The following is a 57,345-nucleotide window of genomic DNA, read 5'->3' as shown; positions in this document are numbered from 1 at the left end:
GCCAGGCACACCGACGTGAGGCGGTAACCGTGGAGTTCGGCCCCAACCCCGAAGACGAGGCCTTCCGAAGCGAGGCAAGGACATGGCTGCGAGCCAACCCTGCGGCACGGACCACCCGGCGCGACTGGGAAGGCACGCTCGGCCACGCCGGCTGGATCGGCCTCGGCTGGCCCGAGGACGGCTACGGCAACCGCCGCGCCACCCTCACCCAACAGGTCGCCTGGGCGGAGGAGTACGCCCGCTCAGGGGCACCTTCTCCCGCTCCGGCCACATCGGTGAGAACCTTCTCGCCCCCACCCTCCCCGCCCACGGAACCCCGCAGCAGAAGTCCCGTTTCCTGCCCCCCATAGCCCGCGGCGAGGAACTCTGGTGCCAGGGCTACAGCGAACCCGGCGCCGGCTCCGACCTGGCCGGCGTCCGTACCACCGCCGTTCGCGACACCCCCCACTCGTACCGCGTCACCGGCCAGAAGATCTGGACCTCCCTGGCCCACGAGGCGGACTGGTGTTTCGTGCTCGCCCGCACCGACCCGGCCTCGCACCGCCACCACGGCCTCACCCTCCTGCTCGTACCGATGGACCAGCCCGGCCGCATCGAGGTCCGCCCGATCCGTCAGCTCACCGGAACCAGCGAGTTCAACGAGGTGTTCCTCGACGGCGCGACCGCCCGCGCCGAACACGTGGTCGGCGGCGAGGGGAACGGCTGGCGCGTCGCGATGAGTCTGCTCGGTTTCGAACGGGGCGTCTCCACGCTGGCCCAGCAGATCGGATTCGCGAAGGAGTTGGGCGATGTCGTACGCACGGCCGTGGCCACGGGCGCCGCGGACGACCCCGTCGTCCGGGACCGCCTCGTGGCGCAGTGGGCCGCGGCGGTGGGCGCCGGCTACGCGGCCACCGGCTCGCTCGCGGGCGCCCTGCTCCCTTACGTCGCACCGTCGACGGCGATCGTCGCGGGTGTGGCCCTGACCCTGACGCTCACGGCGGTGGGCGCATGGGGCGAGGGCAGGCGGCGCCCGTCCTCATCCCCCGCTCAGGGAGAGGACGGTGCGGTCCCCGCCGCCGGTACCGGTGGGGCGGTCGGCAGCCTGGTCCGCGGCACCCGTGCGGAACGTCCGCCGATAGGCCGTGGGGGTGACCCCGAGCGCCGCCTGTAGGTGCTGCCGCATCGACTGGGCCGTGCCGAATCCGGTATTCCGCGCCACCTGGTCGATCGACAGTTCGGTGGACTCCAGCAGATGGCGGGCCCGTTCGACGCGCTGCTGGGTCAGCCACTGGCCGGGGCTGACGCCGACCTCCTCGCGGAAGCGACGTGTGAAGGTGCGTACGGACATGGACTCCTGCTCCGCCATGTCGCGCAGCTGGATGGGCTCGTGGAGGCGGCCGAGCGCCCAGGCACGGGCGGCGGTCGTGGTGGCCAACTGCGGATCGGGCACGGGACGGTGGATGTACTGCGCCTGCCCCCCGTCACGGTGGGGCGGAACGACGGTACGGCGGGCCACCTCGTTGGCGATCGCGGTGCCGTGGTCGCGGCGCACCATGTGCAGACACAGGTCGATCCCGGCCGCCACACCTGCGGAGGTCAGGACGTCGCCGTCGTCGATGAACAGCACGTCCGCGTCGACCTTGATCTGGGGGAAGAGCCGCTGGAAGTGCTCCGCGTCTGACCAGTGCGTGGTCGCGGGACGCCCGTCGAGACGGCCGGCGGCCGCGAGGACGTAGACGCCGGTGCAGATGGAGGCGAGCCGGGTGCCGGGCCGGATGCGCGTGAGCGCGGCGGCCAGTTCGTCGGTGAGCACGCCCTCCTCGAAGACCGGGCCGAGTTCGTACGACGCCGGGACGATGACGGTGTCGGCGGTGGCCAGCGCCTCCGGGCCGTGCTCGACCTGGATGGCGAAGTCGGCGTCGGTCTCGACCGGGCCCGGTGGACGGATCGAACAGGTGACCACCTCGTAGAGATGCCGCCCTTCGGTGTCCTTCGGGCGCCCGAAGATCCGGTGCGGGATGCCCAGTTCGAAGGGGAGCAGCCCGTCGAGGGCGAGGACGACGACGCGGTGCGGCCGGAACGCTGGCTCACGAGTCATGGCCCGATCCTAACCAATACTGTCCTTCGGGCCACTCGATCGGATGGAATCCCGGCCCGCATCCTCTATGGCGTGACCCAGACAACCGAAGCCGCAGCCGCAGAGGAATCCCGGACCGACAAGAAGCCGTCCCGCATCCACCTGGCATGGTTCGTCGCCGCCGTCACCTTCGTGACGATCACCGGTGCCGCCGCCTTCCGGTCCCTGCCCGGACTGCTCATCGACCCGCTGCACCAGGAGTTCGGCTGGTCGCGCGGCACGATCGGCGCCGCGGTCTCCGTCAACCTCGCGTTGTACGGTCTGACCGCCCCGTTCGCGGCCGCCCTGATGGACCGCTTCGGCATCCGCCGGGTCGTCGCCGTGGCCCTCGCGGTCATCGCCCTGGGTTCGGGCACGACCGTCTGGATGACGACGGCCTGGCAGCTGCTGCTGTGCTGGGGCCTGTTGGTCGGTCTGGGCACGGGCTCCATGGCGTTGGCGTTCGCGGCGACGGTCACGGGCCGCTGGTTCACCGAGCGGCGGGGCCTTGTGAGCGGCATCCTCACCGCCGCATCGGCCTCAGGGCAGCTGATCTTCCTCCCCCTGCTGTCCTGGATGGTCGAGAACCACGGCTGGCGCCCAGCGGCGGTGACGGTCTCCCTCGCCGCCCTCGCGGTCATCCCCTTCGTCTGGCTGCTGCTGCGGGACCACCCGGCGGACGTGGGCCTGAAGCCGTACGGGGCCAAGGAGTTCGTGCCCCGGCCGGAACCTGTGCACGGCGCCGCCCGCCGTGCGGTCACCGTGCTCTCCTCGGCGGTGCGCACGGGCCCGTTCTGGCTGCTGGCCGGCACCTTCGCGATCTGCGGCGCCTCCACGAACGGCCTGATCCAGACCCACTTCGTGCCGGCGGCCCATGACCACGGCATGCCGATCACAGCGGCGGCCTCCCTTCTCGCGGTCATCGGCGTCTTCGACGTGCTGGGCACGATCGCCTCGGGCTGGTTCACGGACCGCTTCGAACCGCGCCGCCTGCTCGCGGTCTACTACGCCCTGCGCGGCATCTCACTTTTGTTCCTGCCCATGCTCCTGGCCCCGACCGTCCACCCGCCGATGATCTTCTTCATCTTCTTCTACGGCCTGGACTGGGTCGCCACGGTCCCGCCGACCCTGGCGCTGTGCCGCGAGCAGTACGGCGAGGACAGCGCGATCGTCTTCGGCTGGGTCCTCGCCTCCCACCAGGTGGGTGCGGCTCTGGTCGCCTTCCTCGGCGGTGTCGCGCGCGACGCGTTCGGCTCCTACGACATGGTCTGGTACGCGTCGGGCGCGCTGTGCGCGGTCGCGGCGCTGATGGCGCTGGTGATCCGGAGGCGTCCGGTGCGGGTGCCCGCCCTCGCGTGAACCGGGAGGGCCGCAGGACCGGTCAGATGAAGCGGCCCTGGTGGAACAGCAGCGGCGCGTCCTCGCCGTCGCCCGTCCCCAGGGCCTCCACCCGGCCGACCACGATCAGATGGTCGCCGCCCGTGTGCACGGCGTGGATCGCGCAGTCGATCCACGCCGTGGCCCCCGCAAGGCGCGGGGAGCCCGAGAAGGGCGTCGGCTCGTGCTCGACTCCGGTGAACTTGTCTCCGCCGCTCACCGCGAAGCCGCGGCACAACGCGCCCTGGTGGGCGGCGAGTACGTTCACGCAGAACACCCCCGCGCGGGCGATCCGCAGCCAGGTCGTCGAGGTCCGGCCGACCATGAACACGACCAGCGGCGGGTCGAGGGAGAGCGAGGAGAACGACTGGCAGGCGAAGCCGGCGGGGCCACTCCCGCCGTCCCCGGCGGGTGCGGTGATCACGGTGACGCCGGTCGCGAAGTTCCCGAGCACGCGCCGGAACTCGCCCTGCCCGACCGGCGCCCGCTCGTCCTCCCCGACGCATCGCAGCTCGGGCCGCGGCAGCGCTTCGACGGGCGCCGCGACCGTGCGCGCCCCGACCGACCTGAGGTAACGGACGGCGGTGGCCGCCATCCCCGCGTGTCCCATCACACCACCCATTGAAACTGACGGAGGGTCAGATAGGAAGGGGGTGCGAACTGACGGAGGGTCAGGAAGTGATGCGAGCCCGTGCGCTCCTCCGTGGCGCGACCCGTACACCACCCGGGAAACGTGCGCCCCATGGGTCTCAGGACTCACTGTTCGGGGGCATATGCAACCGCCGCCGTACAACCCTCAACTCCCTCTGGCCGTCCAGGAGATGTGGACCGGCGCGGGTTCCCGACCGGTGGCCGCGCCGGCCGCGTGACCTGACCGTCTCTCACCTGGGGATGTCATGAGACCTGTCTCCGTCGGCCGCGCGCTGCGGCTCGGAGCGTGTACGACGCTCGCCGCCGGACTCGTCATCGTGGGGCTGACCGTCGCGCCCGCGTCGGCCGAGACCGAGTCCGACCAACTGTGGATCACCGCGCCCTACGAGCAGTCCCTGCCGCTCGGCACGGACGGCGGGACGCCGGGGACCCGGACGCTCGACCTCGGGCTCAGCCACGACAACGACCACTTCACGGTCACGGACGGACGGCTGACCGTGGACGTCTCCGGGCTCGCCGGGGTCGCCGAGGTCAGCTGGCCGGACAACTGCGCGCCGAGCGGCACGACCGCGGTGTGCAGCGTGCCCGAGGTGCCGGTGAGCGGTGCCGGCGGCCAGGTCCACCTGAAGCTTCGCGCGGCCGACGGGGCGCAGGCCGGGGCGCAGGGCCGGATCACCTACGAGGCGACGGCCACCGGCGGTCCGGACGGCACGCTCACCGCGCCCGAGGACAGCTTCGACACCACGGTCACCGTGACCTCGGGACCCGACCTCACGCTGGCGGCCGGCAACGACATCGAGCACGCCGAGCCGGGCAGCAAGCGGACGGTCCCGTTCACGGTCACCAACAACGGCAACGAGACCGCGCACGGCTTCACGGTGGCGATGACGGCGTCGTACGGGCTGCAGTACCGCACCCGGTACGACGCCTGCACCTACACCGCGTCGGGCGGGGACGAGTACGCACCCATGTCGTACGCGACCTGCACCTTCGACCAGGACCTCGCCCCGGGGGCGTCCTTCGAGCTGCCCGCGCCGCTCCGGGTCCGGCTCACGAAGCACGCGCTCGAAGAGCGGCTGGACCTCGACGTCGAGCCGGTGGGCGCCACCGACGTGTCCGGCAGCGACAACTACGTGGCGCTGCAGATCGGCGCCGACAACACCGCCGACTTCTCGGTGACCGGCGCGGCGGTCACCGGCACGGCGGGCCGGACGGTCACCGCGCCGCTCACCTTCGAGAACAACGGCCCGGCCTGGCTCGGCAACCTCGGCTCCGGCGACCCGGTGGCCAGTGTCCGGCTGATCGTCCCGTCCGGCACCACGGTCACCGGCGTCCCGGCGGACTGCGTCCCGCACACCCTGGCCGGCGGCTACTACCCCCAGCAGACGGGCGCTCCACGCTACGACTGCGCGCTGCCGTACTGGGTGCTGGAGAACACGGTGCGCTCGTACGCCTTCCAGCTCCGGATCGACACGGTGGTGCCCGGCACGACCGGTGAGGTCAGCATCCACCCCGGGTTCGGCGACTTCGCGCACGACCCGGACGCGACGAACAACACGGCGGTCCTGGCCGTGAACTAGGCGGGGAACGCACTGGTTCGCCCGAGCCTCAGCGCGTCGCGCGGTTCCGTTGCGCGCGGCGCGCCACCGCCTTCGCGATCTTCTGGGCGTCGATGGCCAGTTCGCGGAACATGCCGCTGATCGGGTTGGTGAAGCCGCTGAAGTACAGGCCGGGGGCGGTGCGCGGGGAGCGGGCGCCGTGCACGACCGGCTTGCCGCGGGCATCGAGGACGCCGAGATGGCCGACGAGTTGCTCCAGGGCGCGGACGTATCCGGTCGCGGCGATCACGACGTCGGGCTCGATCCGGCTGCCGTCGGCGAGGACGACCTTGCCGTCCTCGAACCCCTCGACGGCCGCCACGACCTCGACCCGTCCCTCGCGCACGGCGTCGATGAGCCCGACGTCCTGCACGGGGATCGACCCCTCGTTGACACGGGAGTAGAGCCCGGTGTCGGGCCGGGGCAGGCCGTGCGCCGAGAGGTCGGGCACGCTGATCTTCGCCATCGGTCCGGCCAGCCGGTCGACGAGCCGCACCGGCAGCCGCCGTACCAGGATCCCGGTGAACTGGGCCGCCCACCCGGCGGTGGACCGGCGCACGATGTGGGGCGCGGTGCGCACCGACAGCCGTACCCGCGAGGCCCCGCCCTCCGCCAGGTCGACGGCTATCTCGGCGCCGGTGTTTCCGACGCCGACGACGAGGACGTCGCGGCCGGCATACGGCTGCGCGTTGCGGTACTGACCCGCGTGCAGGAACTCACCGGTGTAGGCGTCGCGGCCGGGCCAGTCGGGCACGCGCGGGGTGTGGTTGTAGCCCGTGGCGACCACGACCGCGCTGCCGGTCAGCTCGCGGCCGCCGGTGGCGTGCAGCAGCCAGCCGGTGCCGTCCGGGGCGGGCTCGACGCGGGAGACCTCGACGCCGGTGACGATCTCCAACTGGTGGTACTCGGCGTACTTCTCCAGGTAGCGCACCACGTTGTCACGCGAGACCCACCGCCCGAAGGAGCGCGGCATCGGCAGCCCGGGCAGGGCCGACAGACGCCGTGTGGTGTGCAGGTGCAGCCGGTCGTAGTGGCGCCGCCAGGACGCCGCGACGCGGTCGGACTTCTCCAGGACGACGGCCCGTACGCCCTGGGCGCGCAGGGCGTGTGCCGCGGCGAGTCCCCCCGGTCCACCGCCGATGACATACACCGGTCGGTCCTCGTGAGACGGAATCACGGGACGCGGCGAAGCAGCAGTCGAGTCGGCCATGAGCGCGAGCGTAGCCAGGCACTGCGTTGATGGGTCTCGGTCAAGACCGGAATGGGTTGCGAATTGATCACGGCTGTAGGGGGAGTGGGTGGGACCGGTGTCGTAGGCCGATCGATTGTGGGCGAGCGGTGGGTGTTTCTGTCGTACGTACGCGCGGACGGGGGAGCGGCCAGGCCGCCGTGCAGGGGTCTTGCGCAGGCCCGGTGCGTGCGCTGAACTGACGTACCGTCAGAGACTGGTGAGAGGGCGGGCGCTTCATGGACACGATCTGGCTCACCGGCGCGGAGTGGCTCGCCGTGCTCCGTATCGGGCTCGGGCTGTGGTGGCTGGAGAGCTGGCGGCACAAGGACAAGAAGGCGTGGTTCGAGAGGGGCACCGGGATCGCGTGGGCCGCGGACGTCGCGGCCAGGCATCGGTGGACGGTGGTGCGCAGCGGCTTCGACGGGCTGGTCGCACCGCGGCCGCGGACGATGGCGTACGTGGTCGTCTACGCCGAACTGGCCCTCGGACTCGGCCTGATCGTCGGCTTCCTGACCCCGGTCGCCCTCGTCGGCGGTCTGCTCCTCAACGTCCTCTACTTCACCCTCATGATCCACGACTGGGCCGAGCAGGGGCAGAACTCGATGATGGCGCTGATCTCGGTGGTGGGGGCGTTCGGGATGTCGTGGCAGACGTGGTCGGTGGACAGCGCGCTGGGGTTGTTCAGGTGAGCGCGGCACCGGGCGGCCGGCCCCGCTTCGACCTGCCCGAAGTGGACGCCTTCACACGCACCTACTGGGACGCGGCGGCGGAGGGGCGGCTGCTGATCCGCCGCTGTGCGGCGTGCGGCCGCGCGCACCACTGTCCCCGGGAGTTCTGCCCGTACTGCTGGAGCGAGGACGTGGCCTGGGAGCCGGCGAGCGGCCGGGCCACGCTCTACACCTGGTCCGTCGTCCACCGCAACGACCTGCCGCCCTTCGGGGACCGCACGCCGTACGTCGCCGCCGTGGTCGACCTCGCGGAGGGGCCGCGGATGATGACGGAAGTCGTCGAGTGCCGGGAGTCGGAGTTGCGGGTGGGCAGGGAGCTGGAGGTCGCCTTCAGGGAGGGAGTGCCCGTCTTCCGGCCGCAAAAGCCGGTGATCGGAGCCCGTGGGATTGGTTGAATGGCCCGATGGCCCAGATACGTGAGAGGTCCTTTGTCCGCCCCCACCCCGAACTCCACGGCCACGGCCTGCGCCTGACCAGGTGGGACCCGGAGTCCGGCGACCAGCTGGACGCGTGGTTCCGGGGGCTGACCGACCCGGAGTTCGTGCGGTGGAACACACCGCTCAAGATCGTGCGGGACCTGGCCAGTGCGCGGGATTCGCTGCGGTCGAAGGTGGCGGGCGCGGCGAACGGGACGAGCGCGTCGTTCCGGATCACTGACGCGGCGAGCGGTACGACGCTGGGGCACATCGGCGTCAACGAGATCGACCACGTCATACGCGCCGCCCGCGTCGGCTACTGGATCCTGCCCGAGGCCCGCGGCCGACGGGCCGCCACCCGCGCCCTGGCCGTCGCCGCACGCTGGGCCCTGACCGATCTGGGAATGCACCGCCTGGAACTGGGCCACGCCCTCGGGCACGACGCCTCCTGCCGCATCGCGCAACGCTGCGGTTTCCCGTACGAGGGGACGTTGCGCGGGGCGATGTGGGAGGCGGGGCGGCAGGACGCGTTCCGGGACGTGCATCTGCATGCGCGGATCGCGAGCGACCCGGAGCCGACGGTTCCGTAGCCACCGGGGGCTCCGTCGGCATCAGAGGGCTGCGGCGGCGGGGCGGCAGCGTGCGGCGCACGGAGGCACGCAGGGCTGCAAAGGCGATATGAACGCGCTCGTCGCCGTCCCGGTGTGGACGCGGGCGAGGTCGTTGACGGCACCGCGGGGGCGGAAACGCCGTCAGGGCCACAGCAGTGCCTTGGCCCATCCCCCTTCCGTACGGCGGTAGGCGAGCCGCACGTGCCGGCGTCTCGCGTCCCCCTGGAAGAACTCCACCTCCTGCGGCCGGAGCCGGTAGAGCGTCCAGGACGGGACCGGGGCATCGGGCTCTCGTTGCGCACGCTCCCATGCCTCCTCCGACGCCCGCGCCAACTCCTCCGTCGAACCGAGCACGTCGCTTTGACGGCCCGTGAGCGCCGCGGCCAGTGCGCCGGTCGAGCGGGCGTGCAGATCCGCCTGACCCTCCTCCACGGGCGCGGCCGTGACCGGGCCGTGCACCCGCACCTGGCGGCCCTGGACGGGCCAGTAGAAGCACAGGGCGGCATACGGCCTCGCTGCCAGCTGCCGGCCCTTGCGGCTGCCCGCGTGCGTCGCGAACGCCCACCCGTCCGCGTCCGCGCCGTGCAGCATCACGATGCGGACATCGGGCGTGCCGTCCGCGTCCGCCGTCGCCAGCGACATCGTGTGCGGCTCGGTCTGCCCCGCCGCCACCGCCTCCGCGAACCACTCCGTGAACAGCGCCAGCGGCTCCGCGGGCGCCGCCGCCGGGTCGAAGGCGGGCAGCTCCGTGGTGGCCGGGTCCCACACCCGCAGGGTTCTGAGCAGCCCGTGAAGATCCGTTTCCATGCCCCGAGTATCACTCCCGGAGCCAACAGCGCGGGGGGCATGCCGCGGGTGCGCATGGCGTGCGGTCCCGCGCGAAGCGCCTGAACCGGCCTGGCTCACCGCGCCAGCACCACCGTCCCCGACGAGCAGAACCAGCCCCCCGTACCGGACGCGACGGCCAACCGGGGCAACTCCCCGCCCTGCCTGAGCACTTGGCGGTCACCTGCCTCGCCCCGCAGCTGCCGTGCGGCCTCCACGAGCAGGAACAGCCCCCGCATCCCGGGGTGCTGGGCCGAAAGACCGCCCCCGTCCGTGTTCACCGGCAGCTCCCCGCCCCGCGCCAGCAGCCGCCCCTTCTCCACGAACGCCCCGCCCTCGCCCTTTCCGCAGAAGCCGAGGTCCTCCAGTGTCACCAGCGTCATATACGTGAAGGCGTCGTAGATCTCCGCGAAGTCGATCTGCTCCGGCCGCACTCCTGCGCGCTCGAAGGCGAGGCGGCCGCTCACCGCCGCCGGGGACACGGTGAAGTCCGGCCACTCGGACATCGTCGTGTGGGAGACGTGCTCGCCGGTGCCGAGGATCCATACCGGCGTCGTACGGCAGTCCCCCACCAGGTCCTCGGCTGCCAGCAGCACCGCCGCACCACCGTCGGACCGTATGCAGCAGTGCAGTTTGGTGAAGGGGTCCGCGATCACCGGGCCGGACAGGACCTCGTCGACCGTGACCGGGTCGCGGAACATCGCCTCCGGATTCGCCGCCGCGTTCGCCCGTGCCTGCACCGCCACCTCGGCCAGTTGCTCGATCGTCGTGCCGTACTCGTGCATGTGGCGACGGGCCGCCATCGCGTACTTGGCGATGAGCGTGTGGCCGTAGGGGACCTCGAACTGGAGGGGACCGCGGGCGCCGAAGGGCAGGTCGCCGGTGCGGCGGCCCGCCTTGATGTCCGCGCGGGCCGTCGAGCCGTAGACCAGGAGCACCGCCCGTGCGCGGCCGGCCGCGATCGCGTCCGCGGCGTGCGCCGCCATGACCTCCCAGGTGGCGCCGCCCACGGACGTGGAGTCGACCCAGGTGGGCCGCAGGCCGAGGTACTCGGCGACTTCCGCGGGCGCCAGCGTGCCGAGTCCCGCCGACGCGAAGCCGTCGATCACCGAGCGGTCCAGGCCCGCGTCGGCCAGCGCGCGGCGGGCGGCCTGGGCGTGAAGGGCGTACGGCGTCGCCTCGTCGACCCGGCCGCAGTCGGACAGCGACACGCCGACGATCGCGGCCCTCCGGCCGGTCACAGCAGTCATAGATCTGACGGTATATCAGATCGATGAGTGGCGGGCCTGTGCATGCATGCGCCTCCCCCCTAATATGACGCATCGTCAGATGGAGAAGGGACCCCGCCCATGGACGCCCGCTTCACCGCCGAACAGGACGAGATCCGCCGTACGGTGCGGGAGGCGCTCGCCCAGCGCTGCGGCCCGGAGGACCTCCGGGCCGCAGCGCGGACCGACGCCGGCCACGACCCCGCCCTGTGGACCACCCTCGCGAAGCAGCTCGGTCTGCCCGGGCTCGCGCTCCCGGAGGAATACGGCGGTGTCGGCTGCACCACCACCGAACTCGCCCTCGCCTGCGAGGAGGTGGGCCGTGGCCTCGCCCCCTTGCCGCTGCTGTCCACGGCCGTTCTCGCCGCGCCCCTGCTGCTCGCCCTCGGCACCGACGACCAGCGCACCCAGTTGCTGCCCCGTATCGCCTCCGGGGAGCTGACCGCCACCCTCGCCGTGCCGGGCACGGCCCTCGCCACCGCCCTCGCCCTCGTCGGCGGCAACCGGGGCGACTGGGCGGGCGGCGGACGCGCCGGCGGCATGCAGGCGCGGCGGGCGGACGGCGCCTGGCGGCTGTACGGGGAGGCCGGTCAGGTGCTCGACGGGCACAGTGCCGGGCTGCTGGTCGTGGCCGCCCACGCCGGGGGATTCGCACGGTCGCGAACCCTGCTTTTCCTCGTGCGGGAGGGCGGGGTGCGCACGAGGCAGACGGCTCTTGACGGCACGCGGCCCTGTGCCCGGGTGCAACTCCGCGATGTCGAGGCTGAGTTGCTGGGGGAGGACGGCGCCGATGTGCCCGGGGCGCTCGCCGCCGTCGGGGACCGTGCCGCCGCCATCCTCGCCTGCGAGGCCGTGGGGGTCGCCGACCGGGCGCTGGAGCGGACCGTCGAGTACGTCAAGCAGCGGGAGCAGTTCGGGCGGCCGATCGGATCCTTCCAGGCCGTGAAGCACCGGCTGGCCGACGTGTACGTGCGGGTGCAGGCGGCGCGTTCGGCGGCGTACTACGCGGCCTGGGCGACCGTCCAGGGGGAGCGACTTGGCGGGCTCGCCCTCGCGCAGGCACTGGAGGCCCTACGGACCGCCGCTGCCGAGGGGATCCAGCTGCACGGCGGCATCGGGTTCACCTGGGAGCACGACGCGCATCTGTACTTCAAGCGGGCGGCCGGGGACGAGCTGCTGTTCGGCCCGGTGCACCGGCTGCGGGCGCACGCCGCCGACGTGGCCCGGCTCTTCGAGCAGAGGGAGGTGGCCGTGTGACGGCCGTGGGTGTACGGATCGTGCAGAAGGTGTCCTCCACGCGCGCTTTCGCGAAGGTCGCGCCGTACGTCGTGCCCGCGCTGGACCGTGCGGTGCACCGGCTGTCCCGGGGCAAGGTCCTGCTCAGCGCGCAGATGCTGCCGGGCGTGATCCTCACGTCCACCGGCGCGAGGAGCGGGCTGCCGCGCCGGACCCCCCTGGCGTGCATGCCGGAGGAGAGCGGCAGCTGGCTCGTCATCGGTTCCAACTTCGGGCGGACCGGTCACCCCGCCTGGACCGCGAACCTCCTGGCCCACCCCGAGGCCGAGGTCAGCTGGAAGGGGGAGGACGTCCCGGTCACGGCCCATCTGCTGGCGGGCGAGGAGCGGGAAGCGGCCTGGAAGGCGGTCCTGGCCTTCTGGCCGCCGTACGCGACGTACCAGGCGCGGGTGGAGCGGGAGATCCGGCTGTTCCGGATCGTGCGGCGTCTGCCCTCCGGCCGATGACGGCGCCGACCGCGCCTCTCAGAGTGTCGTCAGAGGCTCCACCAGCAGAAACGCGCCGATGCCGAGCATCGCGGCGCCGCTCGCCCGAGTGACCGCTTGGGCGGCGGCCGGACGTGCCCGCAGTGCGGTCCGGGCCAGGACGGCGACGGTCAGGTGGACGGCCGTGCAGCACGCCATGTGGGAATCACAGCTCCCGTATCCATGGGAGGGACATTGGGCGCGATTTGCGCGAAAGTGTTTCATGATTTTGCCCGCGATCACTGATTTCGGGGGAAGGTCTACCTCATGGACCCCCGTGGAGCGGAAAATCCTTGCCGAGCTGCGGCAGGACGGGCGGCTGACTGTGACCGAGCTGGCCGCGCGGGTGCGGCTCAGCGTCTCGCCGTGTCACCGGCGGCTGCGCGAGCTGGAGCGGAGCGGCGCGATCCGCGGCTACCGGGCCGTCGTCGACGCGGCCGCCGTCGGCCGGGCGTGCAGCGGCTGACGTCCACTCTGGTGATGAAACACGTGGTGGAGGACCGGCCACTGCCCGATACGCGGGCGTGACGCCTCGGCGTGCCGGCACAGGCAGCGGGCGGTGGTCCACCGGAGTGGACCACCGCCCGCATGACAGAACTTGAGCTGGAACAGCCGACCAGGGCAGAGGAAGTGTGTGGCGACGGACTATTTCGTCGGCTTCTTCCCCGTTACACCCAAATGCACCAACAGTGCAAGATTCGGCTTGAGTTCGGCCTGTTTGACGCCCCAGGACTGGAAACCCTTCTGGTGGGAGGCCACGGACGCGAGCATCGCCACCAGCGCACCGGCCACGGCCGCCGGGTTCACGTCCTTGTCGACCCTGCCCTTGGACTGGAGTTCGGCAATCGAGTCCGCGAGGGAGTTGTTCACGGAGTTCAGGATCTTCATGCGGATCTTGTAGAAGCGCTTGTCGCCCTCGGCCGCGCCCAGGTCGACGACGCGCAGGATCGCGTCGTGTTTGCGCCAGAACTCGAGGAATCCGTCCACGAGTTCCTGCGCCGTCTGCCAGCCGGCCTTGCCGACCCATGAGCGCCCTTCGAGCAGCGCGGTCAACCCCGCGCCCTCCGCGGCCATTTGCTCGGCGATCTCCAGAACGGCGCCTTCGACGTCCGGGAAGTACTGGTAGAAGGTCGCCGGCGACGTCCCGGCCTTCCGGGCGACATCAATGACTTTGACGTCCCGGTAGGGCGAGGAGCTGAGCATCTCGCTGAGGCAGTCGAGCAGCTTCTGCCGGGTCGCCTGCCCTCGCCGACCGGCCACGCGGCCGTCGACGGTACGCACTTGTCCTGTCATGCCGTCAGCTTACCGACGGGTGATCGAAGCGCGATTCGGCCGACTGCAAATGGGGAGTAGGGGGGCCGCGGCGGCTTCCGGGTCCTGTGGGAAGGGACTACGCAGGCCGGCCTGCTGGAGGCCGAAGACGGCGCCCTCGGGCTCGATGCCCGGCGCCGCTGGGCCCAGGATGCCCCACGGGGGGCGAGCGGGACGAGCACCTGGCCGCCGGCCGCCCGGAACCGCCGGGACCCGCACGGGGAGCGCGGTGGCGTCGGGCGTCGCGAAGTACATCGTCTTCGCGTCGACCCGGCAGGGACGCCCTCGGGGAAGGCGGCACCGTCCGGGCCCTCGCCGGAGGGCGAGAGGGAACTCGGCGCGGTCAACCAGCCGGGCGGCCGCGTACAGGTACCGCCGTTCGAGACCTCGTACGGACGGGTGGCGGTGGTCACGGACAATCAGGGGGCATCCTTCGCGCCGCCCCAGAGGTGGCCGGGGCGCGGTGGTGCCGTGGGGCGGCACTTCGGGGGCGGTTCGGGCGTTCCATCATGCGGGCGCCCGCTTCCCGAAGGGCGGTCCGGCATGGTTTTGTCCTGAGACACCCCGTTCCGCCCTCGGGTTCGCAACCGATGGCGCGGACAGGGAGAATCGGGCTGCGTGCCGCCACGGCGGTGCGGTGGTGAGACGCTGCACGGGGTCGCGTGCACAAGCGGATGACGCGACCCGTACGGGGAGGTGGCAGGCAAGTGGTGGATCAGCTGACACAGCACGACCCACGGCGGATCGGGCCGTTCGAGGTGCTGGGACGGCTGGGTGCCGGCGGCATGGGGCTGGTCTATCTGGCGCGCTCGGCGTCCGGCCGTCGCGTGGCGATCAAGACGGTGCGCACCGAGCTGGCCGAGGACCAGCTCTTCCGCGTGCGCTTCACGCGCGAGGTCGAGGCCGCACGGGCGGTCTCCGGCTTCTACACGGCGGCCGTGGTCGACGCCGACCCGCGCGCGGCGGTGCCGTGGCTCGCGACCGCGTATGTGCCCGCACCCTCCCTCGAGGAGATAGTGACCGAGTGCGGGCCGCTGCCGGCCCAGGCGGTGCGCTGGCTGGCCGCGGGCGTCGCGGAGGCGCTGCAGTCCATCCACGGAGCGGGTCTGGTCCACCGCGACCTGAAGCCCTCGAACGTGCTCGTCGTCGAGGACGGCCCCCGGGTGATCGACTTCGGTATCGCCTCCGGGGTCTCGAATACACGTCTGACCATGACGAACGTCGCCGTCGGAACGCCCGCGTACATGTCCCCCGAGCAGGCGAAGGACTCGCGCAGCGTGACCGGGGCGAGCGACGTCTTCTCGCTCGGCTCGATGCTCGTGTTCGCGGCCACCGGACATCCCCCGTTCCACGGCGCCAATCCCGTCGAGACCGTCTTCATGCTGCTGCGCGAGGGCCCGGACCTGTCGGGCCTGCCGGACGAGCTGCGCCCGCTCATCGAGTCCTGCATGCAGATGGAGGCCACCGCCCGCCCGAACCCGGCTGACCTCCAGGCCCAGCTGGCACCCCACCTCTTCGGCTCGGGGTCCGACGACAGCGGTACGGCGTCGGCGTGGCTGCCCGAGAAGGCGGTCTCCCTGATCGAGGCGAGACGCGGCGGGCGTCCGGCGGCGAAGCCGTCCGCCGGGAACCGCAGCGGAGGCGGCGGGCGCCCGGCGGTGCCGCCTCCGCCGTCGCACGTGCCGGCGCCGGTGCCGGTGCCGGTCGGCGCGCCCGACGCCGGCCCGGTGCGGCTCGCGGGCGCGTCCGTGCCGATCGGGCCCGGGCCGCGGGTCGCTGACGCCCGCGCCGCCGCGGTGAAGGCGCCTCCCCCGGAGGCGGGCCTCGCCGCGTCCTGGTCCCGGCCGAGCCCGGGGAGCAACGGCGCGGCCGGAGCCGCCACGGTCACGCCGACGACCGCACCGCCGGAGACGGCCTCCGGCTGGCGCCCATGGCGTTTCCGCATGTCGAACGATGTCTGGGGCACCCCCTCGGTCGCCGACGACCTCGTCTACGTCACGTCCTTCGAGGTGCACGCCCTGGATGTGGCGACCGGCCGCCGTCGCTTCAAGACGCGGGACGTGGCCTGGTCGATGGCGGTGGCGGAGGGCCGCATCCACGCCTCCGACGGCCCCACGCTCTTCGCCCTGGACGCCCGCGAGGGCGCGGACCTGTGGCGGCTGTCCATGGACGGCTGGGTCTACTCCCTCAAGGCCGACCGCGGCACGGTCGTCACCGGCACCCGCGGCGGGGGCGTTCAGGCGTGGGAGGCGTCGGGCGGCCAGAAGCTGTGGGAGATCACCGGCGCGCAGACGGACTTCGAGGCGCCGGAGGCGGGGCCGGTCGTCCACGAGGGCACGGTGTACGTGTGGAAGGACGCCCGGCTGCGGGCCCTGGAGGCGCGTACGGGCGAGGAGCGCTGGTCGTACCCGATCGGGGACGCGGCGTCCTGTGGCGGCGTCCCCCTGCGCCTGACGCACGCGACGGACGGCTACGTGTACGTCTCGGCCGGCACCCGGGTCCTGGCCGTCGAGGTGTCCAGCGGCATGGTGCGCTGGCACTTCGAGGCGCCCGCGGTGTTCCTGTGCCCGCCAACCTTCGTGCCGGGCCCCGCGGTGACGGGCGGGGGCATCTACCTGGCGGACTACCTCGGCACGGTGTACGCCCTCGACGCGACGGACGGCCGCGACCGCTGGCGCATCGCCACGGAGGCGCGGGCCGCGATCGAGCCGGTGCTGGTGGCGGCGGGGCACGTCCACGTGGGCAGCGGCAGGGGGCTCTACACCCTGGACGCGGTCACGGGCACCCCGAAGTGGCGCTTCCAGGCGGGCGGCGACATCGTGGGCTCCCCGGCGGTGGCGGAGGGACGTATCCACTTCGGCTCCACGGACCACCTGCTGTACACGCTGAAGGCCGACGACGGCCGCCTGCGCTGGAAGCTGGCGACCGGCGGCGAGATCACCGGTCCGCCGGTGGTGAAGGACGGCGTGGTGTACGCGTGCAGCAAGGACCGCTGTGTGTACGCCCTGGACGCGGAGAAGGGGACGGGCACCGCGCGGACGGCCTGAGCCGCGCGGCCTGGACGGCCGTCGTACCGGACCTGACGGAAGGGGCACCGTACGGCGGCCGTCACCCTGACGTTACGCCCGGTGCGCGAGTGGCGCCATGCGGTGACGAACGTGACGGTGTCGGCGGGCAGGGCGTCCGCATCCACCTGCACGGGGCGGTCTCGTGCCCGTCGACGACGGTCGCCCGTCGGCAGTCGAGGTCCCTCACCGCACCCGGTAACCCCCCGTCCGCCGCCCGGCGAACAGCTCCGCCTGGCGCTCGGACGGCAGGTTCCCGAGCGTGATCAGCGGCGGCGCCTGTGCGAAGGCCTGTGCGCGCGCCGCCTCCTTCGCCGCCCACAGGGCCCGTACGGTGCCCTGCACCCCCTCCGGCGGGTAGGAGGCGATGACGGCGGCACAGCACACTGCCGCCTCCAACGCCTCACCCGGCGCGGTGAGTTCGGAAACGAGGCCGATCTCGTACGCCCGCCGGGCGGAGAGCCGCTCGGCGTTCCCCATCAGCGCCATCCGCGCCGCCTCCCCGTACGGCATCCGGTGCGCCATGTAGACGGACTCGTACGCGCTCACCATCCCGTAGGTGGTGTGCGGGTCGAAGAAGGCCGCCGTCGTGTCCGCCACGACGAACTCGCTCTCCCCGAGCAGGTAGAACGCCCCTCCGCAGGCCATGCCGCGTACGGCGGCGATCACCGGCTTCCACAGGTCGTTCGCCTTCGGCCCGATCCTGAGCAGCGGATCGTCCACCATGTACGGCGAGTTCGGCTGCGGGACGACGGCTTCGCGGTCGAGTCCCGTGCAGAAGGCCCGCTCACCGGCACCGGTGAGGACGACGGCGCGTACGGAGTCGTCGAAGCGCAACCCGCGCCAGCAGGTGCCGAGTTCGGCGGCCGTCGGCAGGTCGATGGCGTTGAGCTTGGCCGGCCGGTCGAGGGTGACGACCGCGACCCCGGTCTCCTCGTCGGCGGTGATCCGCAGCCCCTCGCTCACGGCCGCTCCAGAACCCACCGGGGCAGCCCGTCCCCGCCGAAGACGACCTGCACCCTCGCGCCGATGCGGATCCGGTCGGGGGCCATCGAGTCCAAGGGCGCGTCAGGGCCGGTGACCAGGTTCCCGACGAGCCGGATGCGCGGCGCCTCGGCCAGTTCGACCACGATCACGTTGTACGGAGCCTGCGCCGCGTACGCCGGAAGCAGCGGCGGGTGCGGCACGACGTACGACCAGATCCGCCCCTTCCCGCTGGTCGGCCGCCACTCGCTCGCGAACGACCGGCAGTGCGGGCAGCAGGGGCGGGGCGGGAAGCGCGGTTCGCCGCAGTCGGCGCAGGCCTGGACGCGCAGTTCGCCGTGGGCGGCGTACTCCCAGAAGGGCGCGCCGTCCTCGTCGTGGACGGGGGAGAGGAGGGTGTCGGTCATGGGTCAGCTCCTCAGCAGAAGGGCGGAGGTAGGAACCCCCTCGCCGGCGGTGACCAGACAGGTGGCGGCGCCCGGGACCTGCGCGGTACTGGTCCCCCGCAGTTGCTTCACGCCCTCGTTGATGAGGTTGAAGCCGTGCACGTACGCCTCGGACAGCCCGCCGCCCCCGGTGTTGAGGGGCAGCCGTCCGCCGATCTCCAGCGCGCCCCCCTCGGTGAAGGCACCCCCCTCCCCCCTGCCGCAGAAGCCGTACCCCTCCAGGGAGAGCGGTACGAGGGGCGTGAACGCGTCGTAGATCTGGGCGACGTCGACGTCGTCCGGGGTGAAGTCGGCGTGCTTCCACAGGTGCCGGGCGGCCGCCCAGGCGGGTCCGGTGAGCGGGTCGTCGTTCCAGTAGTTGACCATGCCGTGGTGCTGGGAGGGCAGCCCCTGGGCGGCGGAGTGGACGTACACGGGCCTGTGCCGGCAGTCACGTGCGCGCTCGGCGGAGACGACGACACAGGCCAACGCGCCGTCCGTCTCGAGGCAGTTGTCGAAGAGGCAGAGCGGCTCGCTGATCCACCGGGAGCTCATGTACATCTCCCTCGTCAGCGGCCGCTCGTACATGATCGCGGCGGGGTTCTGGTTGGCGCGGTTGCGGCAGGCGAGGGTGACGTTGAAGAAGTGATCCCTGGTGGCGCCGAACTCGTGCAGGTAACGACGGGCAAGCATCCCGATCTCGTCGACGGGCCTCAGCAGCCTGAACGGCCGGGTCCACTGGGCAGGGGTGGGCAGTTGGGCCGCCGTGTTCTTCCAGGGCCTGGGCCCGCTGCCGCGCTTGCGAGACCGCCAGGCGACGCCGACGGTCGCCTGCCCGGTGGCGACGGCGGCCGCGAGATGCGCGACGGTGGCACAGGAGCCGCCACCGCTGTATCCGACCTTGCTGAAGAAGGTCAGATCCCCGAGCCCGACCGCCTTCGCGACTTCGACCTCGTCGGTCTCCTCCATGGTGTACGAGGCCAGCGCGTCGACCTCGCCGGGTGCGATCCCTGCGTCGTCGAGGGCGGCGAGGACGGCGCGACAGGCCAACGCCTTCTCGGATTCGGGGAGTCGTCTGGCGAAGGCGGTCTGTCCGATGCCGACGATGGCGGTCGCGTCCTTGAGCCCTGTCGCTGCCATGGGCACACCTCCGCTGGAGTCGGGACGGGCGGCTGACAGCCCGTCAGGCTACAGCTGATCTGACGGATAGTCAGCTATGCGTTTCATTGGTTTCTGGAGGCGGGCCGTGCGCGGTGACGTGGAGTGGGGCAGCATTCCGGGGCTGGTACGGAGCGCAGCCCGTCGTCACGGCGATAGCGAGGCGGTGGTCGAGGGCCGTACCCGGATCACGTACGACGAACTGGGCGCCCGCGTGGAACGCGCGGCTGCGGCCTGCCTCGCGCAGGGGGTCGGCGTCGGCGACCGGGTGGCGATCTGGGCGCCGAACACCCTGGACTGGATCGTCTCGGCGCTGGGAGCGGTGTCGGCGGGCGCGGTCCTGGTCCCGCTCAACACGCGCTTCAAGGGCACGGAGGCGGCGTACGTACTGGAGCGCAGCCGCGCGAAGCTGCTGTTCGTGACGGGCACATTCCTGGGGACGTCGTACGTGGCGTCGCTGCGCCGGGCGGCGGGGGAGGGACCGGGTGACGGCCCCCCTACCCGGCCTCCCCCACCTGGAAGAGGTGGTCGTGCTCTCGGACGACGCCCCCGCCGACTTCCGCACATGGAAGGACTTTCTGGCGGCCGGGGAGGGGGTGGGCGAGCGCGAGGTACGGGAGCGGGCATCATCCCTCACCGGTGCCGCACCCTCGGACATCATCTTCACCTCGGGCACGACGGGCCGCCCGAAGGGCGCGGTGATCACGCACGGGCAGACGCTGAGGGCATACGAGATCTGGACCGACCTCGCGGGTCTGAGGCAGGGCGACCGCTACCTGATCGTGAATCCCTTCTTCCACACCTTCGGTTACAAGGCGGGCGTGCTGGCCTGTCTGATGCGGGGCGCGACGATGATCCCGCAGCCGGTGTTCAACGTGGACACGGCGCTGGCGAACATAGCGGCGGAGCGGGTCTCGGTCCTGCCGGGCCCGCCGACGCTGCACCAGTCCCTCCTCGACCACCCCTCCCGCGACGCCCACGACCTCTCGGCCCTGCGCCTGGTGGTGACGGGAGCAGCGGTGATCCCACTCCGCCTGGTGGAACGCCTGCGCGGCGAACTCGGCGTGGAGACGGTCCTGACGGCGTACGGCCTGTCGGAGGCGAGCGGTTTCGTGACGATGTGCCGCAGTGGGGACGAGCCCTCGGTGATCGCGACGACGTCGGGCCGCGCGATACCCGGAACGGAGGTACGGGTGACCGACGCGAAGGGCACTCCCCTTCCCCCCGGCGCCCCGGGCGAGGTCCTGGTCCGCGGTTTCAACGTCATGCAGGGTTATTTCGAGGACGAGCGTGCCACGGCGGAGGTCCTGACCCCCGACGGCTGGCTCCGTACGGGCGATGTGGGAGTCCTGGACACCTCCGGCAACCTCCGCATCACGGACCGGATCAAGGACATGTTCATCGTGGGCGGCTTCAACGCGTACCCGGCGGAAATAGAGCAACTGCTCGGTCTGCACCCGGACGTGGCGGACGTGGCGGTGATCGGCGTACCGGACACACGGCTGGGCGAGGTCGGCAAGGCGTACGTGGTGCGGCGCCCCGGCTCGGCACTGACGGGGGACGACCTGATCGCCTGGTCCCGCCGCGAGATGGCGAACTACAAGGTGCCGAGGGCGGTGGAGTTCGTGGGGCAGCTGCCGCGGAATGCGAGCGGCAAGGTGGTCAAGGGAGTCTTGCGGGGGCTGACCGCTCCTTCTAGCCTGACATGACGCTCCTCGTACGTTGAAGTCTGTCCGGGCTCTCGAACGCAGGGAGTTCACATGCCGACCCAGCCGACCACCGGTCAGGTGTCCGGTCTCCGTCTCGACGACCTTTTCTCGGACCCGGAACTGTCTCACTACAGCGCGGTGAACGCGTGCCGCCGGCCGAGTGAGTCCGGGATGGGCGACGCATTGGTGTACCCGATGAGAGGCTCGACAGCGCGGCCGCGGTCCGTGCCGCGTGGCGGGTGAACGAGACGGGTGGCCGCGTCGGCACCGCACCGCTCGGTGACGCGATTGCGTCCCGACCTGCTGGTCGCGCATCTCGCCGAGCGGTGGGGCGTGCCGCCCACGGACGTCCCGTCCCTCGACGCGGCGGCCCGCGACCGGGGGTTCGCCGACGTGTCGGGGGCCGTGGAGGCGGCGCGCAGGTTCTACCTCCACGTTGCCGGGGTGCTTGAGGAGGGCCGCCTTCAGGGGTGAGCGGGGCTTGGCGGGCTACTACGCCGGGCGGGGCGCGGCGGGCTCGTCGACGCGGAGGCGTTGAGGCCCGTACCTGGGGTGGTCGGGCCGGGCGGCGACGGGGGCGGAGCCCGAGCGGCGCCGACCGGCCCGGGCTTCGGCCATGACCACGGCCAGCACGAACCAGAACAGCACATCGATGCGATCCAGGTTGGCCGGATGATCCATCATGCTCACCAGGAAGAACCCGGTCAGCGCGGCGAGCCCTGCGGTCCCGATGACCGACTTCGCACGGGCGGCGCGGGCCGCCGAGGCCCAGGCGATCACGGCCACCGAGGTGATGGCGAGCAGACCGAGCGGCCCTGCTTCCACCAGCCAGTTCAACCAGAGGTTGTGGGCGTGGACGAAGACCCGGTCGCCGGGCAGGGTGGCGGATATGGCGGCGCCCGACCGGCCGAGCCCGACGCCCAGCGGGTTGTCGGCGGCCAGTTCGAGGGCCGCCTTCTTGACATACCTCGGCCGCGACGGCTCCCCCTCCGCGCCGTCGCGGCCGATCCCCGTGTGGGAAGAAGGTCTAGCTGGGCTCGGACGTGATGTGCGTGTTGTCCGGCGTGGCTTCACCGTCGTCGACATCGGTGATGTGCGTGTTGAGCGGCTGGACGGTAGTGCCGGCCTCGGCGTCGGTGATGTGCGTGTTGAGCGGCTGGACGGCCGTGCCGGCCTCGGCGTCGGTGATGTGCGTGTTGTCCGGCTGGACGACCGGCTCGTCCTTGCTGGTGTCGCTCATGCTGGTGGCTCCCCATGGTTGTTGCTGTTGGACTGTCGAGGGCCCGCCCGGCCACTCCCCCGAGGGTGGCCGGGCGGGCCACTCAAATCGCCCACCCTATTCTGCGAGTTCGGCGATCTCACCGGCGGTCCGCCTGCCCCCGACGCAGCGGATCGACAAGGAAGAGAGTGCCTGGTGGCGATAAACGAACGATGAACGGTGGTGTCATGTGCTACGCGGCCGCTGCCGGGGCCAGCAGTGCCTGTACCTCTGCGGCTTCCGGTGAGTGCAGCCTCTCGTAGATCTCGAGAGCCTCGCGCCAGCAGACCTGGGCCCGACCGGTCTGGCCGATTCCGCTCAACGACTTGCCGAGGACGGTGAGTACGTTGCCCCGGCGCCATTCCCCGCCGATGCCCCTGAGCATCGAGAGGGCCATCTCGGCGTTGGCCGCCGCCTGCGCGGGGCGCTGGGCCACGAGATCCACTTCGGCGAGACGGAACAGGGTCATACCCTCCCACAGCCGCTGACGGCTGGTGCGGAAGACCTGGAGGGCGTCCCTGAGGCGGGCGGAGGCATCGGACAGCTGGCCGTTCCTGCTGAGGGCCATGCCCAGCGCGTAGTGGCCGTTCGCGGCCTTGAGGGTGTGCCCCAGCTCCTCATACATTTCGGTGCCCTGCCGCGCGAGGCTCACGGCGCTGTCGGCGCGGTCCGTCGCCAGGTGCAGGCGTGAGAGGTTGCACAGGGCAGCTGCCGTGCCCGACAGGTCGCCGCAGGCGCGGAAGTCCTTGATGGCCCTCTCGAGATGCTCCTCGGCCTCCGAGTAGCGGTTCTGATAGAAGGCGAAGGCGCCCAGGATGTTCGCCGCCCAGCAGCAGGGCAACGGATCCTCGGCGGCCTCGGAGAGCCTGAGAACCTGCCGCGCCTCCTGATCGGCCTCATCGAAGTATCCGGACCAGTGCCGGGCGTTGGCCAGGACGAGAACGGCCCGGCCCTCCGCGCGGCCGTCCGACGCCGCGCGTGCGGCATCGCGCAGGGCCGTGGCCGCCGCCTCGTACTCCTTGGAGTTCGCCCCGGACTCCGCCAGGTCCACCGTGGCCCACAGCAGGTCGACCGCCCGCCTGAGCCGGGCATCGTCGGACGACTGCCGAACACACGCGAGGAGGGGGATGGCCTCGGAGTAGAGCCAGTCCTGGGCCGCACGCCGGTCCGCCAAGGCCAGTCCGGCGGTCCGGGTCTTCTCCAGGTGATCCACCAGCCGATCCCCAGGCCGCTCGATCGCATAAACCCCCGCCGCCGTGGCCAGATAAAAGTCCAGCAACCGCGACAACGCCGCATCCCGCTCGCTCGGCGGATGCTCATCCCTCTCCGCGCACGCACGCGCGTAGAGCCGGACCAGGTCGTGGTACCTGTACCGCCCCGGGGCCGCCGACTCCAGCAGTGACGTGTCCACCAAGGACTCCAGCAGGTCCTCCGTGGCCTCCACCGGCAGGTCCAGCACCGCGGCCGCCGCCGTCAGCGAGATGTCCGGGCCGTCCGCCAGGCCCAGCAGACGGAACGCGCGGGCCTGGGCCGGCTCCAGCTGTCCGTACCCCAGTTCGAAGGTCGCCTTGACCGCCAGGTCGCCCGCCTGGAGTTCGTCCAGGCGGCGCCGCTCGTCAGCCAGCTTCGCCGCCAGGACAGAGACCGTCCAGGTGCGGCGCGCCGCCAGGCGGGACGCCGCGATCCGGATGGCGAGGGGCAGGAAGCCGCATGCCGCCACCACGTCCAGCGCGGCCTCGCGCTCCGACGCCACCCGCTCTTCGCCCACGATCTTCGTGAACAACGACAGCGCCTCGTCCGGGGACATCACGTCGAGGTCCACCAGGTGCGCGCCGGCCAGGTCCACCATCCGGACCCGGGAGGTCACCAGGGCCGCGCAGCCCTCCGTGCCCGGAAGCAGCGGGCGTACCTGGGCCGCGTCCTTCGCGTTGTCCAGCAGGACCAGGACCCGGCGGCCGTCCAGCATCGAGCGGTACAGGGCCGAGCGCTCCTCCAGGGAGTCCGGGATCGCCGAGTCCGCCGTGCCCAGGGCGCGGAGGAAGGAGCCGAGCACCGTCTCCGGTTCCGCCGCCCGCGGGCCCGCGCCCTGAAGGTCCACGTACAGCTGGCCGTCGGGGAAGGCGCTACGGGCCTGGTGTGCCACGTGCACGGCGAGGGTCGTCTTGCCGACGCCGCCGATGCCGGCCAGGGCCGAGACCGCCATCACCCGGCCCTCCGCCGACGCCAGCACGTCGCTCAGCTCGGCGACGAAGGACGCCCGTCCCGTGAAGTCGGGGACGGAGGCGGGGAGTTGTGCCGGACGCACGGGTGCGGCGGAAGGTTCCGGGGCAGGTGCCGACGGTTCCGCAAGGCCCGGGTCCGCCTGCAGGATCCGGTGCTGGAGTTCCCTCAGACCCGGGCGTGGGTCGACCCCCAGCTCGTCCGCCAGCAGACGGCGCGTGTCCGCGTACACCGCAAGCGCCTCCGCCTGGCGGCCCGACCGGTACAGCGCCAGCATCAGCAGTTCGCGCAGGCGCTCGCGCAGCGGGTGCGCCGCCGTCAGGGCCGTGAGTTCGGAGACCGCTTCCGCGTGGCAGCCCTGTTCCAGGTCCATGTCCAGGCGGGATTCGAGGAGTTGGAGGCGCCATTCCTCCAGGCGCGTCCGCTGCGTGTCCGCGTACGGGCCGGGCACGCTCGCCAGTGGCTCCCCGTCCCACAGCGCCAGCGCCTCGTTCAGCACGTGCCGGGCATGGCGCAGATCCCCGGCGTTCTTGGCCTTCTCCGCCTCCGCGGCCAGCTCCTGGGCGGCCGCGAGGTCCAGGGAACGGGCGTCACGCAGCCGCAGCGCGTACCCGCCCGACTCGCTGAGCAGTACCCCGGGGGAGAGGATCTTGCGGAGGCGGGACGCGTACGTCCGTACCGCCGCCAGCGCCCGCGGCGGCGGCTCGTCCCCCCACAGTGCGTCGATCAGCTCGGACGCCGTCGCCGTACGGCCCTCACGCAGCAGCAACGCGGCCAGCAGGGCGCGCTGCTGAGGCGAGCCCGTGGCCAGCAGCTCCTCTCCGCGCCACGCGCGCACCGGTCCGAGCACGCCGAAGCGCAGCGTCGCCGATTCCTCGGGACCCCGTTGCTCAGGTACTCGCGGTACACCGTCCATCGCTGCCCCCAGGCCCCCCTGCCGAACCGACCACAATCAGGAGGCCAGTTTGCCTTGTTCATGGCGGATGCGTCAGCTCTGGGAGACGGCGATCACAGGGCGTCGCACGGTGCGTCACAAGGCCCACACATGTTCTTGCCGTGCCGGAAGGGCCTCCACGACAGCTGACGGACCGTCAGATCGGCGCTAGCGTGTCCGGCTATGGAGACCTCACCGACCGACGGAACCTTCCCGAAGATCATCTCCGTCGACGACCACACCGTGGAGCCCCCGAACGTCTGGCAGGACCGGCTCCCGCAGAAGTACCGGGACGTCGGCCCGCGTATCGTCCGTGCGCCCCTGAAGGAAATGACCTTTCTCGGCGGCAGGTTCGCCCCCGTCATGGGTGCGCCCGGCGACGACGGCCCGCTCGGCGACTGGTGGGTGTACGAGGACCTGCACCGGCCCCTCACTCGTCTGGACACGGCCGTCGGGTGCAGCAGGGACGAGATCAAGCTCGAGGTCATCACGTACGAGGGGATGCGCCCCGGCTCGTACGACGTCCCCCAGCGCCTCGCCGACATGGACGTCAACCACGTCCAGTCCGCCCTCTGCTTCCCGACCTTCCCGCGCTTTTGCGGTCAGACCTTCACCGAGGCCAAGGACCGGGCGCTGGGGCTGCTCGGGGTGCGCGCCTACAACGACTGGATGGTGGAGGAGCGGTGCGGCCCCGAGGCGCAGGGCCGTCTCATACCGCTGACCCTCATCCCCCTCTGGGACGCCGAGCTCGCGGCGGCGGAGGTACTGCGCAACGCCGCCCGCGGCGTCCGTGCCGTCGCCTTCTCCGAGATCCCGCCCCACCTGGGGCTCCCGTCCGTCCACACCGACGACTGGGACCCCTTCCTCGCCGCCTGCGACGAGACCGGCACCGTCGTCGCGATGCACATCGGCTCCAGCAGCAGGATGCCGTCCACCTCCGCCGACGCGCCGCCCGCCGTCGGCTCCACCATCACCTTCGCCAACTGCTGCTTCTCGATGGTCGACTGGCTGATGAGCGGCAAGTTCGAGCGCTTCCCGAACCTCAAGGTGATGTACGCGGAGGGTCAGATCGGGTGGATCCCCTACATCCTCGAGCGCGCGGACGTGGTGTGGGAGGAGAACCGCGGCTGGGGCGGCGTCGCCGACAAGGTCCACCGTCCGCCGTCCGAGCTCTTCGCCGACCACGTCTTCGGCTGCTTCTTCGACGACGCCTTCGGACTGCGCAACCTCGACGCCATCGGGGCGGGGAACGTCCTCTACGAGACCGACTATCCCCACTCCGACTCCACCTGGCCGAAGTCACGCGAGATCGGCGAGACCCAGATGGGGCATCTGGCCGCGGACGTCGTGGAGCGGATCGTCCGGCGCAACGCCATCGACCTGCTGGGCCTGACGGAGGACGGGCTGTGGGCCGGGCCGGGCGGCACCTGTTGAGCGGGCGTCTGCGGTACGGGATGCAGCTTCCCGTCCAGTCCCAGAGCACGATCTATGCCGAGGAGTGGGAGGCGGGCGCGGGGCCGGCCGACCTCGTCGAGATCGCCCGGGCCGCCGAGCGCGCCGGGTTCGACTACGTCGCGAGCTGCGACCACGTCGCCGTCCCGCGACGCCTGGCCGACTCCATGGGTACGGTCTGGTACGCCCCCTTGGCCACCCTCGCCCATCTCGCGGCCGTCACCGAACGCGTGCGGCTGCTGAGCCATGTCGCGATCGTCGGGTTGCGGCATCCGCTGGTCACCGCCAAGCAGTACGCGACGCTCGACCACCTCTCCGGCGGACGGCTCGTCCTCGGTGTGGGGGCCGGGCATGTGCGGGAGGAGTTCGAGGCGCTGGGGGTGGACTTCGGGCGGCGGGGCGCCGTGCTCGACGAGACGATCGACGCCCTGAGGGCGGCGCTCGGGCCGGACGAGTTCCCGGTACACCACGGCAAGTCGTACTACTTCGAGGGGCTCGGGCAGCGGCCACGGCCGGTGCAGGAGAGCGTCCCCCTCTGGGTCGGCGGCTCCTCGCCCGCCGCCGTGCGCCGGGCCGCGCTCAAGGGCGACGGCTGGCTGCCGCAGGGCGACCCGCGTGACCGGCTGCCCGCTCAGATCGCCCGGCTCCTCCGGCTCCGGGTGGAGGCGGGCATCGAGGAAACCCTCACCGTGGGTGCCATCACCGAACCGCTCTACGTGGGTGATCCGCGCTGGGACGTGGGACGGCGCACGATCAGCGGCGCTCCGGAGGCGGTCGCCGAGTCGCTGCGCGCGTACGGAGCGATGGGCGTGCACCAGATCCAGGTGCGGTTCCGCTGCCGGAGCCGTGCCGAACTCACGGACCAGATAGCGGCGTTCGGGGCCGAGGTGGCCCCCCACCTTGACTGAGGAGACCCATGGGCAAGCTGGACGGGCGCGTCGTCATCGTCACCGGTGCGGCGCGCGGACAGGGTGAGCAGGAGGCGCGGTTGTTCACGGCGGAGGGCGCCCGGGTCGTCCTCACGGACGTGCTCGACGACCGGGGGGAGGCGCTCGCCAAGGAGCTGGGGCAGCACTACGTCCACCTCGACGTGGGGCGCGAGGCCGAATGGGCCGCCGCCGTGGCCGCCGCGAAGGAGGCGCACGGGCACATCGACGGGCTGGTCAACAACGCCGGGATCCTGCGGTTCAACGCGCTGGTCGACACGCCCCTCGACGAGTTCATGAACGTCGTACAGGTCAACCAGGTGGGCTGCTTCCTCGGGATCAAGGCCGTCGCGCCCGAGATCGCGGCCGCCGGCGGCGGGACCATCGTCAACACCGCCTCGTACACCGCGGTGACCGGGATGGCGGCCGTGGGCACGTACGCGGCGACCAAGCACGCCGTCCTCGGCCTCACCAGGGTCGCCGCCATCGAGCTGGCGAACCGGAAGGTCCGCGTCAATGCCATGTGCCCCGGCGCCATAGACACCCCGATGTCCAACAGGGCCCGGCTGGACCCGGACGCGGACGCGGACGCCGAGGAGATGTCCAAGGCCCTGGACGAGCTGTACCGCAGGCTCGTGCCGCTCGGTCGGATCGGGAAGCCGGAGGAGGTGGCGAGGCTCGCCCTCTTCCTGACCTCCGACGACTCCTCCTACATCACCGGGCAGCCGTTCGTGATCGACGGCGGATGGCTGGCCGGGGTCTCCGTCATCTGACTTATCGTCAAGTATTGACGGTCCATTCGGGCAGTGCCACAGTCGGCGGCAGATGAATCTGACGATACGTCAGGTAGGGACTTTGGGCAGACGCTCGTGGGGACGGTGAACCTCCTTGGAATTCGGGCTCTTTGTACAGGGATACGTGGGCAAGCGGGCCGAGACCGATCCGCTCGCGGAGCACAAGGCGCTGATGGAGGAGACCGAGTACGTCATCCAGGCGGACAAGTCCGGCTTCAAGTACGCCTGGGCGTCCGAGCACCACTTCCTGGAGGAGTACTCCCACCTCTCCGCCAACGACGTCTTCCTCGGCTATCTGGCCCACGCCACCGAGCGGATCCACCTCGGCTCCGGGATCTTCAATCCGCTCGCCCAGGTCAACCACCCGGTGAAGGTCGCCGAGAAGGTCGCCATGCTCGACCACCTCACCGGAAACCGTTTCGAGTTCGGCAGCGGACGCGGCGCCGGCTCCCACGAGATCCTCGGCTTCCTCCCCGGTATCACCGACATGAACCACACGAAGGAGATCTGGGAGGAGACCATCACCGAGTTCCCCAGGATGTGGCTCCAGGACGAGTACGCCGGCTTCCAGGGCAAGCACTGGTCGCTGCCGCCGCGCAAGGTGCTGCCCAAGCCGTACGGGAAGTCGCACCCCGCGATGTGGTATGCGGCCGGGTCCCCGCCGTCGTACGCCATGGCCGCGAAGAAGGGCCTCGGGGTGCTTGGCTTCAGCGTGCAGAAGGTCTCCGACATGGAGTGGGTGCTGGAGCAGTACAAGACGGCGATCGTCGACGCGGAACCCGTCGGGGACTTCGTCAACGACAACGTGATGGTGACGACGACCGCCGTCTGCGCGCCCACGCACGAGGAGGCGATAAGGATCGCGGTCAACGGCGGACTGCACTACCTGCCGTCCCTGGTCTTCCGCTACCACGACACCTTCCCGCGCCCCGAGGGCTTCCCTGTCTGGCCCGAGACGCTCCCCGAGTCCACCGAAGAGTTCATGGAACTGCTCATCGAGGAGGAACTGCTCATCTGCGGCGACCCCGACGAGGTGCTCACCCAGTGCAAGAGGTGGGAGCAGGCGGGCGCGGACCAGCTCAGCTTCGGACTGCCGGTCGGGATCCCGAAGGAGGAGACGTTCCAGACGATCCGGCTGATCGGCGAGCACGTCATCCCGAAGATCGACACGGACCCGGTGCATCGCACTACGCGGTTTCGGCAGGGCGCCTGATCGCCGTCGGCGGCGGGCGTACGGCGACTGCGGGTCCGTCGTGGCTGGTCGCGCCCGCGCGGCGGAGCAGCATGTCGACACAGCCCCGCGCCCCTTACTGCGCGCCATGACCCGCACCGGGTTTTGAGGAGGCAAGCCCATGCTCGATCACGTCATCAAGGGCGCGACCGTCGTCGACGGGACGGGTGCGCCCGGATACACCGCGGACGTGGGGATACGGGACGGGCGCATCGCGACCGTCGGTACCGTGCGCGAGGAGTCCCGTACCTCCGAGGAGGCGACCGGCCTCGTCCTCGCCCCCGGCTTCGTCGACCCGCACACACACTACGACGCCCAGCTGTTCTGGGACCCGTACGCGACCCCGTCCCTGAACCACGGGGTCACCACGGTCGCGGCGGGCAACTGCGGCTTCACCCTCGCCCCGCTGAATCCCGCACGCCCCGAGGACGCCGACTACGCCCGCCGGATGATGTCCAAGGTCGAGGGGATGTCCCTGGTCGCGCTGGAGGAGGGCGCGCCCTGGAGCTGGCACACGTTCGGGGAGTACCTGGACGCCCTCGAAGGCCGGATCGCCGTCAACGCGGGCTTCATGGTGGGGCACTGCGCGCTGCGACGGTATGTGATGGGCCCGGAAGCGATCGGCGGACAGCCGACCGGGGAGCAGCTCGCGCGGATGCTCCGGCTCTTCCACGAGGCCATGGACGCGGGTGCCAACCGGTCCTGAACCTGCCCGTGCCCGAGCGCATCGCGAAACTCCGCGATCCGGCTGTCCGCGCCGAGATGCTGCGGCGCGCCGACTCCAAGGAGGCGGGGGTCTTCCGGCGCCTCGTGAACTTCGGCCGTTACGTCATCGGGGACACCTACAGCCCGCGCAACGAGGGCCTGACCGGTCGGGTCGTGAACGACATCGCCGCCGAACGCGGTCAGGACCCCTTCGCGTGCCTGGTCGACATCTGCGCGAACGACGAGCTGCGTACGGTGCTGTGGCCGATGCCCACCGACAACGACCCGGACTCCTGGGCGCTTCGGGCGGAGACCTGGCGGCACGAGGACGTCCTGCTCGGCGGCTCCGACGCGGGCGCCCATCTGGACCGCATGTGCGGGGCCCCGTACACGACGCGGTTCCTCGGGGACTGTCTGCGCGGGCGGAAGTTGGTGCCGCTGGAGCGGGCCGTGAAGATGCTGACCGACGATCCCGCGCAGCTGTTCGGGCTGCGGGAGCGGGGCCGGGTGCAGGGGGGCTTCCATGCCGACCTGGTCCTCTTCGACCCGGAGCGCATCGACGCCGGAGGGGCCACCCTGGTGCACGACCTGCCGGGAGAGAGCCCGCGGCTGGACTCCAGGGCGCTCGGGGTGCGGGCGGTCTGGGTGAACGGCGTGGCGGCGATACGGGACGACGTGGTGACCGGGGCCGTACCGGGCAGGGTGCTCCGCTCCGGGCGGGACACCAGGACGGTGAGCACCACGTGACGCAGCGTCAGCGGCTGTTCGTCGGCGGAGCGTGGGTCGAGCCCGACGGAGGCCACTACGAGGTCGTCGACCCGGCGACCGAGGGGATCGTCGGGTGGGCGCCGGAGGCCTCGCGGGAACAGGTGCACGCGGCGGCCGCCGCGGCCCGCGAGGCCTTCGGACCGTGGTCGCGCACACCCCCGGAGGAGCGGGCTGCGGTCCTCGCCCGCGCGGCGGACGTGATGCAGCGCAACCTCGTGCCGTACGCCGACCTCGCACAGGCGGAGAGCGGCGCCACCACCGGTACGGCGCGCGGGATGCAGGTCGGGGTGGCGGTGGCCCGGTTCCGGCGGTACGCGCGGATGGAGCCGGTGGAGCAGCCGCTGCCGCCGCAGATCAACGAGGCGGGGCCGTTCGGCGGGGCGGCTGTCATGGGCGCGCTCGCGGTGCGCCAACCGGTCGGCGTGGTCACTTGCATCACCTCGTACAACAACCCGTGGGCGAACCCGGCGGGCAAGGTCGCGCCCGCGTTGGCGATGGGCAACACGGTGGTGGTGAAGCCGGCGCCGCAGGACCCGCTGTCGGTGTACCGCATGGCCGAGGCGCTTCAGGAGGCGGGTGCGCCGCCGGGCGTCGTGAACGTGGTCAGCGGTTCACGCCCCGAGGTCGGCGAAGCGGCCGTCGAATGCCCGGACGTCGACATGGTGAGCTTCACCGGCTCCACGGCCGTCGGGCAGCGCATCGCCGAGGTGTGCGGCCGGTCCATGAAACGGCAGCTGATGGAGCTGGGAGGCAAGGGGGCGGCGCTGGTCTTCGACGACGCGGACCTCGAGTCGGCGGTGGCCGGAATAGGCACCACGTTCTCCTTCTACAGCGGCCAGATCTGCACGGCTCCGACGCGAGTGATCGCGCAGCGGGGCGTGTGCGACCGCCTGGTGTCCCAACTGGCGGAGTACGCAGGTCACTTGACACTCGGGAACCCACGCGAGCGGGGCACGGCGGTGGGCCCGGTGATCTCGGCGGCGCACCGGGACCGTGTGGAGTCGTACGTGGAACTCGGGCGCAAGGAGGGCGCGCGGCCGGTCACCGGGGGCGAACGCCCGCCGCACGACCGCGGCTTCTACGTCGCGCCCACTCTCCTGGCGGACTGCACCCCCGACATGAGAGTGGTCCGGGAGGAGATCTTCGGCCCGGTCGTCGTGGTCGTCCCCTTCGACGACGAGGAGGAAGGCATAGCCCTGGCCAACGACACGGACTACGGCCTGATCGACTACGTCTGGTCCGGTGACGTCGCCCGCGCCTTCCGCGTGGCCCGCCGGCTGCGGGCGGGCGGCGTCGGCGTGAACACCGTCGGCCGCAACATGGAGGCCCCGTTCGGCGGCTTCAAGAAGAGCGGCGTCGGCAGGGACGTGGGTTCCTACGCACTGCACGCGTACAGCGAGTTGCAGGCGATCGTGTGGCCGGGTTGAGGTGACGGGCTGCCCGGGTGACCTCAGTCGTCCAGGTCCACCCGCACCGTGAGCAGCTCCGCCCCGAGCGCCCGTACCGCCGTGCTGTTCAGGCGCGGCAGCGTCCTCAGCCTGGCCCGGGGGTCGTCGTCCGGGAGCAGGTGGGCCGTGCCCGGGTGCCAACGGCCCCGGATGCGGACCCGGACCCGCGGGTTCGCCCGGATGTTGCGGACGTACTGGGACCTCTCGCCGTACTCCGAGACCAGCCAGAACGAGTCTCCGATGCGGCGCCCGCCCACGGGGGTCTGGCGCGGCAGCCCGGAGACGCGTCCCGTCGTCTCCAGGACCGTCTGGAGGGGCAGGCGGCGCAGCACCGGATTGCCCACGTGGCGCTGGAACGCCGTGACGGCCCGGTACTTGAGGTCGGCATGACGTGACATGCCCCCATGCTCTCCCCATCGGCCCACCGCTGTCAGCCGCGCCACCCCCGAGGGCCTACGCCCCGCCCAGGAAGATCGGGTTCGTGAACGCGGCCGGCACCCCCGGCACCGGGCCCACCGCCGCCTCGTGCCGCAGCTCCGCCCGTACGTACGCCGCGTACGCCGGCGTCGTGTGCCACTCGACCGTGCCCGCCCCGGCCACCGGCAGCGGATCGCTCGTGAACAGCACGCCCTGGTCGGTGACGAAGCGGACCGTGCAGCGGGGCGCTCCCTGTGCTTCCAGGCGGACCGTGACCGGGGTGTCGCGGTCCACCCGCAACCGTTCGCCGATGCCCGCGTGTTCGCCGCGGCCGCCCGACGCGGTGAAGGCCAGCGACACGTTCTTCGACTCGGCGACGTACGAGCGGCCCGCGCGGATGCCCTCCTGGATGGCCTCCCGGGTCAGGTCGTCGGCCAGGACCACCGTCTGCGGGGTGCCGATGGCGTCCGGGTCTCGGTGCGCGTCGCTGTTGCCCATCGCGGGCAGCCACCGGGCGTGCCCTTCGCGGACCGCCGCCACCAGGGTGTTGTCCCACTCCGCCAGCGTGGCCTCGTCGTCCGGCGTGAACGGACCGTTCCACACCTCGACCGCGTCCGCCTCACCGAAGCCGAACTTCCATCCGCAGCCGATGCAGGTGGCGTGCGGATGGGCCGGGACGACCAGACCGCCCGCCCGGCGGATCTCCCGGACGAACCGGCCGAAGCGGTTGTCGCGCGCCCGGTAGCGCCAGTCGATGAACGTGCCGGGGTCGGTGCCCAGCGCCACCAGATGGCCGTTCCGCGTGGTCACCTCCTCACCCAGCATGATCAGCAGGTCGTCGCCCGCCTGGTCGGCCCAGTGCGCATGGGAGGAGTGGGTGTTGTGCTCCGAGGTGTTGATGAAGTCGAGTCCGGCGGCCCGGGCCAGCGCCGCGATCTCCGCGGGCGTGCGGCGGCCGTCCGAGTACCAGGAGTGCATGTGGCAGTCGCCGCGGTACCAGGCGCGGCCCCGGCCCTCGGCCCGGGACGGCGGGTACACGGGCACCGGGGTCTCGCCCCGCTCCCCGTAGGTGAGCGTGATCGTGACCTCGTATGTGAGGCCCTGCGGCGCCACCGTGTACGGGCCCAGGGTGATGTGCCAGGTGCCGGGGAGGATCGGGCCCGGGATGTAGCCGGGAGTGGCGTCGTCCGCGCGGATGAAGAACTCGGTGCGCGCGCCGCCGGACCAGCCGCGGAAACCCTTGCCGCCCAGCTCGGTCCCACGCTGGTCGAAGACTCCGATGTCGAGGGCGTTGCCCTGGGTGCCGGCCGGTACGGACGGCTTGTCGTAGGTGTAGGAGACCTTGATCTCACGGACGCCCTCGGGGACGTCGACGGGGAGGTAGACGAAGTCGGGGGAGCCGGTGGGCAGCGTGCCGCGCACCGTCCTCGTCTCCTGGTTGTCGGCCGCTTCGGCGGAGGGACCTCTGGAGAAGCTCACGGATCCCAACGTAAGCGCGGCGGCCGCGCCCGTCACGAACAATGCGCGTCTGCCGATGCCGTGGTCGTCCTCGCACATGCTGCTGCTCCCAACACGTCGGATGACAGGGGTGAGGCAGAGGTGGTGCCTCCCACTGTGGGGTTCACCCGTGAACTCCGGCGCACGGGAATCCGATCGGCAGCCGCGCGTCGGCGTAACAGGGGGTGGCCGGTGACACCTTGTAACGGGCGACCCGTCCCACCGACACACGTACGCCCTGTATGACCTGATCACCGCGAACGTATGCTCGGGGGATGACGACTTCCGCGACCTCCGGAACCGGCCCCACCAAGAACTCCATGCGTCGCGCCCTGAAACGTGCCCGTGACGGTGTCGCGCTGGACGTCACCGAGGCCGCGGTGCTGCTCCAGGCCCGTGGTGCGGATCTGGACGATCTGGCCGCCTCGGCCGCCCGGGTGCGGGACGCGGGCCTTCGGGCCGCCGGCCGGCCCGGTGTCATCACCTATTCGAAGAGCGTCTTCATCCCGCTGACCCGCCTGTGCCGGGACAAGTGCCACTACTGCACGTTCGTCACGGTGCCCGGCAAGCTGCGCCGTGCCGGGCACGGGATGTTCATGGCCCCGGACGAGGTCCTCGACATCGCCCGCAAGGGAGCGGCGCTGGGCTGCAAGGAGGCGCTGATCACCCTCGGCGACAAGCCCGAGGACCGCTGGACCGAGGCGCGCGAGTGGCTGGACGCGCACGGGTACGACGACACGATCGCGTATGTGCGGGCCATCTCCATCCGGATCCTGGAGGAGACGGGCCTGCTGCCCCACCTCAACCCGGGGGTGATGTCGTGGACGGACTTCCAGCGCCTCAAGCCCGTCGCCCCGTCGATGGGGATGATGCTGGAGACCACGGCCACCCGGTTGTGGTCCGAGCCGGGCGGCCCGCACCACGGCTCCCCGGACAAGGAGCCGGCGGTCCGCCTGCGCGTGCTGGAGGACGCGGGCCGGTCGTCGGTGCCCTTCACGTCCGGGATCCTGATCGGGATCGGTGAGACGTACGAGGAGCGGGCGGAGTCGCTGTTCGCGCTGCGGAAGGTGGCGCGGGCCCACCACGGCATCCAGGAACTGATCATCCAGAACTTCCGCGCCAAGCCGGACACGGCGATGCGCGGCATGCCGGACGCGGAACTGGACGCGCTGGTCGCCACGGTGGCCGTGGCCCGACACATCATGGGCCCGGCCACCTGTCTGCAGGCACCCCCGAACCTGGTCGACGACGAGTACGAGCGGCTGATCGGAGCGGGGATCGACGACTGGGGCGGGGTATCGCCGCTGACCATCGATCACGTCAACCCGGAGCGCCCCTGGCCGCAGATCGAACAGCTGGCTGAGCGTTCCCGCGCCGCCGGATTCGAGCTCCGCGAACGACTCTGTGTCTACCCGGAGTTCGTGCGGCGCGGAGAGCCGTGGCTGGACCCCAGGCTGCTGCCGCACGTCCGCGCGCTGGTCGACCCGGGGACGGGACTCGCGCGGGCGGACGCGGTGGTCGAGGGGCACCCCTGGCAGGAGCCGGAAGAGGTGTTCCGTGCGTCCGGACGCACGGACCTGCACCGCACCATCGACACCGAGGGCCGCACGGGCGACCGCCGGGACGACTTCGACGAGGTGTACGGCGACTGGGCGGCCCTGCGGGAGGCGGCCGCGCCGGGCATGGCCCCGGAGCGCATCGACACCGACGTACGGTCGGCGCTGCGCACCGCCGCGGACGACCCGACGACGCTGACCGACGCCGAGGCCCTCGCACTGCTTCACGCGGACGGCCCGGCCCTGGACGCGCTGTGCCGGGTGGCCGACGACGTGCGCCGCTCGGTGGTCGGTGACGACGTGACCTATATCGTCACCCGCAACATCAACTTCACGAACGTCTGCTACACCGGCTGCCGTTTCTGCGCGTTCGCGCAGCGCCGCACGGACGCCGACGCGTACACGCTGTCACTGGAACAGGTCGCCGACCGCGCCCAGCAGGCGTGGGAGGTGGGCGCGGTGGAGGTCTGCATGCAGGGGGGCATCCACCCCGACCTGCCCGGCACCGCCTACTTCGACATCGCGAAGGCGGTCAAGGAACGCGTCCCCGGGATGCACGTGCACGCCTTCTCGCCCATGGAGGTCGTCAACGGGGCGACCCGCACCGGGATGTCCATCCGCGAGTGGCTCACGGCGGCGAAGGAGGCGGGCCTGGACACGATCCCTGGCACCGCTGCCGAGATCCTCGACGACGAGGTCCGCTGGGTCCTGACCAAGGGCAAGCTCCCGACGGCCACCTGGATCGACGTGGTGACCACCGCGCACGAACTCGGCATCCGTTCCTCTTCGACGATGATGTACGGCCATGTCGACCAGCCCCGCCACTGGCTGGGTCACCTGCGCACCCTGTCCCGCATCCAGGAGCGGACCGGCGGCTTCACCGAGTTCGTCACCCTGCCCTTCATCCACACCAACGCCCCCGTCTACCTGGCAGGCATCGCCCGCCCCGGCCCGACGACGAGGGACAACCGCGCGGTGACGGCGATGGCACGCCTGCTGCTGCACCCGCACATCCCCAACATCCAGACCAGCTGGGTGAAGCTGGGCACGGAGGGCGCGGCCGAGATGCTCCGCTCCGGCGCCAACGACCTGGGCGGCACGCTGATGGAGGAGACGATCTCCCGCATGGCGGGCTCCCGTTACGGCTCGTACAAGTCCGTCAAGGACCTGGTCGCGGTCGCGGAGGCGGCGGGCCGTCCGGCGAAGCCGCGCACCACGCTGTACGGCGAGGTCCCGGAGGAACGGCAACGCGCGGCGGCGGCGTCCGACGGGCATCTCCCCGAGCTGCTCCCGGTGTTGGACTGACACCTGCGGGCAAGAACCGCTTCGGCCGTTTCAGCGGCCGTGGAGACGTCGACGAGGTCCCGCGACTCGCCCATGGTTGAAAGGGACTGCACACGTCCTTCGCGGCGCTGCGTCCACAGCCTCGTTTTTTCGCGAGGCGAGGGTCGAGGCAGGTCCCGAACGCAGAGCAGGTTCAACGCCCCGCTGTGAACGCCGCGAACGCCGCGAACACAGCCCACGAGTCTTCCGGGAAAGAGAGCCGCCCGCTGGTGGGACGGGCGCCGGAATGTGGCGTGTGTGACTGTCTGAGGCCCTGAAGCGACTGTTCCCGTTCGATTACAGTGCTGAACTGTCGGACGTGCGGACGGTGCCGTGAGGAGGCCTGGGTGGGTGCGACAGCCGGTGCCGTCTGGGGCCGCGCCGAGCAGCAGGACTTCCGCAGCCGGGTGCGCGGGACGCTCCTCGGCGTGGCCGTCGGCGACGCCCTCGGCGCTCCGCTCGACGGGCTCTCCCTGGAGGAGATCCGGGAGGCGCACGGCCACGAGGGGCTGTCCGACCTCGCGTTCGGGAACGGCCGGCGCGGCGCGATCACGTGTCTCACCCAGCTCACCCTGTTCTCCGTCGACGGGCTCATCCGCGCCCAGGTCCGCCGCGACACCGGCGCCTGGCATCCGCCGACCGATCTGCACCGCGCGTATCTGCGCTGGGCCGCCACCCAGCGTGACTGGGGACCCGACGAACGCCGCAAGGACGACGGCTGGCTGGCGCGCGAGGAGTGGCTGTACGCCCGCCGCTCCCCGGACAGGGCCTGTCTGCTCGGATTCGGCGACGACGCCATGGGCACGCTGGACGCGCCCAAGAACCCCGGTGAACGGGGACCCGAGGCGGCCGCCCGCTCCGCGCCGTTCGGGCTGCTCGTCGGCTGGGAACCGCAGCTCGTGCTGCAGCTCGCGGTCGAGTGCGCCACGCAGACGCACGGGCATCCCACGGCCTACCTCACCGCGGGCGCGTACGCCGTGATCGTGCACGCCCTGGCCCGTGGCGAGAACCTGGACGCGGCCGTCCAGCGGGCCCTCGCGCTGCTCGCCCCGCGGCCGGGGCAGCAGCCGGTCGCCGATGCGCTGCAGCACGCGCTGGGCGCGGTCCGGCAGGGCATGCCGATGCCCGCGCGGATCGAGGAGCTCGCCGGGAGCGGTACGGCGGAGGCGGTGCTGGCCGTCGCCGTGTACTGCGCACTGGTGGGGGAGGACGTACGGCACGGGCTGAGCCTCGCCGTCAACCACGGAGGCCCGTCGGGCGCCGCGGGGGCGCTGACCGGGGGACTCCTCGGTGCCCTGTACGGCGAGACGGCCCTCCCGCCGGCCTGGCTGGCCGAGCTGGAGGGCCGTCCCACGATGGTGGTGCTGGCGGACGACTTCGCCATGGAGATGACGCAAGGCCCTGCGCTGCATGGCCCTACGGGGTCCTCTCAGGGGTGGCTTGCGCGGTACCCCCGGGCGTAGCTGCCGGTCCGGGGGCTGGTGCCCCCGGACCTCCGCTTCGGCCCGAACGGTCTCGTCCTCACACCCCGGACGGGCTCGAAGCGTCGGGAGCGGGCACAGCCACCGTCGCCCCGTCGTCGTCCGTGTTCACCTTCTCGATGATCTCGTCCCGCTCCGGGGTGTCCTCCGGCTTCACCAGGCCGATCAGGATGTACAGGACCAGTGAGATCACCATCGGCAGCGCCACCTGGTACTCCAGCTTCACGTCCGTGCGCTGGGAGAAGTCCAGGTTGTAGTTGACGAAGAAGAACGCCAGCAGACCGGCCGCCCAGCTGGTCAGCGCCGCCGTCGGGCCCGACTTACGGAACGGGCGCAGCAGGCCCAGGATGAACGGGATCGCGATCGGGCCCATCAGACCGGCCACCCACTTGATCACCACCGTGATGATGTCCTTGAAGGTGGGCGAGTTGACCTGCGTCGCCACCGCCATGGACAGGCCGAGGAAGGCGACCGTCGTGACCCGGCCCGCGATCAGGCCCGCCCGGGTGTTCCACGCCCGTGCCGCCTTCGAGAGCACCGGGGCCACGTCCCGGGTGAAGACCGCCGCGATCGCGTTGGCGTCGGAGGAGCACATGGCCATCGTGTGGGAGAAGAAGCCCACGACCACCAGACCCAGCAGGCCGTGCGGCAGCAGCTGGTCGGCCATCAGGCCGTACGCGTCCGAGCCGTCCGGCTTCTTCGCCGTGACCAGGAGCGGCGAGAGCCACATCGGGATGAAGAGGATGACCGGCCACACGAACCACAGGCCCGCCGACAGCAGCGCCGACCGCGTCGCCTGCTTCGCGCTGCCCGTCGCCATGTAGCGCTGGGCCTGGTTCCACATGCCGCCGTTGTACTCGAACAGCTTGATGAACAGGTACGCGATGAAGAAGACCGTCAGGTACGGGCCCGCGAACCCGTGCCCGTGACCGTCGAGCTTCGGCGAGTCCAGCGCCTTGGACAGACCGCCGTGGTCGGAGATCTTGTTCAGGGCGATGATCAGCATGGCCAGACCAGCCAGCAGCTGGATGACGAACTGGCCCAGTTCGGTCAGCGCGTCCGCCCACAGACCGCCGATCGTGCAGTACACCGCGGTGATACCACCGGTGATGATGATGCCCTGGGTGAGCGTGACCCCGGTGAAGACGCTGAGCAGGGTCGCGATGGCTGCCCACTTCGCGCCCACGTCCACGATCTTCAGCAGGATGCCGGACCAGGCCAGCGCCTGCTGTGTGGGCACGTTGTAGCGGTCCTTCAGGTACTCCAGCGGCGAGGCCACGTGCAGCCGGGAGCGTAGCCGGTTCAGACGTGGCGCGAACAGCTTCGCGCCGATCAGCACGCCGATGGCGATGGGCAGCGCCCAGGTGACGTAGGACGTGATGCCGTAGGTGTAGGCGATGCCGGCGTACCCGGTGAACATCACCGCGCTGTAGCCCGACATGTGGTGCGAGATGCCGGACAGCCACCACGGCATCTTGCCGCCCGCGGTGAAGAAGTCGCTGACGTTGTCGACGCGCTTGTGGGACCAGACGCCGATCGCGGTCATCACGCCGAAGTACGCGACCAGGACGGCCCAGTCGAGACCGTTCATGTGCCCCCTCCAGGGGTCCGCCTTGTGAACCTGCAGATACCGGACGGCACTTCGCCAGTACGTGAACACGGGCGGCGCCCCCGTGCGGGAGCGGGGACTTCGGGGATTGAACCGCCGGTCAGGCGGGCGGTCAAGACCTTTCATGGTCACGGATATGAACGCAGATCAGAAAGCAGAACGATTTTACCTTCTCTTGAACTGTCTGGCGGTTGTCGTGCTCGTGACGAGGAACACACCATGAGCGGGCACTTCGCCAGTGGAGACATCCGATGGATCGGGCGTACGGGATGCGGGTCCCGGGCGGCCCGGAAGGGAGCCGCGGGACGATCAGCCATAGCAACTTGTCCAGTCGTCCGAGGAGTCGACGGGACTACCGCATGAGTTCGCCGGCGTTCACGAGCAGGGACTGGCCCGTGATCGCCCGCGCCCGGTCGGAGGCCAGGAACACCGCGGCGTCCGCCACGTCACCGTCCGTGGCCAGTTCGGGCAGCGCCATCCGCTCCGTCAGGCGCTGCTTCACCTCCGTCTCCGGCACGCCCTCGGTGTGCGCGGTGAACTGGACGTACGCCTCGACGGGCGGGCCCCACATCCAGCCGGGCAGCACCGTGTTGACCCGGATCCGGTACGGGCCGAGCTCCCGGGCCAGAGAGTACATCGCACTGGTCAGCGCACCCTTGGAGGCCGCGTAGGCCGCCTGCCGCACCCGGGAGGGCGCGGCCACGGACGACTGGGTGCCGATGAAGACGACCGAGCCGCCGCACGTCTTGAGGGCCGGCAGACACGCCCGCGTCATCCGCAGGGTGCCGAGCAGATTCACGTCGATGACCGAGTGCCAGGTGGCGAAGTCCGCGTCCTGAAGGCCGCCGAAGTAGCTGTCCCAGGCGGCGACGTGGACCACCGCGTCGATCCGCCCGAACCGGTCCAGCGCCAGCGTCGCGAGCGCCTCGTACGCCGGGCTCGTCGTCCAGGTCATCGAGGCCGACTCCCCCGGCGGGCGCGGGGAACTGCTCGCGTGGCTGCGTGACGACCACCTCCCGAAACGGCTTCAGGGCTCACCGGCGGCCATGGTGACCGTCTTCACGCCGACACCCCTGCCCCTGGACCGGATGACCTACGTCAAGCAGGTCGAAGGGGTCGGGACCCGGCTGACGCTGCTGTGGTTCCTCCAGCAGGATCCCCGCGACCACTGGCGCGAGTACTTCACGGACCTGGACACGGCAGTGGCCGCTTCGGGACTGGGTGACGTGCAGTTCGTCGCACCGTTCATACCGACGGTGCATGGGACGGACCGTTACGTGGACGAGTTGCGGTGAGCTCTGGGGCGGACTGTCGCGACCGGAAACCAGGTTCGGAGGGCGCAGTTGGCGGTGTCAGGCGCCTTGGGGCCTGTCGATAAGATGATCTCCGCTTGGCGGGGCGGGGAGGGCGGCAAAGTGCGGTGCGCCAGGGTGCCCGGCTGGACTTCACTCTCAGCGGGAGCCCCCTGACACCACCTGGGCGACCGCCGAGCAGGCCGCGGTGCCGTCGTACCGGCAGGGGAAGCACGCGTTCCTCGCGAGCATCTCGCCCAACCAGGTCACCGTCGCCCCCGGAAAGGCCGCGACAGTCACGGTGGACGCACAGCGGCTGAGCGGCCGGGGACCGCAAACTCACCGTCGCCGCCGAGGCACCGGAGGGACTGGGCCTGAGCGCCACGCAGCAGCCGCTCGCACTCGACAAGACCACCGGGTCCGGCAGCGTGAAACTCACCGTCACCGCGGGGCCGGACACGGCCGACGGCTTCCACGAGATCCCGGTGACCGTGCGCGGCCGGACCGGTCCGGCCGTCGAGCAGACCGTCTAGGTCTAGAGCGCCATCGAGGGGAGTTTCGCGGCCGCCTACAACGCCACCGGTATCTCCAGCGACACCGACACCTCTCAGGGCGACTTCGACCGCTCCGGCGGCGGTTACTCCGGACCACCCCTACGCAGCGGGCCAGACCATCCACCTCACCACGCAGGCCGAGGACGTGCGGCGGCTGGTGCCCGTCGGTGCCGCGCTCTACGGGGACGTACGGACGATGGCCTCCGTGACCTTCACTGACGGCAGCAAGGAGCAGACCGATCTGTCGTTCGGCGACCGGGTGGTGCCGGGCGGGGGCTCCCAGCCGGTCTTCGACAACACCGTGGTGGCCAAGACCGAGAACCGCAACCCCGGACACGGCGGTCCGGCGTACGTGTTGGCCACTAAGCCCTTCGAGGCGCCCGACGGCAAGTACATCGCGTCGGTCAGGTTCCCGGAGAACGTGACCATGCATCTGTTCGGCATCGGCGTCCGGCTGACGGGATCTGTGGTGGAGGAGGGGGTCTTGTCGGGTTCCACGCTCGTGCGGACGCCCTCCTCGTGCAGACCACCTCGCCTTCCGCCAAATTGCGACTGAGCGTGCGAGGTCCCCTGGTCAGGCGTCCGGACTCGGGGCGGGGTAGGTGGTAAGCACGAGGTCGATGAGGGCTTTGGCCGCGGCGGACGGGCGACGGTCGGCCGCGGTGATCAGCGAGGGCGTGAACAGCGGTTCCGGCCGCACCCGCCGCAGGGCGACACTGCGCGAGCCCGATGCCAGTGACGCGCTCAGAAACGCGAATCCGAAGCCCGCTCTGACGAGTTCGACGACGGTGGGGACATCGGCCACTTCGACGGCGACCACGCGCCGCAGGCCCGTCTCCAGGAAGAGCTGGTCGACACTGAGACGCGTGCCCCATCCGGACGGAAAGTCCACGAACGGCTCGCCGTCGAGCTCGCTGAGCGCAATGACCTCGCGCGTGGCGAACGGGTGGTCGTCCGGACAGGCCAGCAACATCGGCTCGGACGCCAACGGGTGCACCGTCAGGCCGGCAGGATAGTCGCTGGGCAACGCGGCGAAGGCCAGGTCGAGTCTGCCGTCGATCACCTGGTTGACCAGTTCGACGGACCCGCCCTCGGCGGCGCTCGGGATGATCTGGACCTGCGGGCGTTCCCGGTGGTAGCGGGTCAGCACGGCGGCCAGGTCGATGAGGGTCATCGAGTGCATGATGCCCACCCGCACCGAGCCGCGGAGTCCCCCGTGCACCGCGGCGACGGCGTCCCGGGCGGCGTCCGCCGCGGACAGTGTGTTGCGCGCCTCGACGAGTAGCGCCCGGCCGGCGGCGGTGAGCTGGACGTGGCGCGTGGTGCGATCGAACAGCAGGCTGCCGAGCTCGCGTTCCAGTGACCGGATCGAGACGGACAGCGCCGACTGCCCGAGATGTACGCGGGCTGCGGCGCGAGTGAAGCTGCGCTCCTCGGCGACGGCGACGAAGTGCTCCAGGTGCCGCAGCTCCATCTCATGCTCCAGATCAATGACTGTCATTGTAATTTTTTGTTGGACAGCATAACCGCAACACAGAAGGCTGAAGGGGCTGGGCGTGGCACCGGGCTGCGGCCATCGATCGTCTATCGCGACAAGGACGCCCTTCATGTCTTCTGTCATCAGCGCCGGAAGTGAACGGGCCGGGGTTGGGCATCTGCACCCTTCGCACCCGAGACGCCGCCGGCACCACTCGTTCGGTTTCTGGGCCGCGACGTTGGCCTTCCTGGTGAACATGGGATTCTCGGCGGTCCCGACGCCGCTGTACGTGCTGTACCAGCAGCGCGACCACTTCTCCACGATCATGCTGACCGTCGTCTACGCCGTGTACGCGGTCGGGGTGATCGCCAGCCTGTTCCTCGGCGGTCACCTGTCCGACTGGGTGGGGCGCAAGTGGGTGTTCGTGCCCGCGCTGCTGCTCAACGTGGTCAGCGCACTGATCTTCCTGTTCGCGCCGAGCCTGCCCGGACTGATGGTTGCCAGGATCATCTCCGGCATATCCATCGGCCTCACGACCGCCACGGCCACCGCCTACCTCGGTGAGCTGCACATCGGGGTGCTCGGCGGCGACACGAGCTCGCCGCGCCGCGCCCAGGTCGTCGCCACCGCAGCCAACCTGGGCGGCATCGGCGTCGGCCCGCTGGCCGCCGGCCTGCTGGCCGAGTACGCGCCGCAACCGCTGCGGCTGCCCTACATCGTGTTCGCCGCCGTGCTGCTGGTGCTGGCCTTCCTGGTCGCGGTCTCGCCGGAGACCGCGAACCGGCCGGTTCCCGCTCCGCGGTACCGGCCGCAGCGGGTCGCCGTACCGCGGCACGCTCGCGGAATGTTCTTCGCCGCCACCGCCGCGGGCCTGGCGTCGTTCTCCGTCTACGGCGTATTCAACTCGCTGGCTCCGAGTTTCCTGGCCGGCACCCTGCATCAGGCCTCGCACGCGGTGGCCGGCGCGGTGGCATTCGCCGCATTCGCCGCGGGCGCGGTCGCACAGATCGCGCTGAGCCGGGCCGGCCTGCAACTGACTCTCCGCGTCGGCCCGCTCCTCCTCATCCCGGGCCTCGCGCTCCTCGCAGGCGGGATGTGGCTGCCGAACCTGGCGACGTTCGTGATCGGCGGCGTGCTCACCGGCGCCGGTGGGGGGCTGGCCTTTCGGGGTGCGCTGGCCGCCGCCGGGTCGACCGCCCCGCCGGAGTCACGGGCCGAGGTGCTCTCCGGCTTCTTCCTCGGCGGGTACATCGGGCTGTCGGTTCCGGTGGTGGGACTGGGCATCGCCACGCAGTACGTGTCGGCTCGCCTGGTGATGCTGGTGTTCGTGGTGCTCGTGGCCGCCGCTGTGGTGCTGTGCACCCGCTCGGTGCTCGCGCAGCACGCCCAGGGCGACATGGGGGTGCGGCCCGAGTGAGCTGGTCGCTGACAAGAGTGACCTGGTCGTCATCAAGAAGGACCACTCCCGCATGCCGTGGAGCAGCCGCGCGTGCGCCCGAAGGGGGAACAGCCATGACCAGCACCTATTCACCCCGGCCGACAGCTCTTGGGCCGGCTCCGACGGAGAGGGGCCTTCGATGCCTCGGTCCATCACCAGCACGCTGGTCTCCACCGGGCCAGGACTGCGACGGCAGACGGTAGAACCGGCCGACACCGCGGACAGCGCGCGGAGGATGACGGCCTGTGCCTGGCAAAGCCGGCACCGGGCACGGGCGTCACCGCCGCACCGCCCAAGGTGCCGTCCCGACGGCGTCCTCTGACAACGTTGTCGGAGCCGCCTCGGCCGCGGTGGCGAGACTCATGAACAGCGCCGTCGCGGCGGCGACGGCGCTCAGGCGACGGCCAAACCTTCGGTGGCTCACAGGGGCTCCTGTGATGGGACGGGCCTTGCGGGGTGAGCGTTACCTTCCGGTTTGATCGTTCGTAGGTCAACCCCTCCCACGAGTGGGCCCGTTGCGCCCGTCGGGCACGACGAGGGCCGACGCGTCGGTACACGAGCCGCGGCGGGATGGAGCCGGTGGAACCTTGATTACCGGTACATGCGTACCGTAAGTTAGCAGTACATCTGTACGGATAGATAGAGGGGGCGGTCGTGCAGAAGGTGACCGACGGACGCCTCGCGCGCGGCCAGGCCCGGAGGGAACTGCTGCTCGACGCGGCGGTGGGCATCGTGGGCGAGCAGGGCCTGGGCGCGCTCACTCACCGTGCGGTCGCCGCCGCCGCGGCCGTGTCGCTTGCTTCGGTCACCTATCACTACCCGTCGGCCGATGACCTCCGGCAGGCGACGTTCGAGCACGCCGGCTCGCGCATCGGCCTTGAGTTCCTGGGGCTCGTCACCCGCGCCGCCGAGGAGCCCGACGCCCTCCCGGACATCTGCGGCGACTTCACGGCACATCTCGTCACCGAGCGGCGGATCGACACCATCGCCGTCTTCGAGATGATCCTTGCGGCCGGTCACGACCCCGAACTCGGGCCGGTCAAGCGACTTCTCGAACTGCGCCTCGCGCGCCTCCTGGCCCCATACGTCGGCTCGGACGAGGCCGCGTCCACCGTGACCGCCGCGCTGCAGGGCCTCGTACTCACCGCTCTCGCACCCGACCGGGCACGCGAACCCGGTCGCCTGCGGGACGCGGTGAGTGACCTCATCCGCCGCTACCGCGCCGTCCCCGCTCCGGGCGCGCCGGCCCCGCCGCGCACCGCCTCACGCACTGCAGGAGAAGCCCCATGGAACCGTTCCTCTCCGCCCTGAGCGGCCTCGCCTGGACGATCGTCTACATAGACGCGATCCGGATCGGGTTCCGCCACCGGACCTACGCGATACCTCTCGCCGCGCTGGGCCTCAACTTCGCCTGGGAGACCACGTACACGGCGCACGACCTCATGGGCCAGATGTCGCCCCAGGGTTACGTGAACCTCGTCTGGGCCCTGGCCGACCTCGTCATCGTGTACACCTTCTTCGCCTTCGGCCGCGGGGAATTCCCTCGCTTCGTGACCCGGCCGGTGTTCGCCCTCTGGGGCACCCTGGTCTTCGGCGCCTCGTACGCGGTGCAGTGGCTGTTCCTGGCGGAGTTCGGCGAACACGACGGCGGCCGCTACTCGGCCTTCCTGCAGAACCTGCTGATGTCGGGCCTGTTCATCGCGATGCTCATGGCGCGCCGTGGCCTGCGCGGACAGACCCTCACGATCGCCGTCGCGAAGTGGCTCGGCACCCTCGCCCCCACCATCCTGATCGGCGTACTCGACGGCGAGTCGTTCATTCTCGGCATCGGCATCCTGTGCAGCGTCTTCGACCTCGTCTACATCGGACTCGTGCTGTGGCTCAAGGCCCGTCCCGACGCACTCTCCGACGCCGGTGCGGCACCTGCGCCGACCTCGGTGTGGCTCCCGGCCCAACGGGTCACCCCGCCCTGACGCCCCGCCGTCGCACGACCCACGGAATGGACCCCGCTCCACCGATCCCGCCGCACTTGTGCCGCAACCGTTCATTCGGCGGTCCGAGAACGGCGTGCCGATTTCTGTTATGCCGACCCTGACCAGGGACCCTCCTCCAGTCATGAGCGAGATTTCACACCGCGGGTACGACGGGCACGACGACCGCCGGGACCGGGCCACGGTCGTGCGCGCCGCGCAAGCCGACAACCAGCGGGCCCTCGACGACCTGGTGGCCGAGTACCTCCCGCTGATCTACAACATCGTGGGCCGCGCTCTGGACGCCCCTGCCGACACCGACGATGTCGTGCAGGACGTCATGATGCAGATGATCCGCGACGTGCGGACGCTGCGTGACCCCGAGGCGTTCCGGTCCTGGCTGGTGGCCATCGCGATGCGGCAGGTGCGCAGGCACTGGCGGTTGCGGCGCACCGCGCCGGCGGCCGACGGGATCGAGGGTCTGGAGGAGACGGCGCTGCTCGCGGATCCGGGAGCGGACTTCGTCGATCTGACGATCACCGTGCTGAGCCTGTCCGGTCAGCGGCAGGAGGCGGCGGAGGCCACGCGCTGGCTGGACATCGACGACCGGCAACTGGTGTCCCTGTGGTGGCTGGAGGTCGCGGGCCGGCTCACCCGGGCCGAGCTCTCCGCGGCGATGGAGCTGCCGCCGCCGCAGGCCGCGGTGCGGGTGCAGCGGATGAAGGCCCGGCTGGAGGTCGCACGGGCGGTGGTCCGCGCGCTCGCTGCCGTACCCCGCTGCCCGGACCTCAACGCGGCTCTGCGCGGCTGGGACGGGCGGCCCGACGGCTTGTGGCGCAAGCGGATCGCGCGGCATGTGCGTACCTGCGAGGCGTGCGGTGGCGTACCCGAGGACGTCGTGCCGGCGGAACGGCTGCTGGCCGACCTGGCGCTGGTGCCCGTTCCGCCGCTGCTGCTGGGGCTGTTCACGGTGGGCGCGGCGGGTGGCGGCGTGGGCACGGCCGGTCCCGACCTGGCCACCGCGAGCCTCCATCACACCGTACGGGCCGGGAGTGCGGTGGGCCGGGCCGCGCGGGTCGGAAGCGTCTGGGCCGGCAAGACCGCGGCCCTCTCCTCCGTCGCGCTGGTCGCCGTCGCCGGTACCACCGCTTACGCGCTCGGCCTTTTCGGACCGGACGGACAGGACCAGCAACCGGCGCGGGCCGTATCCGCCATCTCCACGTCGGCGCCGCCCACGTCCGCCCCCGTGCCGTCCGCCACCCGGTCCACACCCACTCACTCCACGGCCCGGAGACCCACGTCCAGGCCTTCCTCCGAGGCCGCGAAGCCGGCCACCGAAGGGCAGACGACGGTCACCAGCACGGAACTCCCGGTGCGGGCCGCCTTCTACTACCCCTGGTACAGCGAGAACTTCACCCCCGGGGGCAGCAAGTACACGCCTTCGGCGGGCAAGTACGACATCGACGACCCCGCCACCGTCGAGCGCCAGATCAAGGACATGCAGTACGGCGGTCTCCAGGCCGGCATCTCCTCCTGGTGGGGCGAGGGCAAGCGGGAGGACAAGCGGCTGCCGCTGCTGATGTCCGAGGGCGACCGCCTCGACTTCTCCTGGACCGTGTACTACGAGAACGAGGCCTACGCCGACCCGTCCGCGGCGACGATCAGGAAGGACCTGGAGTACCTGCGCAAGTACTCCGACCAGAACACCTGGCTGCACATCGACGGCAAGCCGGTCATTTTCGTCTACGGCGCAGGCGGCGACGCCTGCGACATGGCCACCCGCTGGGCCCGGGCCAACGAGACGGAGGGGTACTACGTCGTGCTGAAGGTGTTCGGCGGCTACCGGGACTGCGCCGACCAACCGGAGGGCTGGCACCAGTACGCCTCCGGCCTGGACGTGCAGAAGGGGTATTCGGCGATCGTCTCGCCTGGCTTCTGGAAGAACGATGCCGAGCAGCCGACCGTCCCGCGCGACCTCGAGCAGTTCCGCCGGGACGCCGAGACCGTCGCCACCTCGAAGGAGCCGTTCCAACTGGTCGTGACCTACAACGAGTGGGGCGAGGGGACGTCCGTCGAGTCGTCCACGGACTGGCCCAGCTCCAGCGGGCACGGCGCCTACATGGACATCCTGCACGAGGCCTTCACCGCACACCCGCGCTGAACGGTGCCCCCCTTACCCAACAGTTCATTCGCCTCCCCCTTCTCCTGGAGCATTTTCATGTCTTTGTCGCATCGCAGGCAGTCCTGGTCGCGCCGCAAGGTTCTGGGTGCCACCGCTGCCGGTACGGCGGCCGCCGCACTCGGAGCCTTCGGCGTGGCCAGGGCCGCCGGTACGTCCACCACCGCCGGCAGCGCGCCCGGGGACGTCGTAGGGAAGATCACCGTCGGCTACCAGGGCTGGTTCGCCACCAAGGGCGACAGTGCCCCGATCAACGGCTGGTGGCACTGGGCCAAGGACATGAGCAAGGCCCCTTCGCCGTCGAACACCGGCATCAAGAGCTGGCCCGACATGAGCGAGTACACGAAGAGCTACCCGACCGACTACGCGTCGCTCGGCAACGGGCAGCCCGCCACGCTGTTCTCGTCGTACGACGACCAGACCGTCGACACCCACTTCCAGTGGATGAAGCAGTACGGCATCGACACCGCGGCCCTGCAGCGCTTCAACCCGACCGGCGGCGAGGGCCCCACCCGCGACGGCATGGCGGCCAAGGTGCGCAGCGCCGCGGAGTCCCAGGGCGTGAAGTTCTACATCATGTACGACGTCTCCGGCTGGACGAACATGCAGTCGGAGATCAAGACGGACTGGACCAACAAGATGAGGGCGTACACAGCGTCATCCGCCTATGCCGTGCAGAACGGAAAGCCGGTCGTGTGCATCTGGGGGTTCGGCTTCCCCGACGACAAACGCGATTTCACCGCCGGGGCCTGCCTGGACGTCGTCAACTGGTTCAAGGACCAAGGCTGTTACGTGATCGGAGGCATCCCCAAGGAGTGGCGCACCGGCGGCGCGGGCACCCGTCCCGGCTTCGGCGACGTCTACCACGCGTTCAACATGATCTCGCCGTGGATGGTCGGCGCCATCGGCAACGCCGCCGACTCGGACCACTACTACACGAACGTCAACCTGGGCGACCAGGCCGAGTGCGATGCCTCGGGCATCGACTACCAGCCCTGCGTACTGCCGGGTGACATCGCCGAACGTCAGCGCGCGCACGGCGACTTCATGTGGCGGCAGTTCTACAACATGGTCCGCGTCGGCGCCCAGGGCATCTACATCTCGATGTTCGACGAGTACAACGAGGGCAACCAGATCGCCAAGACCACAGAGACCCAGGCGACCGTCCCCACCGACTCCGGCATCTTGGCCCTCGATGAGGACGGCACCGCCTGCTCCTCGGACTACTACCTGCGCCTGACCGGCGACGGCGGCCGCATGCTCAAGGGCGAGCTCGCCCTGACCGCGACCCGGCCCACACTGCCCGTCACCGGCCAGGTGGTCACCTTCAAGGCAGGGGTGAACGGCAAATACGTCACCGCAGAGAACACCGGGACCTCCGCGCTGATCGCCAACCGCACGGCCGTCGGCAACTGGGAGAAGTTCGACATGGTCGAGGTGGGCAGCGCCACCATCGCGCTGTATTCCCACGCCAACCACCGCTTCGTCACGGCCGGTTCCTCCCCGCTGATCGCGGACAGCGTCTCGGCGGGCCGCGCCCAGACCTTCCAGCTCGTCCACAACAGCGACGGCACGGTGAGCTTGCTGGCCTCAGCCACCGGCAAGTACGTCACCGCCGAGGACGCCGGAGCCTCCGCACTGATCGCCGACCGCACGGCCATCGGTCCATGGGAGAAATTCACGCTGATGACCGCATAGCCGGAACGGGGGATGAGCCTGCCTTCCCGGACGTGATGGCCCGCCTGCGAAGTCCCTCGCCCGCTGGGTCGGCCTCGCACTCGGTCCGACGTGATCCTGGCTGACAAGGCCTGCTCCCGACCGCGAAGACTTCGAGCCCTGCTGGCCGGTCCTACGCCGCTACTTCGGCGAAGTTCGGCCGGCCGCCAGGATGCTCCGGTGCGCCCTCGCCGACCCCTTACGGCGCCGGCTTGAGGAAGCTGACTGCCGGCGTGCTGCCGGCATCCACCGCCTTCCAGAAGTCACCTGATCGCGGCGGGTGTTCAGCCCAGCCTGAGTGTCGACGCGGTCAGCGGGGTCGGCGGCAGTCGGTTCGCCGAGATGCGGGGCACTCTGGAGGCGGAGCCCGGCTGGCAGAACCACCTGGCCTTGACGCGCGGCGAGTGGCCCGATGAACTGGCCCTGTCCACCCGGGACGTGGTGCGGATGCCCCCCTGGAGGGTGCCCGCACCCTCGGCATGGAGGCACGGATACGGTTCGCTCACCCCCCGGCAATCCCCTCCTCGACCTCTTGGCAACCCTTGAAGGCGCGTCTTCACTGCCGATGCCCGGTGCGGGCCGGACAAGGTCCGGCCCGCACCGGGCATCGAAGGAGGGGCGAGCACGTCCAGCCTCGGCACCCTCTGCTGCGCGTTACTGCGCCGGAGGCTTTGGTTACCGCGCCAGTGGCGGGGTGCTGAGCGGCGACTTCCGGGTCTTCGAGGCCTTCTCGTAGGCGTAGGCCAGCGAGAGGAGCAGGGGCTCGTCGAATTCACGCCCGAGCAGCTCCGCGCCCACCGGCACGCCGATCGGGGCGGTGGACGTGGGGGTCGAGAATCCGCCGGGGAAGCAGACGGCCGGGAAGCCGGTGCCGTTTGACAGGGTGCCGTTGCGCTCGGCCTGCGGCACTCCGACCAGAGAGACGAGCACCTTCTGCAGCGGATACAGGATCGCCTGGATGTCCAGCTCGGCCATCTTGGCCGACACCGCCAGCCGAAGCTTCTCGCGGTTGACGAAGTGATCCTTGTAGGTCGGGTTGTTCAGGCCGTCGACGATGGCCAGCTCCTGCTCCATCGCCGCCTGGGCCTCGGGCGTCGCCGTCTTGGAGGCGACCAGCTGGTCGAAGGTGTGCACCGGGGCGTCGGGGCCGAGTGTCGCGAAGTACGCGTCCATGGCCGTGTGCGCTTCCCAGGTGGAGGTCACCACGATGTTCTGGAGGGTGTCGTACTCCGGCAGGCTGAACCGGACGATGGTCGCGCCCTGCGCCTGCATCGTGGAGATGACCTCCTCCATCACGCGGTTGACCTCCTCGTGGCGCGCCTCGGTGCCGAACAGGTTGGTCATCACGCCGATGCGCGCACCGCGAAGAGCGTGGCGGTCCAGGTGATCCGTGTAGCTGTGCGGAGGACGGCCGACGCCGTACCCGGTGACGGGGTCGGCCGGGTCGAAGCCCGCCATCACGTCGAGCATCCGGGCCGCGTCCTCCACCGTGCGGGTGATGGGACCCAGCTCGTCCTGGGTGATGCTGGCCGGAATGACGCCGCTGCGGCTGATCAGGCCCCGGGTGCAGCGCACCCCGACGAGGCTGTTGGCGGAGGCGGGGGAGCGGACCGACTGGCCGGTGTCACTGCCGGTGCCCAGGACGGCGAAGTTCGAGGCGATCGCCGCCCCGGTCCCACCGCTCGAGCCGCCCGGGGTGCGGGTGAGGTCGTAGGGGTTGAGGACCTGGCCGCCCAGCGAGCTGAGGGAGTTGCCGCCACGGGCGAACTCCTGAAGGTTGGCCTTGGCGAGGATGACGGCCCCCGCCTTGCGCATCTTGGCGACGGTGAACGCGTCGGTCGGCGGCACGGAGGTACGCATCGCCGTGTTGCCGCCCGTGGTCGGCATGTCGTGGGTGTCGTAGTTGTCCTTGAGGATCACCGGGATGCCGTGCAGCGCGCCGATCGGGCCGGAACGCCGGTACTGGCGGTCGAGTTCGTCGGCGATCTCGAGGGCACGCGGGTTGACGGTGATGAGCGCCTTCAGGGTCGGGCCCTGCTTGTCGTACGCGGCGATCCGGTCGAGGTACTGCTGCACCAGCTGGCGGCACGTCAGCCGGCCACGGCGGTATGCGTCGTGGATGTCGGCGACGGTGGCCTCGATCAGCTCGAAGCCGCCCGTGCCGGACCGCGACCCGGACGTACCGGCCGCGGCCTTCGACGCGGCGGGCGCCTGCGCGGCGGCCGGGCCCGCGGTCTCGCCGACGATACTCAGCGCGCCGACGGCGCCCACGGCGCCGATGAAGCCACGCCTGTTCAGATTGCTGTGCTCGCTCACGCGTTCACTGGTCCTCTCTGGTACCGCCGTTCGCGGCGGCAGGGAATGTGTATGGTTCGAGTCCTCGGCGGCGAGCGCCGCGGACGGCTGGGGACGGGACGACCGTCAAGGCCTCGGCGGAGTCCGATGCCCGCGCGATGCCGGCGGGTGGGTCCCGCCGGCATCGGAGGGGGCCGGTGTTCGTTCGGCACTCCTACTTGCGGTGCCGCGCGGGGAAGTGCGCCTTCTCGATGACGCCGTGCACGCCGACGGTGCGGTCCACGACCTGGGACACCTCGAAGTCGGCGGCCGCCGACAGATACGCGTACGCCACGGCCCGGTCCATGCCGAGGTCGTGCTCGAGGAAGTCCAGCGCGTTGACCACCGCGCGCCGCATGGCGATGTTCAGGTCGTTGACCTGGCCGTTCAGGCTGCCGTCGGGATCCGACAGGCCCACGGCCACCCAGGCGTCCTGGGTCTCGGCGAAGGGGTAGTTGAACGCGACGGACGGGGCGTCGCCGGAGCCCTGCCGGCACGCGGTGAGGCGGAACGTCGTGCGCAGGGAACCCTCCATGGCCGTGAGGGCCACTTCGCCGTTGCCCATGGCCATGTGCGGGTCGCCGGTGTAGAACAGCGCGCCTTCGGAGAAGACCGGGAGGTAGAGGGTCGAGCCCTGCTGGAGCCGGTTGATGTCGATGTTGCCGCCGCCGAGGGTCGGCGGGATCGAGTTGAGCGCCGGTGCCGTGAGGTCGTTCTCGGAGGTGAAGGCGACGCCCATCATGCCCATGTGAGGCTTGAGTGGGAAGGCGACTTCACCCGAAGTGCCAAAAGGCATCACGCCGTTGGCGGCGCCTGCGTCACCGCGGCGGACCGGTGTGAAGACCGAGACGTTGCCGTAGTGCGTGGGGTCACCCGTGGACCGGCCGTCCGTCGCCACCGGAGGCATGACCTCGTCGAGGGTGATCCCCACCGGGGCAGAGCCGCCGGCCTGGCGGGCGAGGGCGCCCTTTCCATGGCGGCTCGACACTACGCCGTAGGGCACCCGCGGCAGCAGCGAGAGAATCTCGATCTTCAGTACGTCACCGGGCCGCGCCCCCTCGACGTGGATCGGGCCGGTGACCACGTGCGGGCCGTCGACGTCGAAGTTCCGGTCCGTGCGGTTGTAGTCGCGGGCGATGGCGACCGCGTCGTCCAGCACCTGATCGGCCGGCACGCCGTGGCTCTTGAAATAGGCGGCGGGGTCGCGTCCCTGGTCCTCCAGAAGGCCCTCGTGGGAGACCGTGTCGACGGTCACCGACTCACCGGATCGCATCCGCAGCACCGGCTGACTGCCGACCGAGGGCACATACCCCCAGCGGACCTGCTCCGGCAGGGACGGCACGTAGTGCTTGCCGTGGATGGGGCCCCTGCCGGGCTGGAGGATCTCCTTCGGAAGCGCGGCCGTCGGCTGCGCCGCCTGCGCCGTGCCGCTCGACAACAGGGTCGCCGCGGTGCCAGCCGTGGTCACGGCGGTGGCGGCGCGGAGGAAACCGCGGCGCCCGAGGCCGGAGATGAGCAGCTCCCGGGCGTCGCCCGGGTCCATGGCGGAGGTGTTCATGGGTACTCCAGAGTTCGTGTCGTCGGATCGGGTCTGCCATCGGATCGGGGCCCGGCATGGCCGGGAACACGGCACAGCGATGGCGGGGAAGCCCCTGAACAGAACCGGTGAAAGGGAGACTTGCAGGGGGGAATCGCGCTGTCCTGTGGCGGGGCGCAGGGTCGAGAGATGGGTCAGGCCTGGGCAGACCCGTCAGGTCCGGCATGAGCTGGGGCAGGCCCTGGGGCCAAAGGTCAGGCCTGGTCGGTGGAGGGCGCGCTGTTGTCGCGCGAGCGCCGGATGAGCTGGTCGACGTCGGCGAGGTGACGGATCATGGCGCGGGCTGCCCCGGCCGGGTCACGGGCCTCGATCGCGTCACGGATCGCCTGGTGGCCGGCCAGCGACGCCCGGCGCCCTTCCGGTGTGCTGTGGGAGTCCTTGCGCACCGGGGTGGTCCATGAACTGACCATCGTGGTGAGGGCGGTGAGCAGCGGGTTGTGGCTCGCCCTGGCCAGCGTCAGGTGGAACTGGATGTCGAGCTCGAGCGACTTGGCACCCAAGAGGTTCTCGTCCGTGGCGTGCAGGATGTCGTCCATCTGCAGCAGGTCGGCGCTGGTGGCGCGCAGTGCCGCGAATTCGGCGATCTTCGGTTCGATGACCGTCCGCAGCTCGGCCACGTTCGCCAGTTCCCGGTCGGCCTCGGCCAACTCGGCCAGATTCGTGTAGAGATCGTCGACCTGGGTGGGCGGGGCCAGCACCACGGTGCCACGGCCCGGCCGGCGCTCGATGAGGTGCTTGGCCTCCAGCTGGTGCAGAGCCTCCCGCAGCGAGGTCCTCGACACGGACAGCGACTCGGCAAGTTCGCGCTCCGACGGCAGCCTGTCGCCCGGGGCGATTCCGCCCAGCGCGATCATCTGTTCCAGATGTGCGACCAGGGCGTCACTGACGCTGTGAGCACGGGTCCGCAGCGGCGGTACTTTCGCCACTCCCATGCCCTTTACCTCCTTGCCGAATGTGCAGCCAGCGTACCGTGTCCGATCACCTCGGGCCTGGGCTTCAGCTCGCGGCCGGGGCCGGCTCCGACGGTCTTCCACGATCATGTCCATGCGCCGAAGTCGCTCTTGCGGATCAGGCAGTGGACGCCCTTGACGTCGTCCACCACCTGGCTCACGACGAAGTCCGCGGCGGCACTCAGATAGGCGTACCCGATGTCCGTCGGCACCTCGTACAGATCGGCGAGCACCCGCAGGGCCTCGCGGACCGCTTCGCGGAACGCCTCGTTGAGGTCGCGGTGCAGCCCGAGCGCGATCCAGTGCTCCGGCGTCTCACCGAAGGGCCGGCGCAGCAACCCCAGCAGAGCGCGGCTCTCCGCCGCCGGCAGCACCGTCGCGCGCAGGGTCGCGCGCAGCGGGGCCTCCAGCGCGGTCAGCGCGACTTCGCCGTGCCCCTGGGCATAGTGCGGGTCTCCGACGTAGAGCCCGGCCTCGTCCACCTGCACCGGCAGATAGAGGCTGGTGCCGGCGACGAGGTCCTTGACGTCCATGTTCCCGCCGAACGGCCCGGGGGGTACCGAGTTGAGCGGAGTGGCGCTGGTGCTCGTCACCCCGACGAGCCCGAGGAACGGTGCGAGGGGGAAGCGCAGCTCCCTGCCTCCCGGCACCGCGATGCTGCCCGTCAGTTCCGCCGAGGCCCGGCAGAACGTGGAGACGGAGCCCGCTTTCTCCGGGTCGCCCGGATCGGGCACGAAGCCGGGGTGCGGCAGGTGGGGGAGTTCCCCGGCCAGGGCGCCGTACCCATGCCTGCTGGAGATGACGCCGTACGGGGCGCGGGGCACGAGTTCGAGGAAGTCGACCCGCAGTACGTCGCCGGGTCTCGCCCCGCTGACCGCGATGGGTCCGGTGGTGACGTGCGGTCCGTCGCCGGCGGCGTCGCGGACCGGGTGACCGGCCGCGATGTCGACGGCGTCGCGCAGCACGTCCCCGGGGCCGATCCCGAACTGGCCGAAGAAGGCCAC

Annotated in this window: 43 protein-coding genes and 7 pseudogenes (1 of these 50 running past the window's edge); 28 read left to right on the top strand and 22 right to left on the bottom strand. The window is 71.0% G+C overall.

What is annotated here, in order from left to right; translation table 11 throughout:
* Nucleotides 1–29: 29 nt before the first annotated feature.
* Nucleotides 30–913, top strand: a pseudogene (locus ACZ3TS_RS09525) (acyl-CoA dehydrogenase family protein); the annotation flags it as partial.
* 105 nt (nt 914–1,018) lie between these two features.
* On the opposite strand, the gene ACZ3TS_RS09520 reads toward ACZ3TS_RS09525, so the two are convergent.
* Nucleotides 1,019–2,080 (bottom strand): GlxA family transcriptional regulator, encoded by a 1,062-nt coding sequence (locus tag ACZ3TS_RS09520; RefSeq protein ID WP_467615410.1) that lies wholly within the window; start codon nt 2,078–2,080, stop codon nt 1,019–1,021.
* 72 nt (nt 2,081–2,152) lie between these two features.
* Between ACZ3TS_RS09520 and ACZ3TS_RS09515 the strand changes: the two genes are divergently transcribed.
* The gene (locus tag ACZ3TS_RS09515) at nt 2,153–3,457 is read left to right on the top strand and encodes an MFS transporter (RefSeq protein ID WP_467615407.1); all 1,305 of its coding nucleotides are present in this window, start codon (nt 2,153–2,155) and stop codon (nt 3,455–3,457) included.
* Between the two features lie 22 nt (nt 3,458–3,479).
* Here ACZ3TS_RS09515 and ACZ3TS_RS09510 read toward each other — a convergent pair whose 3' ends face one another.
* Nucleotides 3,480–4,085 carry a flavin reductase family protein gene (locus ACZ3TS_RS09510; RefSeq protein WP_467615404.1) on the bottom strand — a complete coding sequence of 202 codons (606 nt, stop codon included), beginning with the start codon at nt 4,083–4,085 and terminating at the stop codon, nt 3,480–3,482.
* 286 nt (nt 4,086–4,371) lie between these two features.
* On the opposite strand from ACZ3TS_RS09510, the gene ACZ3TS_RS09505 reads away from it, so the two are divergent.
* Nucleotides 4,372–5,706: a COG1361 family protein gene (locus ACZ3TS_RS09505; protein WP_467615401.1), complete on the top strand. Its 1,335-nt coding sequence runs from the start codon at nt 4,372–4,374 to the stop codon at nt 5,704–5,706.
* Nucleotides 5,707–5,734: 28 nt separating this feature from the next.
* On the opposite strand, the gene ACZ3TS_RS09500 is transcribed toward ACZ3TS_RS09505, so the two are convergent.
* Nucleotides 5,735–6,934 carry a flavin-containing monooxygenase gene (locus tag ACZ3TS_RS09500; protein ID WP_467615398.1) on the bottom strand — a complete coding sequence of 400 codons (1,200 nt, stop codon included), beginning with the start codon at nt 6,932–6,934 and terminating at the stop codon, nt 5,735–5,737.
* A 257-nt stretch (nt 6,935–7,191) separates the two neighbouring features.
* On the opposite strand from ACZ3TS_RS09500, the gene ACZ3TS_RS09495 reads away from it, so the two are divergent.
* The 3 genes from ACZ3TS_RS09495 to ACZ3TS_RS09485 are packed head-to-tail and all read left to right on the top strand — an operon-like array spanning nt 7,192 to nt 8,689.
* Nucleotides 7,192–7,644, top strand: a complete 453-nt coding sequence (locus tag ACZ3TS_RS09495; protein WP_467615395.1) for a DoxX family protein — start codon at nt 7,192–7,194, stop codon at nt 7,642–7,644.
* Entirely contained in the window at nt 7,641–8,078 is a 438-nt protein-coding gene (locus ACZ3TS_RS09490) for a Zn-ribbon domain-containing OB-fold protein (RefSeq protein WP_467615392.1), read from the top strand. The genes ACZ3TS_RS09495 and ACZ3TS_RS09490 overlap by 4 nt, the downstream gene beginning before the upstream one ends.
* A gap of 8 nt (nt 8,079–8,086) precedes the next feature.
* On the top strand, nt 8,087–8,689 hold the full coding sequence (locus ACZ3TS_RS09485; protein WP_467615389.1) for a GNAT family N-acetyltransferase: 603 nt from the start codon (nt 8,087–8,089) through the stop codon (nt 8,687–8,689).
* A gap of 162 nt (nt 8,690–8,851) precedes the next feature.
* Here the strand turns inward: ACZ3TS_RS09485 and ACZ3TS_RS09480 are convergent, their stop codons facing one another.
* Nucleotides 8,852–9,517, bottom strand: coding sequence for a pyridoxine/pyridoxamine 5'-phosphate oxidase (locus ACZ3TS_RS09480; RefSeq protein WP_467615386.1), 666 nt, complete (start codon nt 9,515–9,517; stop codon nt 8,852–8,854).
* A gap of 95 nt (nt 9,518–9,612) precedes the next feature.
* Nucleotides 9,613–10,785, bottom strand: coding sequence for a thiolase C-terminal domain-containing protein (locus ACZ3TS_RS09475; RefSeq protein ID WP_467615383.1), 1,173 nt, complete (start codon nt 10,783–10,785; stop codon nt 9,613–9,615).
* Nucleotides 10,786–10,884: 99 nt separating this feature from the next.
* Between ACZ3TS_RS09475 and ACZ3TS_RS09470 the strand changes: the two genes are divergently transcribed.
* On the top strand, nt 10,885–12,060 hold the full coding sequence (locus ACZ3TS_RS09470) for an acyl-CoA dehydrogenase family protein (protein WP_467615380.1): 1,176 nt from the start codon (nt 10,885–10,887) through the stop codon (nt 12,058–12,060).
* Nucleotides 12,057–12,545, top strand: coding sequence for a nitroreductase family deazaflavin-dependent oxidoreductase (locus tag ACZ3TS_RS09465; RefSeq protein WP_467615377.1), 489 nt, complete (start codon nt 12,057–12,059; stop codon nt 12,543–12,545). Before ACZ3TS_RS09470 ends, ACZ3TS_RS09465 begins: the two co-directional genes overlap by 4 nt.
* Before the next feature lie 18 nt (nt 12,546–12,563).
* Here the strand turns inward: ACZ3TS_RS09465 and ACZ3TS_RS09460 are convergent, their stop codons facing one another.
* Nucleotides 12,564–12,722: a hypothetical protein gene (locus ACZ3TS_RS09460; RefSeq protein WP_467615374.1), complete on the bottom strand. Its 159-nt coding sequence runs from the start codon at nt 12,720–12,722 to the stop codon at nt 12,564–12,566.
* A gap of 64 nt (nt 12,723–12,786) precedes the next feature.
* Between ACZ3TS_RS09460 and ACZ3TS_RS09455 the strand changes: the two are divergent.
* Nucleotides 12,787–13,011 (top strand): annotated as a pseudogene (locus tag ACZ3TS_RS09455) (Lrp/AsnC family transcriptional regulator); the annotation flags it as partial.
* 197 nt (nt 13,012–13,208) lie between these two features.
* Here the strand turns inward: ACZ3TS_RS09455 and ACZ3TS_RS09450 are convergent.
* Nucleotides 13,209–13,844, bottom strand: coding sequence for a TetR family transcriptional regulator (locus ACZ3TS_RS09450; RefSeq protein WP_467615712.1), 636 nt, complete (start codon nt 13,842–13,844; stop codon nt 13,209–13,211).
* A gap of 363 nt (nt 13,845–14,207) precedes the next feature.
* Between ACZ3TS_RS09450 and ACZ3TS_RS09445 the strand changes: the two are divergent.
* Both ACZ3TS_RS09445 and ACZ3TS_RS09440 read left to right on the top strand, forming a co-directional pair.
* Nucleotides 14,208–14,324: pseudogene (locus tag ACZ3TS_RS09445) on the top strand (VOC family protein); the annotation flags it as partial.
* Between the two features lie 257 nt (nt 14,325–14,581).
* The gene (locus ACZ3TS_RS09440; protein ID WP_467615371.1) at nt 14,582–16,921 is read left to right on the top strand and encodes an outer membrane protein assembly factor BamB family protein; all 2,340 of its coding nucleotides are present in this window, start codon (nt 14,582–14,584) and stop codon (nt 16,919–16,921) included.
* Nucleotides 16,922–17,125: 204 nt separating this feature from the next.
* On the opposite strand, the gene ACZ3TS_RS09435 is transcribed toward ACZ3TS_RS09440, so the two are convergent.
* The 3 genes from ACZ3TS_RS09435 to ACZ3TS_RS09425 are packed head-to-tail and all read right to left on the bottom strand — an operon-like array spanning nt 17,126 to nt 19,488.
* Complete coding sequence (locus ACZ3TS_RS09435; protein ID WP_467615368.1) at nt 17,126–17,905, bottom strand: enoyl-CoA hydratase/isomerase family protein; 780 nt, start codon at nt 17,903–17,905, stop codon at nt 17,126–17,128.
* The gene (locus tag ACZ3TS_RS09430) at nt 17,902–18,330 is read right to left on the bottom strand and encodes a Zn-ribbon domain-containing OB-fold protein (RefSeq protein ID WP_467615365.1); all 429 of its coding nucleotides are present in this window, start codon (nt 18,328–18,330) and stop codon (nt 17,902–17,904) included. The genes ACZ3TS_RS09435 and ACZ3TS_RS09430 overlap by 4 nt, the downstream gene beginning before the upstream one ends.
* A gap of 3 nt (nt 18,331–18,333) precedes the next feature.
* Nucleotides 18,334–19,488: a lipid-transfer protein gene (locus ACZ3TS_RS09425; RefSeq protein ID WP_467615362.1), complete on the bottom strand. Its 1,155-nt coding sequence runs from the start codon at nt 19,486–19,488 to the stop codon at nt 18,334–18,336.
* Between the two features lie 106 nt (nt 19,489–19,594).
* Between ACZ3TS_RS09425 and ACZ3TS_RS09420 the strand changes: the two are divergent.
* Nucleotides 19,595–21,215, top strand: a pseudogene (locus tag ACZ3TS_RS09420) (FadD3 family acyl-CoA ligase).
* A 279-nt stretch (nt 21,216–21,494) separates the two neighbouring features.
* Nucleotides 21,495–21,689, top strand: a complete 195-nt coding sequence (locus ACZ3TS_RS09415) for a hypothetical protein (protein ID WP_467615359.1) — start codon at nt 21,495–21,497, stop codon at nt 21,687–21,689.
* An 18-nt stretch (nt 21,690–21,707) separates the two neighbouring features.
* Here ACZ3TS_RS09415 and ACZ3TS_RS09410 read toward each other — a convergent pair whose 3' ends face one another.
* The 3 genes from ACZ3TS_RS09410 to afsR form a co-directional block, all read right to left on the bottom strand.
* On the bottom strand, nt 21,708–22,301 hold the full coding sequence (locus ACZ3TS_RS09410; RefSeq protein WP_467615357.1) for an O-antigen ligase family protein: 594 nt from the start codon (nt 22,299–22,301) through the stop codon (nt 21,708–21,710).
* Entirely contained in the window at nt 22,243–22,455 is a 213-nt protein-coding gene (locus ACZ3TS_RS09405) for a hypothetical protein (protein WP_467615355.1), read from the bottom strand. Before ACZ3TS_RS09405 ends, ACZ3TS_RS09410 begins: the two co-directional genes overlap by 59 nt.
* Before the next feature lie 211 nt (nt 22,456–22,666).
* A complete protein-coding gene (gene afsR, locus ACZ3TS_RS09400) occupies nt 22,667–25,609 on the bottom strand; it encodes an SARP-family global regulator AfsR (protein WP_467615352.1) in 2,943 nt (980 codons plus the stop codon).
* Between the two features lie 201 nt (nt 25,610–25,810).
* Here afsR and ACZ3TS_RS09395 point away from each other — a divergent pair, with 201 nt between their 5' ends.
* The 6 genes and pseudogenes from ACZ3TS_RS09395 (at nt 25,811) to ACZ3TS_RS09370 (ending at nt 32,930) form a co-directional block, all read left to right on the top strand.
* Nucleotides 25,811–27,061 (top strand): amidohydrolase family protein, encoded by a 1,251-nt coding sequence (locus ACZ3TS_RS09395; RefSeq protein WP_467615349.1) that lies wholly within the window; start codon nt 25,811–25,813, stop codon nt 27,059–27,061.
* A gap of 20 nt (nt 27,062–27,081) precedes the next feature.
* On the top strand, nt 27,082–27,987 hold the full coding sequence (locus ACZ3TS_RS09390) for an LLM class F420-dependent oxidoreductase (RefSeq protein ID WP_467615346.1): 906 nt from the start codon (nt 27,082–27,084) through the stop codon (nt 27,985–27,987).
* A gap of 8 nt (nt 27,988–27,995) precedes the next feature.
* The gene (locus tag ACZ3TS_RS09385; protein ID WP_467615344.1) at nt 27,996–28,778 is read left to right on the top strand and encodes an SDR family NAD(P)-dependent oxidoreductase; all 783 of its coding nucleotides are present in this window, start codon (nt 27,996–27,998) and stop codon (nt 28,776–28,778) included.
* A gap of 115 nt (nt 28,779–28,893) precedes the next feature.
* Nucleotides 28,894–30,012 carry an LLM class flavin-dependent oxidoreductase gene (locus tag ACZ3TS_RS09380; RefSeq protein ID WP_467615341.1) on the top strand — a complete coding sequence of 373 codons (1,119 nt, stop codon included), beginning with the start codon at nt 28,894–28,896 and terminating at the stop codon, nt 30,010–30,012.
* 139 nt (nt 30,013–30,151) lie between these two features.
* Nucleotides 30,152–31,482 (top strand): annotated as a pseudogene (locus tag ACZ3TS_RS09375) (N-acyl-D-amino-acid deacylase family protein).
* Complete coding sequence (locus ACZ3TS_RS09370; RefSeq protein WP_467615338.1) at nt 31,479–32,930, top strand: aldehyde dehydrogenase family protein; 1,452 nt, start codon at nt 31,479–31,481, stop codon at nt 32,928–32,930. The pseudogene ACZ3TS_RS09375 and the gene ACZ3TS_RS09370 overlap by 4 nt, the downstream one beginning before the upstream one ends.
* Before the next feature lie 23 nt (nt 32,931–32,953).
* On the opposite strand, the gene ACZ3TS_RS09365 is transcribed toward ACZ3TS_RS09370, so the two are convergent.
* Entirely contained in the window at nt 32,954–33,349 is a 396-nt protein-coding gene (locus ACZ3TS_RS09365) for a nitroreductase family deazaflavin-dependent oxidoreductase (RefSeq protein ID WP_467615335.1), read from the bottom strand.
* 55 nt (nt 33,350–33,404) lie between these two features.
* Entirely contained in the window at nt 33,405–34,925 is a 1,521-nt protein-coding gene (locus ACZ3TS_RS09360) for a CehA/McbA family metallohydrolase (protein WP_467615333.1), read from the bottom strand.
* Nucleotides 34,926–35,140: 215 nt separating this feature from the next.
* Here ACZ3TS_RS09360 and ACZ3TS_RS09355 point away from each other — a divergent pair, with 215 nt between their 5' ends.
* Nucleotides 35,141–37,726: a bifunctional FO biosynthesis protein CofGH gene (locus tag ACZ3TS_RS09355; protein WP_467615330.1), complete on the top strand. Its 2,586-nt coding sequence runs from the start codon at nt 35,141–35,143 to the stop codon at nt 37,724–37,726.
* A gap of 365 nt (nt 37,727–38,091) precedes the next feature.
* The gene (locus ACZ3TS_RS09350; protein ID WP_467615328.1) at nt 38,092–39,207 is read left to right on the top strand and encodes an ADP-ribosylglycohydrolase family protein; all 1,116 of its coding nucleotides are present in this window, start codon (nt 38,092–38,094) and stop codon (nt 39,205–39,207) included.
* A gap of 58 nt (nt 39,208–39,265) precedes the next feature.
* Here ACZ3TS_RS09350 and ACZ3TS_RS09345 read toward each other — a convergent pair whose 3' ends face one another.
* Together ACZ3TS_RS09345 and ACZ3TS_RS09340 are read right to left on the bottom strand one after the other, a co-directional pair.
* Complete coding sequence (locus ACZ3TS_RS09345; protein ID WP_467615325.1) at nt 39,266–40,816, bottom strand: sodium:solute symporter family protein; 1,551 nt, start codon at nt 40,814–40,816, stop codon at nt 39,266–39,268.
* A 370-nt stretch (nt 40,817–41,186) separates the two neighbouring features.
* A pseudogene (locus tag ACZ3TS_RS09340) lies at nt 41,187–41,762 on the bottom strand (SDR family oxidoreductase); the annotation flags it as partial.
* A 1-nt stretch (nt 41,763) separates the two neighbouring features.
* Between ACZ3TS_RS09340 and ACZ3TS_RS09335 the strand changes: the two are divergent.
* Nucleotides 41,764–42,129 (top strand): annotated as a pseudogene (locus ACZ3TS_RS09335) (hypothetical protein); the annotation flags it as partial.
* 756 nt (nt 42,130–42,885) lie between these two features.
* Nucleotides 42,886–43,236, top strand: coding sequence for a hypothetical protein (locus ACZ3TS_RS09330; protein ID WP_467615323.1), 351 nt, complete (start codon nt 42,886–42,888; stop codon nt 43,234–43,236).
* A gap of 18 nt (nt 43,237–43,254) precedes the next feature.
* On the opposite strand, the gene ACZ3TS_RS09325 is transcribed toward ACZ3TS_RS09330, so the two are convergent.
* A complete protein-coding gene (locus tag ACZ3TS_RS09325) occupies nt 43,255–44,181 on the bottom strand; it encodes a LysR family transcriptional regulator (RefSeq protein WP_467615320.1) in 927 nt (308 codons plus the stop codon).
* A gap of 106 nt (nt 44,182–44,287) precedes the next feature.
* Between ACZ3TS_RS09325 and ACZ3TS_RS09320 the strand changes: the two genes are divergently transcribed.
* The 5 genes from ACZ3TS_RS09320 (at nt 44,288) to ACZ3TS_RS09300 (ending at nt 51,442) form a co-directional block, all read left to right on the top strand.
* The gene (locus ACZ3TS_RS09320) at nt 44,288–45,574 is read left to right on the top strand and encodes an MFS transporter (RefSeq protein WP_467615318.1); all 1,287 of its coding nucleotides are present in this window, start codon (nt 44,288–44,290) and stop codon (nt 45,572–45,574) included.
* A gap of 675 nt (nt 45,575–46,249) precedes the next feature.
* Entirely contained in the window at nt 46,250–46,906 is a 657-nt protein-coding gene (locus tag ACZ3TS_RS09315; RefSeq protein ID WP_467615315.1) for a TetR/AcrR family transcriptional regulator, read from the top strand.
* Nucleotides 46,882–47,568 carry a transmembrane-type terpene cyclase gene (locus ACZ3TS_RS09310; RefSeq protein ID WP_467615312.1) on the top strand — a complete coding sequence of 229 codons (687 nt, stop codon included), beginning with the start codon at nt 46,882–46,884 and terminating at the stop codon, nt 47,566–47,568. The genes ACZ3TS_RS09315 and ACZ3TS_RS09310 overlap by 25 nt, the downstream gene beginning before the upstream one ends.
* 142 nt (nt 47,569–47,710) lie before the next feature.
* Nucleotides 47,711–49,726 carry a sigma-70 family RNA polymerase sigma factor gene (locus ACZ3TS_RS09305; RefSeq protein WP_467615311.1) on the top strand — a complete coding sequence of 672 codons (2,016 nt, stop codon included), beginning with the start codon at nt 47,711–47,713 and terminating at the stop codon, nt 49,724–49,726.
* Between the two features lie 57 nt (nt 49,727–49,783).
* A complete protein-coding gene (locus ACZ3TS_RS09300) occupies nt 49,784–51,442 on the top strand; it encodes a hypothetical protein (RefSeq protein ID WP_467615309.1) in 1,659 nt (552 codons plus the stop codon).
* Between the two features lie 693 nt (nt 51,443–52,135).
* Here the strand turns inward: ACZ3TS_RS09300 and ACZ3TS_RS09295 are convergent.
* From ACZ3TS_RS09295 to ACZ3TS_RS09280, 4 genes are all read right to left on the bottom strand, one after another.
* Nucleotides 52,136–53,776 carry an amidase family protein gene (locus tag ACZ3TS_RS09295; RefSeq protein ID WP_467615306.1) on the bottom strand — a complete coding sequence of 547 codons (1,641 nt, stop codon included), beginning with the start codon at nt 53,774–53,776 and terminating at the stop codon, nt 52,136–52,138.
* A gap of 193 nt (nt 53,777–53,969) precedes the next feature.
* A complete protein-coding gene (locus tag ACZ3TS_RS09290) occupies nt 53,970–55,352 on the bottom strand; it encodes an acetamidase/formamidase family protein (RefSeq protein WP_467615303.1) in 1,383 nt (460 codons plus the stop codon).
* 233 nt (nt 55,353–55,585) lie between these two features.
* The gene (locus ACZ3TS_RS09285) at nt 55,586–56,323 is read right to left on the bottom strand and encodes a FadR/GntR family transcriptional regulator (RefSeq protein ID WP_467615301.1); all 738 of its coding nucleotides are present in this window, start codon (nt 56,321–56,323) and stop codon (nt 55,586–55,588) included.
* Nucleotides 56,324–56,427: 104 nt separating this feature from the next.
* Nucleotides 56,428–57,345: the 3' portion of an acetamidase/formamidase family protein gene (locus ACZ3TS_RS09280; protein WP_467615297.1), read on the bottom strand. The gene runs 198 nt beyond the window's last position; only the last 918 of its 1,116 coding nucleotides appear in the window; the start codon falls outside the window, past its right edge; its stop codon occupies nt 56,428–56,430.

This window comes from Streptomyces sp. NPDC022910, assembly GCF_055561075.1.
Note: the sequence above shows the minus strand (reverse complement) of the source record. Positions and strands in the feature narration are given on the sequence as shown.

Bases quoted from the DNA above. Each gene is read 5' to 3' on its own strand.
- ACZ3TS_RS09520 (WP_467615410.1), bottom strand. From the start codon at position 2,080: ATGACTCGTGAGCCAGCGTTCCGGCCGCACCGCGTCGTCGTCCTCGCC.
- ACZ3TS_RS09510 (WP_467615404.1), bottom strand. From the start codon at position 4,085: ATGGGACACGCGGGGATGGCGGCCACCGCCGTCCGTTACCTCAGGTCG.
- ACZ3TS_RS09505 (WP_467615401.1), top strand. From the start codon at position 4,372: ATGAGACCTGTCTCCGTCGGCCGCGCGCTGCGGCTCGGAGCGTGTACG.
- ACZ3TS_RS09500 (WP_467615398.1), bottom strand. From the start codon at position 6,934: ATGGCCGACTCGACTGCTGCTTCGCCGCGTCCCGTGATTCCGTCTCAC.
- ACZ3TS_RS09495 (WP_467615395.1), top strand. From the start codon at position 7,192: ATGGACACGATCTGGCTCACCGGCGCGGAGTGGCTCGCCGTGCTCCGT.
- ACZ3TS_RS09485 (WP_467615389.1), top strand. From the start codon at position 8,087: ATGGCCCAGATACGTGAGAGGTCCTTTGTCCGCCCCCACCCCGAACTC.
- ACZ3TS_RS09480 (WP_467615386.1), bottom strand. From the start codon at position 9,517: ATGGAAACGGATCTTCACGGGCTGCTCAGAACCCTGCGGGTGTGGGAC.
- ACZ3TS_RS09475 (WP_467615383.1), bottom strand. From the start codon at position 10,785: ATGACTGCTGTGACCGGCCGGAGGGCCGCGATCGTCGGCGTGTCGCTG.
- ACZ3TS_RS09470 (WP_467615380.1), top strand. From the start codon at position 10,885: ATGGACGCCCGCTTCACCGCCGAACAGGACGAGATCCGCCGTACGGTG.
- ACZ3TS_RS09460 (WP_467615374.1), bottom strand. From the start codon at position 12,722: ATGGCGTGCTGCACGGCCGTCCACCTGACCGTCGCCGTCCTGGCCCGG.
- ACZ3TS_RS09430 (WP_467615365.1), bottom strand. From the start codon at position 18,330: ATGACCGACACCCTCCTCTCCCCCGTCCACGACGAGGACGGCGCGCCC.
- ACZ3TS_RS09425 (WP_467615362.1), bottom strand. From the start codon at position 19,488: ATGGCAGCGACAGGGCTCAAGGACGCGACCGCCATCGTCGGCATCGGA.
- ACZ3TS_RS09410 (WP_467615357.1), bottom strand. From the start codon at position 22,301: ATGTCGACGACGGTGAAGCCACGCCGGACAACACGCACATCACGTCCG.
- ACZ3TS_RS09405 (WP_467615355.1), bottom strand. From the start codon at position 22,455: ATGAGCGACACCAGCAAGGACGAGCCGGTCGTCCAGCCGGACAACACG.
- afsR (WP_467615352.1), bottom strand. From the start codon at position 25,609: ATGGACGGTGTACCGCGAGTACCTGAGCAACGGGGTCCCGAGGAATCG.
- ACZ3TS_RS09395 (WP_467615349.1), top strand. From the start codon at position 25,811: ATGGAGACCTCACCGACCGACGGAACCTTCCCGAAGATCATCTCCGTC.
- ACZ3TS_RS09390 (WP_467615346.1), top strand. From the start codon at position 27,082: ATGCAGCTTCCCGTCCAGTCCCAGAGCACGATCTATGCCGAGGAGTGG.
- ACZ3TS_RS09385 (WP_467615344.1), top strand. From the start codon at position 27,996: ATGGGCAAGCTGGACGGGCGCGTCGTCATCGTCACCGGTGCGGCGCGC.
- ACZ3TS_RS09365 (WP_467615335.1), bottom strand. From the start codon at position 33,349: ATGTCACGTCATGCCGACCTCAAGTACCGGGCCGTCACGGCGTTCCAG.
- ACZ3TS_RS09360 (WP_467615333.1), bottom strand. From the start codon at position 34,925: ATGTGCGAGGACGACCACGGCATCGGCAGACGCGCATTGTTCGTGACG.
- ACZ3TS_RS09355 (WP_467615330.1), top strand. From the start codon at position 35,141: ATGACGACTTCCGCGACCTCCGGAACCGGCCCCACCAAGAACTCCATG.
- ACZ3TS_RS09345 (WP_467615325.1), bottom strand. From the start codon at position 40,816: ATGAACGGTCTCGACTGGGCCGTCCTGGTCGCGTACTTCGGCGTGATG.
- ACZ3TS_RS09325 (WP_467615320.1), bottom strand. From the start codon at position 44,181: ATGACAGTCATTGATCTGGAGCATGAGATGGAGCTGCGGCACCTGGAG.
- ACZ3TS_RS09320 (WP_467615318.1), top strand. From the start codon at position 44,288: ATGTCTTCTGTCATCAGCGCCGGAAGTGAACGGGCCGGGGTTGGGCAT.
- ACZ3TS_RS09310 (WP_467615312.1), top strand. From the start codon at position 46,882: ATGGAACCGTTCCTCTCCGCCCTGAGCGGCCTCGCCTGGACGATCGTC.
- ACZ3TS_RS09305 (WP_467615311.1), top strand. From the start codon at position 47,711: ATGAGCGAGATTTCACACCGCGGGTACGACGGGCACGACGACCGCCGG.
- ACZ3TS_RS09300 (WP_467615309.1), top strand. From the start codon at position 49,784: ATGTCTTTGTCGCATCGCAGGCAGTCCTGGTCGCGCCGCAAGGTTCTG.
- ACZ3TS_RS09290 (WP_467615303.1), bottom strand. From the start codon at position 55,352: ATGAACACCTCCGCCATGGACCCGGGCGACGCCCGGGAGCTGCTCATC.
- ACZ3TS_RS09285 (WP_467615301.1), bottom strand. From the start codon at position 56,323: ATGGGAGTGGCGAAAGTACCGCCGCTGCGGACCCGTGCTCACAGCGTC.